Origin of the sequence: Acutalibacter sp. 1XD8-33 (genome assembly GCF_003612555.1) — a bacterium.
GTDB lineage: Bacteria > Bacillota > Clostridia > Oscillospirales > Acutalibacteraceae > Acutalibacter.
The window spans coordinates 1-47048 of sequence record NZ_RAZF01000021.1; the positions used below are offsets into that span (position 1 = coordinate 1).

The following is a 47048-nucleotide window of genomic DNA, read 5'->3' on the forward strand; positions in this document are numbered from 1 at the left end:
GATTTCAACCCTCTTAAATTTTAGATTCTCATAGGGCGGCTTTCCGCCCCTGAGTGGAAGTTAACTATATACTCACACTTGAGATCAGGCGGCCAGGGGCGCCACAGGAATTTTCTGGGAATTAGCGCGGGCTTTTCGCGCCGATTTTTGCTTTTATTCAACTTTTGTTCAACTCCCCCTCCGTTTTCCACTTAAAAAGGCCGATTTTATGTTAACAAACGGCAAATTCGACCCTATTCGCGCTTTTTCGCATCTCAATTCAACTTTTATTCAACTCATTTGGAAAGAGATTTCCGGACACCTTTTTGATCCTCCTTCACGCTGGGAAGAAAAGAGAGAGCCTGAAGCAGCTGCTCCAAGCTCTCCTTCTTCCGTTTTTAGCTTTCTCCCCGCCGTTCTTTTGGCAGGTCCCGTTTCTTTATTGCCCTTTTTCTCCGGATCCTGATTTTGCCCGGCTCATAATCTCCTCCATTCTGCCGCTGATGCGGTCCTCTGCCTGCTTCATCAAGTGGCCATAAATATTCGTTGTCGTAGCCACGCTGGAATGTCCCAGCCGGTGGCTCACACTGATGCTGTCCACCCCACTGAACAAGAGCAGGCTTGTCATGGTATGCCGGAAAGCATGGGGATTCAGATGGGGGAGGCCGTGCCGTTTTTCAAAGCGAGTTAGCCAATTGCCCAGCTGGGAGGGATTCATGGGACCCCCATGTTCTCCCGTGAACATATAGGGAGAGGCCTTCCACTTTTGTCCCTGGCAGCGGATTTCCTCCTCCTGCCATTTTTTATACTCTGCCAATAAGTCGACCGTCTCTTCCGGCAGGCGCAGGGTCCGGATGGAATCCCTGGTTTTCGGCGGGCCCTCATAGAGCCCCCGGTCCGCCGCATAGTGCATGGCGCAGTCGATCCTGATGGAACGCCGCTCCCAATCCACCTTCTCCCACTTCAGTCCCAATAGTTCCCCTCGCCTGCATCCTGAAGCCAGCAGAAGGTTTATAGCTGCCCGCCATTTGATGGGTTCTGCTTCCAGAGCGTTGAGAATGGCGCCCACCTGCTCTTCCTGGAAATAATTAGGCTCTGCGCTCTCATTCCGCCGGGGCGGCACGGCCCTCCTGGCAGGGTTATACGGGATCAGAAGCTCCTTTTCCGCCTGGCCCAGTACTGTAGAAACCAACAGATGACAGTTCATCACTGTGCGGGAGCTGAGGGTCCGCTCTTTGCGCACAGGAGTAAACAGAGCGTTCACCGGCATGTCCAGCACTTCCGCGATACGCCGGGCCGTAGCGGGTTTTACCGGTTCTCCCGCCCGAAGTCGGGCCAAACTCACCCTGCCACCCCCTTTTGTGGGCAGATCCCCAAGAATCCCCCGCTCCTCGAGCGTTTTCCATAAGATAGGCTTTACCTCTTCCATTTCATTATCGTTTCGAGCCTCTGGAGAGGATAACGCCTGATAGAGCAGATTCAGGTGCTGGGGCTTGATCTCGCACAGCTTCATCGGGCCCAGTACGGGCAGTACCCTCTGCAGGCTTTGGCGGTAGTGGATTTCCGTCAGGTGCTTCATTCCCATTGTGGTTTTGCAAGAGAGCACATACTCTGCGTATTCCCCAAAGGTCTGTCGCCCGTCCCCAGCGCCTCCCTGGCGGCATCGCCGCTCGAACAGGACCGCCTGCTTTTCCGCCTCTTTCCGGGCCCGTTTTTCCCCCCATCCCTCAGGCACCCTCCAAGTGCAGGCATAGGGGGAAAGCTGCCTGCCGGTTTCCGGGTCTCGTCCGCGATAAACCCGTATGCTGTAAGAAATGATCTGCCCTTCCTTGTTTTTCCTCGCCTGTATGTTTGCCATGCCATCCAACTTCCCTTCCCGCAGGCACTTGATGGACCGAGACACTTTCAGCCCACCACAGCCCACTTTTTAAAATTAATACAGGTATAGGATAACAGGCTGTTTCCATCGCTGTCAAAACGCGGAGAGACATCCTCCTCCGGCCGCGAACGCCCCAGCACCGCAAGTCTATCCCACGGCGGGGAGTATAAATAATAGTAAATTCATAGAAGAATCGCCAAAACTGGTTCTTAAGTTAAGCGGCTCTGCCGCCTGGTTCAGAAGAGCTAGGATACCTTTTTTGAGCTGCGCTAACTATAACTATAGACCGCAAAAATCTATTCAGATTCCGCATAATAACTAAAAGTAAAACCCGCAGGGAAATCCCTGCGGGTTTTACTGACTGATTAGGAAATTACTGCTTTGGCTCACAATAATTGGCGGTTTCTAACACCTCTTCCGGCAGGTGGACATCCAGCAGAGACATAACGGCCTGGTTCACGTTCACCCTTCCACTGGAGAAGGTATAAACAGGCAGTTCCCGCACCGGGCGGCCCGCCGCCAGCTGCACGGTCATATCCGCCGCTTTATTCCCGGCCTCGGCATAGTCCACGCTGATGCCGGCCAAAGCCCCTTGCCGTACCACGTCCTCTGTACAGGAATACCAGGGCTTATGCCCTTCCTGGGCAGCTTTCGCGGTATCCGCAGCCGCTGTGGATATCGTACTGTCTACTGGGGAGAATACCGCGTCCACACTTTTACAAAGTTCTGCCATCTGGGCGGCTGCTTCTCCGGAATTTGCGGCCTGTCCTTCGGAAACAGCAATGTTCCGTTCTTCGCAGACTTTTTTGAACGCCTGCACATAGGCCGTTCCAAAAGTACAGCCGGGATCGTAAAGCAGTCCTACAGAGGCAAGCTGGGGATTTACCTGTGCCGCCAGATCCAGCGCGGCTTGAGCCGTAACCAAATCCACCACACCGGTTACATTTCCTTGAGGCTGCTCCAAGTTCTCCACACCCAATTCTCCCTGGGGATCATTTGCCAGAAGAAATACCACTTTTACCTGGGAACCTTCCGCCGCTTTTGCGGCCGCTTTCGCGGCGGGCGTAGAGATGGCTACAATAACGTCCACTTTATCTTTTACCATCTTCTGGCAGATTTCCGCCGCCTTATCTGAGTTTCCTCCCGCGTTCTGGTAGTTGATTTCCACCTTGCCGTCATCATAGCCCCACTCATCCAGCCGGTTGACAAAGGCCTCCCGGGCTTCATCCAGAGGGGCATACTCCATATATTGCACCAATCCGATATGATACGGGCCCGCAGCCTCATTTACAGGAGCATGGGAAGCCTCTGGCTCCGAGGGAGTCTCCTCTTCCTTCTGCTTGGAGCATCCGGCCAGGATGCCGGCAATCATCAGTAGCGCAAGCAGTGCGCAGGCAATTCTTTTCACAGGCTCACTCCTTTTTTAATGCCTTTTGAGATGTCAAGGCACCAGCTCCACTATGGTTTTTACTTCGCTCCCTCGTACCTGGCCGTTGAACACGCCGTTGAGCAGGGCGGCATAACGATTTTGTCCCCCGCCGCTGATGGCATACAGCTCCAGCACATCCTTGCCCCCATCAAAATACTGATATTCCACCCGGAGCGCCGGAGTACCCTCATATTCGACTGCTTCCTGAGAAAATACCGCCAGGCCGATCAGCTTCTGATAAAAAGGCTGGTAGGCCTCCTCATAGTTTACGGCATTTCCTTGGGAATCCACAACGGCGAGATCATACTTCTTTGAATCTTCTGTCGACTTCTCCTCATTGACAGTACGAGTCACGTTATATTCTTTCACCTGATCCCCATCCAAAGTAATGGTAAGTTTTTCCACATTCTGAATATGGGGAATCCAGATATAACTCATCCGCAGGCCAGTGACATTTGTCTCCGCCCATTTGTTTACCAGGCCGTTTGCCACCCGATAGATAATATCCTTGTCGTCGGCGATCATATACCGATAGCCTTCGCTGTCCTTGGCGCTGACAGCCAGCTTATGCTCGCTGTCGTTCAGGTTAAAAGCAATCTGCGCGTCCGGTTCTGTCAGACCATACTTCTCCAGCTTTTCCTCCGTGATTTTCACATCGGCGATGCCGGTTGCGGTCAGACTTTTGAGGGTAGACATTAGCTCGTTAAAGGGTGTGTTTCCCGATTCCGCCACCACCGGCTGGGTCATCAAATACTCGCTGCTGGATTTAGAACTGTATTCAATCGTGATGGGATCCGGATACTGGGCACCGCTGAAGGTAATCTCATAGAGGATATCCTGCCCGGCGCTTTCAGAGGAACTGCCATCTTCGTCCACCTTGACCTCTGTGCGGTCGGCAACGGTGTAGACGGCAAGATTGAAATATTCGAACTTGCTACCGTAGAAATTCGCAGGCACTCCGGCTACAATATATACCGTGCCGTCTTTGAGTACATAACGGCCCGCGCTTTCTCCGGCCTCGTTGCCAAGCACCAGCTTGTCGCTGCCTCCATCTTTATAGTTGATGGTGACCGCGGCCCCCTGAGAGTCCAGACCAAAGGCGCCCAAATCCTCCTGGCCGCCCAGATTTTTAGAAGCGCTCAGGTTTAGAAGCGTCCGGGCGTTGGATGAGATCTGCGCGGTGTTGAGGTCAAAACCGCTGCAATCCTCCAGGGTAAAATCAATCGCTTCGGCGGTTTTCTCTGGGATAAGCGTGAACTCGTCCTCGCTGTTTTTTATCTTGATAGACTCTACATCCGCTTCGTCCGCTTCCATTACCGCCTCTGTGGCCTCGCTGGAAGAAGAGAGAAGGGAAGAGCTCTCTTCGCCGGTATTCTCCTGGGGCATTTGCAACAGTACAAACGCCGCTCCCCCCAGAACCGCCAGCACAACAATCATGATAATAATGTTTCTTACGGTCTTTTTCATCTGCTTACAGATGCCTCCTCTTCAGGAAGATTACCAGACCGGCGGCCAGAATCACCAGCGGCAGGCCAATGGTAAACACGCCCAGGCCCAGCACCACAATAGTATTCTGGGTGGCCATCACATCCAGGGTGTTGGTCTGCACCTTCTCGGTATAAACGGTGACGGAGCTGCCATCCGTATTCGTAGAGAGCCTCAGCAGGTCGGAGATATACTGCCGGTTGCTGAAAGCCGTCTCCATGAAGGTGTCGGTAAACACCTGGGAAGAGCCAAAGACAATTACGCCCCGTTGATAGAACTTGTTGTCAAACTGGACCAGAGACGAGGACATGCTGGCCACCACCTGCTGGGAGGTGACCGGCTTCTCTATCTCCTCCTCGGCGGTATTCTCCGTAATGGTATAGGCGCTGCTGGCCGTAGTCCACAAAGCCTCCGCCCCAATCTCGCCGTTGCCGGAGAACAGGAGCTTGATGGGCACGCTGGCGGGAGATACCAGCCGGCTGTATGTGCCCTCTATAGCATCGTTGGCGGAGTCTACCAGCACATAGCTGGGATTGGCCAGGAGATACCGAGAATCGTCGCTTTCCGCCACAACCGAGCCGGTTTCCACCGCCACGCCCCACTCCTCCAGGAAGCTATTCAAATTTGGGAAGTTCCCTTGGTTGGGGTAGAAGGTTGCCAATATCATAACAGATTCCTGCCGCTCCTGGTCCGCCAACAGAGCGCGCAACTTTGCCAGCTCCTCCTCTGTATAGTCAGTGGTGGGGGTAGGGAGCATAAGAATCTGGGTGTCCGCGGGAATCTCCTCTGTGAGCAGGTCAATCTCCTCCACCTGGAAATTCTGGTCCTCCATCATCTTCAGGAAAGCCGCCATGTTAGTGGAGTTCAGCATTTCTCCGTGGCCAGTGGCAATGGTGAACACCGGGACCTTGTCCATGTTGGCAATTTCCAGGGCTCCGGCCAGGGCGCTATCCACCTTGGAGAACATATCAGTGCCGCCGGTAGTGGAATTCTGAGACAGGGAGAACATGTCGTCCACCGTGAGCACCTTATAGCGCTTGTCCGTCTTGACCATCACCCGGCCGGTAGCCAGATTTTCCTCCGCATAGCGGCTGATAAACTCTGGGTTCGTGTCCGGCTCAATAAACTCCACCTTGATATTCTGGTTAGCCTCAGCCAAACGCTCCGCCAGATTGGCCACCTGGCTATATTGCAGGCCATAGTTGGAGTAGATGGTATCGTTGCGGTAAGATTCTTCCGCGCCGATGAGATAGATAATCGTTTCCTGCTCTATGCTTTTGGCCACATCCGCCGCCTGCTCAGAGAGGGTGTTCATCTTCTGGGCGGTCAGGTCCACGTTCATAGAGGGAAAACGCTCTGACAGAATGGATACCAGCAGGTTCACCACCACTACAATGGCAATAAACACCACCGTCATCACGGTAGCCATACCGCCCCGCTTGAATTTATTTCCCCGGAAGAAAGATCCCTTCCTTTTTTGGCCGGGCTGAGCCTTGGGCTCGGGCTTTCCCTCCAATTCCTCCTGGAGGACGGCCTCTTCCACCTCAGGCTCCTGCTCGGGGGCATTCCCCTGTTCCGTTCCAGCCCGGGCGTTTTCCTCTATGGTTTCCAGATTTTCCTGGTTCTGATTTTTTTCATCCATTTTTTTATCCTCCTTAACTCCAGCGGCGGCTCTCCACCCTGCGGGCGGTGAGGAAAATGAAGATGGCGATTACGCTTAGGAAGAATACCATGCTGGATACACTGAACAGTCCCTGGGTAAACATAGTATAACGGTTGCTGAAAGAAATCCAGCCCACCACCGTGGCGACTACCGCATTATTCATAGATGAGGCCAGGGAATCGATATACATCAGAAACACCGAAACGGCAAAAGTACCGATGGCGGCGATAATCTGACTGATGGTCAGGCTGGAGATGAACACGCCGATAGAGATCATGGCCCCGCCGTACAGAAGAGTGCCAATATAGTTGCCCAGGATCTCCCCCCAGCTGGGGCTGGCGAAGAAACTCATGGCTACCGCAGGCAGCAGCCCAATAGTAGAAGCGATGAAGAACACAAAGAAGCACGCCAGAAATTTTCCGCCTACAATGGCAGTGACTCCCACGGGAGCGGTAAGCAGAACCTGATCGGTTTTGTTTTTCTGGTCATCGGTGAGGCTCCTCATGGTGATAATGGGAATCACCAGCATAGAGAAGCTAAACATGCTGCCATAGACGTACCGGGAGATATAGCTGGAGGATCCCTGGGCCATGACCATGAAGTAGAACAGGCCATAGAGAGCGGCTAAAGCCGCCACACAGACATAGCCGATGGGGGAGTTGAAATAGGAGCGCAGCTCCCGCTTGAATATCGCGTTCATTTTCAGTTTTCTCCTTTCTCGCTGTCCGTGCCGGAGGCGCTGTCCGTGCTGGTCAGCTGCAGGAACAGGTCCTCCAGAGTAAGGTCGGTATTTTTCAGGGCCAGCACCGGCCAGCCTTTTCTGGCCATCAGGGCGAAGAGATCCCGGCGGATATCCGTATCCTGCTCAGACTCCACGCTGAAGTCAAAGGCGCCCGGCTCCTTCTCGCCCAGAGAATACACATCCGTCACATGATCCAGGGCCTCTATGGCGTGGAGAATCTCCCGCTCAGGCCCCTCGGCCCGCATGATGAGCCTATGGTCCTGAGAAAGGTCGTGGGCCAGGGTGTCCGTGGCGCCGTCGGCCACCAGCTTGCCATTGTTGATAACGATGATCCGTTCACACACGGCCTGCACCTCCGGCAGAATATGAGAGCTGAGGATCACCGTGTGGTTACGGCCCAGGTTCTTGATCAAGGTGCGGATCTCGATGATCTGCTTGGGATCCAGGCCCACGGTGGGCTCGTCCAGAATCAGCACCGGCGGGTTGCCGATCAATGCCTGGGCAATGCCTACCCGCTGCTTGTAGCCCTTTGAGAGGTTGCCGATGAGGCGAGTGTACACGTCGCTGATCTTCACCAGCTGGCAGATTTCTTCCAGGTGCTGCTGCCGGGGCTGGGTGGCCTTTTTCAGCTCATACACAAAATTGAGATACTCTTTCACCGTCATGTCCAAATACAGAGGGGGCTGCTCCGGCAGATATCCAATCAGCTTTTTCACCTCGTTGGGGTCGTCCAGGGTGTTCTTGCCCGATACGGACACGCTGCCCTCTGTGGCGGACAAATATCCGGTGATAATGTTCATGGTGGTGGATTTTCCCGCGCCGTTCGGCCCGAGGAAGCCCACGATCGAGCCCTCTTCAATCGTGAAGCTCACATGGTCCACCGCCAGGTTCGCGCCGTAGCGCTTCGTCAGATTCCTGACCTCTACCATTTCCGTGATTCCTCCTGTTTTGTGAAACTTTCTATAGTATGACAAAAAAAGCGCCTTTTGTCAAGCCTGCCGCTGGGGATGGAAAGACCTTGAGGGCGTTGCCCTCAAACTCCCACCGCCTTTGAAAAGGCGGGCGAAACTTTTACATTGGTTAGTATTGACCGATCCAGCTGGTCTTAAGCTGGCGAGGGTGTGGGGCGCGGAGCCCCACGATCTTGCCGTAGTCGCGCCTTTTGCGACGGAGGCCAACCATTATTATTCATCCAAAGTATACCCCTTGATTGTGAATATTGCGTGAAATCCCGGTGATTCTTGTTGACGGGAGGGGCGATTGCGATTACAATGAGAGAGGAAAAAAACAAAGGAGGAATCCCCATGGCAGACATCAGACCCTTTCGGGCGCTCCGCTATGACACAACTAAGGCCGGAGGCATAGAGGAGCTCACCTGCCCGCCCTACGATATTATCAGCGAGGCCCAGCGCCAGGAATACCTTGCCCGCAATCCCCACAATGTTATCCGCCTGGAGCTGCCCAAGGGGGAGGACCCCTACGGCGAGGCCGCCCAAACCCTCTCCAGCTGGCTGGAGGAGAGGATCCTGAAAACCGACATGGATCCGGGCCTGTACATCTACGAGCAGGAATTTCTGAGCAAGGTGGACAAAGGGGAGAGGAAGGTCCTGCGGGGGCTGATCTGCCGGGTGCGCCTGGAGGAGTTCGCCACCGGGGTGGTCCTGCCCCACGAGGAGACCCTCAGCAAGGCCAAGGAGGACCGCTTCCGCCTGATGGAGGCCGCCCACTGCAATTTCAGCCAGATCTACTCCCTCTATCAGGACGAGGGCCATGTGACCCGGAAGCGGCTGGACAACCTGGCCGCTGGAACCGTCCCCCGCTATGATTTCTCTGACGGGCTAGTCACCCACCGGCTTTGGGTGGTAAATGACCCTGCCGCCATCGCGGCCATACAAGAGGATTTTGCCGGACGAAAGCTCTATATCGCAGATGGCCACCACCGCTACGAAACCGCCTTGAACTACCGCCGGCATCTGGAGGAACAGGGGCAATACTGCCCGGGAGCGGACTTTGCGATGATGATGCTGGTGGACATGACGGACGAGGGCCTGATAGTCTTTCCCACCCACCGATTGGTGAGAGGACTGGAAAACTTTGAGAGTGCCTCTCTTCTGGCTGCCTGTGGGGAACTCTTTGATATTTCTCCAATCGAGAATCTTGAATCTGCCCAGCTTGGCCTGGATGAGGCTTATGCCCAGGCCAAGCACGCTTTCGCCTATTTTGATGGAAGCCAGTGGAGCCTGCTTACCCTGAAAGATCTCTCTGTGATGAATGCCCTTCTGCCAGACAAGAGCGCCGCCTCCCGTGGGCTGGACGTGAGCATCCTACACACCCTGGTTCTGGAGCGGATTCTCAAAATCGACAAAGAGAACATGGCCCGTCAGTTGAATCTTACCTATACCCGCTCTGGGGAAGAGGCCGTAGAGTCGGTGGAAAAGGGGGAGAGCCAGTGCTGCTTTCTGCTGAATCCCACCCGAGTGGAGGAGATCCGGGATGTGGCGGCCTGCGGGGAAAAAATGCCCCAGAAATCCACCTATTTTTATCCCAAGCTCATCACCGGTCTGGTGATGAACCACCTAGAGAGAAGCTGAAAGGAAGGAAAACCATTGAAACTTTTTGAGAAAACTCTGAGCAGTGAAACTATCTACGATGGCAGGATCATCCACGTCCATGTGGACCAGGTAGAGCTGGAGAATGGCCATACCACTATGCGGGAAGTGGTAGACCATCCCGGTGGGGTAAGCGTAGCCATTCTCACAGAGAAGAATGAGCTGATTTTTGTGCGGCAATTCCGGTATCCATACAAAAAAGTGCTGTTGGAGCTTCCCGCTGGAAAACTGGAGCCCGGCGAAGATCCATTCGAGGCCATGAAGCGGGAGCAGCTGGAAGAAACCGGCACCACCGGGGAGAACTACATCTCCCTGGGAGAATTGTACCCCACCGGCGGCTACTGCGGGGAGATCATCCGGCTGTGGGCCTGCCGCGCTGTAGGCCAGAAGCAGGACCTTCACCTGGACCCGGACGAGTTTCTCTCCAACGAGAAAATTCCCCTGGAAAAGGCCGTGGAGATGGTGTGCGACAATGAAATTCCAGACGCAAAAACCCAAGTTGGTATCTTGAAAACCGCCGCGCTGGTGAAAAAGGGCCTGCTTTAAGACCTTGGAGGTTCTGGGCCTCAGCTGCCGGTTCGGTCGGGTCAGAACAATCGCCACTGGACCGTGCAAAGTCACTCCTCATTTCATTCGTCGTGAATGTTTTACGGTTTTTGGCTGAGCTGACCAGGGTAAAATATTTCGTAGAATTCGTAAAACGAAGTCTTACCTTTCTCAAAGGTTGCGTGGTATGGAGCGGAGCTCCACGGTCTTGCCACAGTTCGAAGCATGGAGGCCACACAGTATTCCTACAAAAATTTTTATTCTGAAAAGGAGCGTTATGCCCGTGAAAAGACAAAAACTCGCCGTCCTGCTGGCGGCTTTCTGCCTGATGCTGCCCTTTCTACTTTCCGGTTGCGAGGGCCAGGGAGAACCGGAATCCAGCGTCTCTTCCCAGGAGGCCAGCCCTACGCCTGAACCCACCCCCACTCCCGAACCTACGGCGGAACCTACTCCAGAGGCCAGTCCTACCCCAGAACCCAGCTCCGGGCCTAGTTTTGAGGAGGTGTTCGCCGACAATATGATAGACGAAAAATTGGCAGAGGACCTGGACAGCGCGTCCTCAACCAACGCTATTCTTACCGCCTACAGCAATGCTGCCAAGAGCTGGCAGATTGCGATTCCCTCTTTCTATACCTCTGCTCTGGAGGTTCTTTCAGACAATGACAAAGAATCCCTGCGTCAGGAACACGGAGACTGGCAGAATACCGTGGAGGAAGAGGTAGATCAAATTCTTCTGGAAAGAGGTGAGGACAGTGACAGCCAAGTCAGCGCTGCCATAGCGATTATGAAGAAATATCGGGACCACGCTCAAGCTCTCTGCGAAATCTGCTTCTCCGGAAAAGGGGAGTTACCCGACTTCGACGCCGCCCTAACTGCCGGGCCCATGGGATGAGACAATTACAGATATAGTAAACAGAAAAGAGCCCCCAAGCTGGGAGCTCTTTTTTGTTTATTTGTCAGTCCTCCGGCAAAGAAGTTTCTTCCAAGTTTTCCTCTTTACCGTCTATCTCTTCTGAAACAGCGCCTTCTTCACCGGGCTCCGGCTCTTCCTCCTTGGGAGCGCTAGTCAAAGTGACCACTTTGCTGCCCTCCTGAATTTTCATCACTCGCACGCCCTTGCTGGGCCGGGCACACTGGCGGATATCGGCCGCCGGGATCCGAATGATAATGCCATCGCTGGAAATCAGAATAATGTCCTCCTCCGGGGAAACCACCTTGACACCCGCCACAGCGCCGAACCGGTCAACATGATAGTTAATCAGGCCTTTTCCGCCCCGCTTCTGTACCCGGTATTCCTCCGGCAGCGACAGCCGTCCGAATCCCGTCTCCGTAACGGTCAGCACCAATTGTCCCTCTCGGATCACATCCATGCCTACAATGGAGTCTCCCTCATTCAGACTCATTACCTTGACGCCTCGGGCAGTCCGGCTCAGCTCCCGAATCTCCGTCTCATTCATCCGCAGAGCCATGCCATTTTTGGTGGCGAAAAGCAGATCGTCATGGCCCGTGGTAGCCTGCACCCAAGCTAAGTAATCCCCTTCGTCCAGGTCCACCGCAATCAGTCCGGCCTTACGCACATTCTGGAATGCGGACAGCTTTGTGCGTTTTACCACGCCGTTTCGAGTGACCATAACCAAATAGCAATCCTCATCCACACTGTCCAGATGCAGAACAGAGGTAATTGTCTCTTCCCCTTGCAGAGGTAGCAGGTTACGGATGTGCATTCCCCGACTGGTGCGGGAGCCCTCGGGCACCTCGTAGCACTTCACCCGGTACATCCGGCCCAGATCGGAGAAAAAGAGGATATAGTCATGGCTGCCGGTGACAAAAATATCGGAAGCCGCATCCTCTTCCCGACGGCTCATGGCAGAGATGCCCCGACCGCCCCGCTTCTGCGTCTTATAGGTCTCCATTTTCTGCCGCTTCACATAGCCATACTGGGTAAGAGTGAGCACGCATTCTTCTACCGGGATCAGATCCTCCACGTCCACCTCGCCGCTGATAGCCGCGATCTCCGTGCGCCGCTCGTCTCCAAAGCGCTTTTTCATATCCAGGGCTTCATCTTTGACAATCGCCAAACGGCGGTTCTCACTGGTTAAAATATCGTTCAAGTCGGCGATCTGCTCATACAACTCATTTAACTCTGTCTCGATCTTCAAAATTTCCAACCCCGCCAACTGGCCCAGCTGGAACCGGCAGATGGCCTCCGCTTGGGGGTCGTCAAAGTCGAAATGCTCCATCAGCGCGGCCTTGGCCTCGGGGCGCCCTCCCTTGCAGGAGCGGATTACAGCAATGATCTCGTCCACAATGTCAACGGCCCTCTTTAGACCTTCCAGGATATGTGCCCGATCCTGGGCCTTTTTGAGATCGAACTGGGTGCGCCGGGTGATGACCTCCATCTGGAATTCTACGTATTTCCGCAAAATTTTTTCCAGATTGAGGATTTCCGGACGGCCGTTTACCAAAGCCAGCATAATGACGCCAATGGAAACCTGCATCTGGGTCAAGGAAAAGAGATGATTCAGCACGATCTGGGGAGAGGCCTCCCGCTTTACATCAATGACGATGCGCATACCCTCCCGGTCGGAGTGGTCGTCCACATTGGTAATACCCTCAATGCGCTTATCTTTCACCAGATCGGCGATACTCTTAATGAGCTCCGCCTTGTTCACCTTGTAGGGAATCTCTGAGACGATGATTTTGGACCGGCCAGACTTCTCGTCCTCCTCGATCTCCGCCCGGGCGCGGACTACCACTTTTCCTCGGCCTGTGGCATAGGCCGAGCGGATGCCGCTGCGGCCCATAATGATGCCGCCGGTGGGAAAGTCCGGCCCTTTAATGTGCTCCATCAGCTCATCCAGGGTGGCCTCGGGGTTGTCGATATAGCAGCAGACGCCGTCCAACACCTCATTCAAGTTGTGGGGAGGCACATTGGTGGCCATACCCACGGCGATACCCATAGAGCCGTTCACCAGCAGGTTAGGAAAATGGCTGGGAAGCACCTCGGGTTCCTTCAGGCGGTCGTCATAGTTGGGCTTAAAGTCAACCGTATTTTTACTGATATCGTCCAGCATCGCCACAGAGAGCTTAGTCATTCTAGCCTCGGTATAACGGGGGGCGGCGGGGGGGTCTCCGTCCACAGAGCCGAAATTGCCGTGGCCGTCTACCAGCATGTACCGCATAGAAAAATCCTGAGCCAGGCGGACCATGGCGTCGTATACCGCCGCGTCCCCATGGGGATGCCAGGAGGCCAGGGTCTTGCCCACGGTGTCCATACACTTGCGGTATGCCGCGTCTGGCCACAGGGAATCCTGGTACATCTGGTAGAGGATTCGCCGGTGCACAGGCTTCAGGCCGTCCCGCACATCCGGCAAAGCGCGCTGCACAATTACAGACATGGAGTAGTCCAAAAATGACTGCTCCATCTCCTTAGTCAACGCTACATCGATAATTTGTCCGCCCGGCTCTTCTGGGGGCGTGCCGTTGTTTTCCAATTCAGCCATCTGCTATTCTCCCTCTTTATGGATAGAAGCCGCGCCCAGAGCCGGCTGGTTCCGGGACTAGGCCCTTTTTTCTCAGTTGCAAAAGAGTTTCACCTCGCACGGCGAGATGAAACTCTCCGCGCCCTCTTACAAGAGTTTTGCTTTGCAAAACTCGGATAGTTAAACCGAGCAGAGCGAGTGTTAACTTTTATTCACACACCAAAAAATGAGCTTCTCAGGTGTTTAAGGTCAAGAGATTAAGATCTTGAGGGCGTTGGGTCTCAGCTGTCGCTTCGGTCGGTTCGTAGCTTGTCTGCTCCTGGCAGACACTCACCCCTCAAACTCCCATGAGCTTTTGAAAAAGCTCGCGCAAAACTTTTATGGTTGTTCGGTAAGCTCGACAAAAATACGTGAATTGTCTGCGACGAACGAAGTGAGGAAGCAGGGTAAAAGTTTTGTCCACTTTTTCAAAAGTGGCGGGGTTCTTAGGGGCGGAGCCCCTAAGCCGCCGGAGGCCCCTAGACGTCCCAGTTAGCCTTCTGGGCGTTCTCTACGATGAAATCCCGTCTGGGCTCCACCTTATCCCCCATCAGAATGGTGAACACCTGATCCGCCCGGGCGGCGTCGTCCACCTCCACCCGGCGCATGGTGCGGGCGGCGGGGTCCATGGTGGTCTCCCACAGCTGAATGGGGTCCATCTCGCCCAAGCCCTTGTACCGCTGAATGGGACAGTTGCCCCCCAGCTCCGCGATGATTTTGTCCCGCTGGGGGTCAGAAAAGGCGTAGTAGTGCCGCTTGTTCTTGGTGATCCGGTAGAGCGGCGGCTGGGCCAGATACACATGCCCCTGCTCCACCAAAGGCCGCATGAACCGGAAGAAGAAGGTGAGCAGCAGAGTGCGGATATGGCTGCCGTCCACATCGGCATCCGCCATGATGATCACCTTGCCGTAGCGCAGCTTGCTGATGTCGAAGTCCTCGCCAATACCCGTGCCCAGGGCTGTCACCACGGGCATGAGCTTTTCGTTGGAATAGACCTTGTCTAGCCGGGCCTTCTCCACATTCAGCATCTTTCCCCAAAGGGGAAGGATAGCTTGGAATTTCCGGTCCCGCCCGCCTTTGGCGGAACCGCCGGCGGAGTCTCCCTCCACGATGTAAATTTCGGTCTCCTCTGGGTCCCGGGATTGGCAATCCGCCAGCTTGCCCGGCAGGGAATTGCTTTCCAGCGCGGTCTTACGCCGGGCCAGCTCCCTGGCCTTTCTGGCGGCCTCCCTAGCCCGGGAGGCGGTGAGAGCCTTATCAAAAATCGCCCGGGCGGCGGCGGGGTTCTCCTCCAGATACTCCATAACGCTCTTGTAGATCAGGTTGCTCACAAGGCCACTAATCTCCGTGTTGCCCAGCTTTGCCTTAGTCTGGCCCTCGAACTGGGCCTCCTTCAGCTTCACGCTGATCACACAGGTCAGTCCCTCCCGCACGTCCTCGCCGGAGAGATTCTTGTCGTTCTCCTTCAAAATATTGTATTTTCTCGCGTACTCATTCATAGCCCTTGTGAGCGCGCGCTTGAAGCCATCCTCATGGGTGCCGCCGTCCACGGTGCGGATATCGTTGGCGAAGGAGAGGATCAGCTCATTGAAGCTGTCCGTATACTGCATGGCAACCTCGGCGGTGGAATTGTTGTCCGCCGCCACTGTGGAGAAGTGCATGATATCCGGGTGAATGACCTCCACTGCCTTTTTCTTGTTCAGATAGTCCACAAACTCCCGTATGCCGCCCTTATAGCAAAAGCTGTTTACCACCGGGCGCTCCAAGTCCCGCTCCTCGGAAATCCGCTCCTCCGGGTCCCGCTCGTCTATCAGCTCGATGGTGATTCCCGCGTTGAGGAAAGCCTGCTCCCGGATCCGGGTCTGCAAGGTCTCGTAGCTATATACCGTGGTCTCCTTGAAGATCTCCGGGTCTGCCTGGAAGCAGATCACAGAACCGTTGCTGCTGCCCTCGGGAGCCGGGCCCTTTTCGATGAGCTCGGTGACGGCCTTGCCCCGCTCAAAGCGCTGATAATACCGCTCGCCGTCGGTGATGACCTCCACCTCCAGCCAGGTAGACAGGGCATTCACCACCGAAGCGCCTACGCCGTGGAGGCCACCGGAGACCTTATAGCTGCCCCCGCCGAATTTTCCGCCTGCATGGAGGATGGTAAAGACCACGGTCACCGCCGGCAGACCTGTTTGGTGTTGAATTCCAACAGGAATTCCCCGGCCATTGTCTGATACATAGACTACGTTTCCCGGAAGCAGCTTCACCACAATTTTATCGCAGAAGCCAGCCAAAGCCTCGTCTATGGCGTTATCCACAATTTCATAAACCAGGTGGTGGAGCCCCCTCGGCCCAGTGGAACCAATATACATACCAGGCCGTTTACGAACAGCCTCTAAACCTTCCAACACCTGGATCTGGTCGCTGTCATAGGCCTGATCGGTTTTCGTCATGTCGTTTATCTCATTGACCGCGTCAATTTCATTTTCTTCTTCCATGACTTCATTCAAATCCTTATTATCCAAGAAAAACTGCCCTCCACCCTAGAGTCTGTCTTAGAACTCCGCATACAATTACCTATTCTATCATTCTAACAGATTTTTTCAGATTTGTAAAGCACTACCGCTGGTTTTGACTATTTTTACCAAGTTCATTTCCTCTTCTCTGCATAGAGGCAGAATCTTGATAGCGGTTTAAATAACCGCTATTCTGAACAGGAGCTCCTGCACTGCCCACTACTCCGGAATGCCGGCTGGGTTCTCTATTTTGCACAGACACAGACCGATACTGCTGCTGGGCGACCGCCCCCTGTTGGGCAAAACTCATCCTCTGTTGAGAGGACTGAACCGGTCTTTGTACAATTTTTTGCTGTTGGGCCGCAGGATACGCCGCCGGACGCTGGAGGTGCTGGACCGACTGAGCCGGAACACGCTGCTGGGGCACATAGGACGACGGTTGGGCCCGGGGGACAGAAGGGGCTTGCTGTCTCGGTGCCTGCTGCTGTGGAGCTTGAACTCCATTGGCCGGGCGGGAAATGCTTCTCATCCGCTGAATCTGCTGGCTGTTTTCCACCTCTGCCTGCTGTCTGGCCCTGCTGAAAGCCTCTTGATTTACCACACTCTGGCGGGAATCCTGCTGGAGAACCGGGCCTGCCCGGTGAGAACTTCTGGGCAGGTAGCTGTCGTCGTCATAATAATTCTGATTTGCCTGGGCAGTGGGAAGGGGTTCCCTATCAGCGCGTCCCGGACGCTTTTTACCATACTCCGATTTTGAAACTTTTTTTATCACCGGCTTTTCCAGATAGACCATAAAGAGACTGAACAAAAAGAAAATTGCAAAAGGGATGAATACATAGAGAGCTGTTTTTAATTCTATATCATCCAAAATAAATTTATGGAAAAAATAGATCACTCCGCTGGCAGAGACGGCCAGCAGCGCCAAAACATAAATCAGCGGAGACAGATAAATATTAGAAATTCCAGCGCATCTGGGGCACTGGTATTCTCCCTGCCGCTTCAGTGACCAGGTTCGGATCAGATTCACCCGCTTTTTGCAATACGGACAAGTAGGCACTCCGAAATAACGCATTTTTTCAAAACCATCCCTTTCTGCTATACTTTCTGGAAGATAGGTGTATATAAGCCGCTTTCTTTACTAAAAGCACGCTTTTTCCTTGTTTAACGCGCCCTGCGAAGGAGGGTAGCCGGAGACATTTGAGAAAGATATACCATTTCCACGCCGGCATCCTCACATACAATAAAAGACTTGGGCAGCTCCGTGCTCACTTCCACAACCCGGCACTCTCGCTGAGCTTTCGCTAAAAATTCCCGAGTTGCTTTGGAAACCGTGGAATTATCCAAATCAAAAACGCCTATGATTCGGTCTGTCATCACAATGGTATCTTGCCCCAAATGCAGGTACATTAGTAAAATTTTTCCTTTCCACTTTAAAAAATTAAAGCTCCTCGGGAAATATTACTCCCTTTTCTACCCGGAAACGCATCCCATTTTCCATCAGGCTTACTGTCTCCGGACTACAGCAGGTAATAAATACCTGCTGGCCCTGAAGATGGTTTAATAAGTAATCCTGGCGTTCCTGGTCCAGTTCGCTCATTACATCGTCTAAAAGCACGATGGGCGGTTCACCAGAAAAATCCGTCAAAATCTTCGCTTCCGCCAGCTTCATGGCCAGAACCGCGCTGCGCTGTTGGCCCTGAGAGCCGTAAATCCGGGCGGAATTTCCATCTATGGTAAGGGCAAGATCATCTCGATGGGGTCCTATGGAAGTAAAGCCCGTCCGGGCGTCTGAAGCCACGGTTCTCTCCAGCTCCTGAAGAAATAGGCTCTCTATTTCTTCCTGGCTGGCTCCGTCTTTAACAGACGGGCAATAGCACACCTGTATTTTTTCCCGACCCCGAGCGATCCCGCTGTAAATCTCCTGAATATCCGGTTCAATTTTCTCAATAAAACGTCCACGCTCCAATATAACCTGGGTTCCCAGCTTTACAATCCTCGCATTCCACAATTCCAAGGTATCCGGTATGTTTGCGTTCTTGGCAATCTCCTTCAGCAGAGCGTTTCTCTGCATCAGAGCCCGGCGGTAATTGTTAAGCAGAGCCGCGTATCCCGGCTTAATCTGGCACAAGGCGGTATCAATATAATTTCTCCTGTGAGCGGGCCCCTCCTTAATCAGCAACAAATGCTCCGGAGAAAAAATCACCGCCCGCACCTTCCCCACCAGAGCTGTTCCGGAGTTCTTTTTTACCTCATTGATCCAGCTTGTCCGCCGTCCGTTCTCGATTTGCAGCACGGCGTTCTGTTCTCGCTCCTCACTGAAGAAGTCCAACTCCAAGGCCGTGCCAGGGGTATTTTTCCCAGTTTCCGGATCCAGCCGGGGCAATTCGGTATCCCTGGCCCCTCGGAAGGAATGGCCTCCTGTAAAAAGCCAGATCGCCTCCAACAGATTTGTCTTTCCCTGGGCGTTTCCGCCATAGATGACGTTCACATCCTCACAGGGAAAAATCTCCTCCTCCTCCAGGTTCCGGAAATTCCGGACCTCAAATCGCATCACGAACATCTCTCTACCCTGAACTTTCTCCCGGCGGCTTCCACCACATCGCCATCCCGCAGTTTTTTCCCCCGCATCAGGCAGACCGCTCCGTTTACCGATACCGCTCCATCCTGTACGGCCGCTTTTGCCTGCCCGCCGGTGACTACCAGTCCGCTCAGCTTTAAAAATGAATCCAATTTAATATATTCAGTATCTATCTGAATGTTTTCCATCCATACCCTCCGTTTATGACTCTGCTCTAATCGTTTTTCAGCCGTACCGGCAGCACTAGAAATAGAAAACTCTCTCCCTCTTTTGGCTGTATGGTCATAGGGCTCAAAGGCCCGCTTAACCCTATCCGGATTTCATCGCATTCTGTGTTCCGCAGCGCGTCTAACAGATAGCGGTTATTAAAGCCGATTTCCACGTCCTCGCCTTCCATAGAGACGGAAATTTCGTCGCTGGCACGACCCATAGAAGTGGTGCACAGCAACTTAACTTCATTATCAGAAAAAACGCATCGTATGGGACTTTTAATCCGGTCTGTAATCAAAAGGGAAACTCGCTCCACGCTTTCAATGGCCTCTCGGGATTTCAATACCACATTGGTCTTGCTGCTGGTGGGAATGGTAGCTTTATAGTTGAGGAATTCCCCTTCCAGCAGACTGGAAATCACGGTATAATTGTCTATTTTAAAAATAATATGCCGCTGGCCTGCGGAAATTTCCAGCGCATTTTCTGAATCTTTCAGAAGCTTCAGCACCTCCACCAGAGTTTTCCCCGGCACCACAAAGGAGAGCTTCCCAGGATATTCAATAGTCTCCGTACGCTTTGCTAGCCTGTAGCCATCCACCGCCACTACGTCCAGCTGTCCCTCTTCAATATGGAACATGCTGCCCTGATGGATAGGTTTCGCGTCACTTTCCGCTACAGCGAACACAGTCTGCCGGATCATGCTTTTCAGAACGCCGCCAGGCAGCTGAAAAGTTTCTGATCCGGTTACCTGGGGCAGTTCCGGAAATTCCTCCGCCGGGATGCCAATGATGGCAAATTTGCTGCACCCGCTTTCGATGGAGGCCATATCCTTCTCGTCTACAGTGACTTCAATGGTATCGTCCGGGGTTTTCCGCACAATGTCGGAGAAGATTTTGGCGCTGAGTACGGATTTTCCCTCCTCCTGTACCTTAGCGGGAATGACTGTTGTAATGCTCAGCTCCATATCATAGGCGCAGAGCTCCAATTGGTTTTCCGCGGCCTTTAGCAGGATGCCTTCCAAAGCGGGAATGGAGCTTTTCGTGGAAACCGCTCTTTGTATATTGGAAACCGCTTCTGTGATGTCGCTTCTATTGACAGTGAACTTCATGTTTTTTTCCTTTCTTAAGAGAATTTTTAAGTGATACGGAGCAGACGGTAGCAAGAGTTCGTTAGACTTCGTCGCTCTCAGAAACTATAAGTTTTGAGAATTTTTATGGGGGGAACGGTGCGCGGGGCAGCTTGGCGACAGGCACACAGCCAGACGGGAACTTTAAGCCGGAATACTGCGCCCATAGCTGGCTTACTCCGAGACTAGGAAACTTTTTGCAAGAGAAAAAAGTTTCCTCTTGGCACTACGTGCCAATTCACCTTTAAAAAATGCGCTTCTAAGGTGTTTAAGGTCGTGGAGCTCTGCTCCACACCTCGCCAGGGGTTAGGCCACCCCTGGACCCGGCAATGTGCTCGGCTTTAGCGCACTCAGCTAACCAGCGTAAAAGTTTCATCCACCTTTTTAAAGGTGGTAGGGGTGGAGGGGGGGTGACAATCGCCAGTGGCGATTTCCCGTCGCCGACCGAGCCGGCAGGCGAGACTCGAAGCCCCTCCCGCCGTAGACGCGTCCTTTACGGCGGAGGCCACACAGTATTACTCTGAAAAAATATTCTTTTCTTCTTTCTAAGATTTAGAAGTAGTAATAGGGCCTGTGGAAACTGTGGAGAACAGGGAAAATCCCAGAAATTTCCTGGGTGTCCAGGTCGAAAGAATTTCACTTTCCCCTGTGGACAAGATGGTGGACAAGTGGAAAGGCAATCTGCTTTTCCACGGCCGGTTGAGATTGTGTTGGTGGAATGTTGAGGAAAAGTTGAATTACCTGTCCCGGATGTTTTTGATGATATCGTTTACCGTGTCCCGGGTGTGGCTTTCCTTTTCCAGCTTATCCTCCATCTGCCGCAGAGCGTAGACTACTGTTGAATGATCCCGGCCGCCAAAAGTCTCGCCAATCTCCACCATGGGCATCTGGGTGATGTCCCGCACCACATACATGGCCACCTGTCTGGCCTTGGATACCATGGCGTTGCGCTTTTGGGAACAGATATCCTCCGGGGTGACCTGATAAGTCCTGGCCACCTCTTCGATGATCTTTTCTACAGTGACGGGGGTGGGCTGAGAGTTGTTGATAATGTCGCTGATGGCTGTTTGAGCTGTAGCGATATTTACTGGACGGTTTTCCAACAGATGGAAGGCACGCAGCTTTTTGACGGCTCCTTCCAGCTGGCGGATATTGTTTTTCAGTTTGTTGGCCATGTATTCACATACATTTTCAGGAATATCAAAATCAAAGCTCTCGGCTTTCCGGCGGATAATGGCTACCCGGGTTTCAAATTCCGGTGCCTGTACGTCTGCGGTGAGACCCCACTCAAAGCGGGTTTTCAGCCGGTCCTCCAGGGTTGCGATATCTTTGGGAGGACGGTCTGAGGTAAGGACAATCTGTTTTTTTGCCTCATAAAGGGTGTTGAATGTGTGAAAGAATTCCTCCTGGGTAGAAACCTTTCCGCCGATGAACTGGATATCGTCTACCAAGAAAAGATCCGCATTCCGGTATTTGCTTCGCAGCGCGGAAGTGGAGCCTCTGGCAATGGCTTCGATCACTTCGTTGGTAAAATCCTCGCTTTTTACGTAAACCACACTGCGGTCTGGAAAATTGTTCTGAAATTCTTTTGATACGGCGGAGAGCAGGTGTGTCTTGCCCAATCCGGAATTGCCATAAATGAAGAGCGGGTTATATAATAGAGCCGGCTTGCTGGCTACGGCCTGGCAGGCGGCGTGGGCAAAGCGGTTGGAAGGCCCTACCACAAAGGTATCAAAGGTGAGCTCATAGCCCTCGTCAGAAGGCGTGTCCTTTTTTGTGGGTGCGGCCGGTTCTTCTCTGACGTAAAGGGAAAACCCGATATTATCTCCGAAAACGTTTTGCAGGGCCTGCTCTAAAAGATCGCTGTAGCAGCGTAAAAGGGTTTGCTTGTGAAAGTCATTTGGGGCCTCGATAATGGCCACGCCATTTTCAAAGTCCAGCGAAACGGGCTTCAGCCTGCTGAACCAGGTTTTATAGGCCACGTCTGTAATTTGCGATTTGCAGTAGTCGCAGATAATCTCCCATGCCTGATCAAAAGAATCCAAGAAAAGCACCCTCCAATTTTCATTTTTTCCCCATTTTTTGCGGCGCTTCAAACTTCCCGCAATTTTATTATGTGAACTAGTATAGCACACTTGCGGCTGTTTTTCAAATATTTTTCAACATTCCTCTTGACTTTTCCGGGAAACCAGACTACTATATTATTAACAGTAATATTTTTGACAGTAGATGTGAAATATCAGCAGATAAAGGAGGAATACAAGATGAAGGGTTTTCCATATCTAAAGGAGCTATCGCTGGAGGCAAGGTGGTTTCTGCCACATCAAAAAGCCGTGGATTTGATTGAGGATTATCAAGAGCTTTTGAAGGAGCTGGGAGAGGAGGAGGTGAGGAAACGGTTCGGATCGCCAAAAAAATTGGTGCGGGAATTCTCTCAGCCATTCCAGCGGCGGCGATGGCATATTGTCTTGGGGTTGCTTTTGTTCTGCTCTCTCATTCCGATCCTCTATAGCCTTATCCATTTCTACGCGGTGTTCGACAGCCATTTCGCCATGGACATTCTCGCGGCGGGATTTGTCCTGTGGGCAAGTCTGGAGATCCTGTGGGAGCGGCGGAATTCCTGGAGCTCCAGAAATATTTTTCCGCCCAAGCCGGTTTCCCTTCTGCTGGAGGCCGTGCCGTGGCTTCTGGCGCTGCTGGTTCTGTTTCTGCGCCCCGCAGAGGGGGGATGGTGGATCTATGATGTGGAGCTCTACCTCTTGATCGCCGGAGTCCTCTCCCTGGGATATTTCGGGTTTTCCAAGCTGGGGGCTATGCCAAATTCCCTGATCGCCGCTTTTGTGGGAGCTTTCCTGGTTACCGGGGGAATCTATAGCTTTTTCTGCTATCTCTGCTTTACCAAGCTGGAGCTTCTTGTGGCCCACACTGCGGAGATGTACTACATTTTCTATGCCCTTCTGGTTCTTTTGACGCTGGCGGCGCTGGTATCTCTCTTCCTTGCCAGGATGCGGGAGCGCCGGTGGCGGGGCGTATTCCTGATGACGCTGCTGGGGGTGCTCCTCTGCTTCAGCCTGTCGCGAACGGCATACTGGGTGGATGAAGGGCAGGTCCCTCAGGTTTTGCCGCTGCTGAACCTTTTTAGGGCGTTTTCGGTGCCGGGATTTCTCATGGCCCTTGCGGGGCTGGTCTAAAAGAATAAGACCTTGGAGGCTCTGAGTCTCGCCTGGTCTCGTCTGCCGACTCGGTCGGGTCAGAACGCTCCCCACTGGGGAGCTTCCCCGGATCGGTCGGCGATGGGGAGAGCAAAGCATTGCTCTTCGCCATTGGCGATTATTGCCCTCCAAACCTCCGCAACCTTTGAGAAAGGTAAGACTTCGTAAAACGAAGTCTACGAAACATTTTACCCACTCCTCGCTTTGCTCGTCGCGAACAATTTAGTTGTTTTGGCTGAGCTGACCAGGGTAAAAGTTTTTGATCAAACTTTTTTCAAAAAGTTTGCGAGGTGTGGAGCGGAGATCCATGGTCTTGCCGTAGGGCGCGAACTGTGCGCCCGGAGGCCTCATATTACTCAAAAAAATGTGATCTGGACACTCTCAGTGATAGGAGGAAATATAACATGAAAAAAATCGGTTATTTCACAAAGCTGTCCCTGGCGGCCCGGTGGTTTCTGCCCGAGACGGAGGCCGGGGCCGTGATCGAGGATTACCGGGAAATTCTGGCGGAAATGGGGGAAGAGGAGGGGGAGAAAAAATTCGGCCCGCCGGTGAAGGCCGTCCTGAAAATCGCGGACAAGCGGTCTGTGGCGGCGTGGCATCTGGCTTTCGCGGCCATGGCGGTGCTGACCTTGTTTCAGGCCCATCATGTGGCCTGCCATGAATATTATCCCATGGTTTCCCTGGCCTTCAATGTCATGACAGGGGGGATCTTGTTCTTTTCCCTTCCCTGGGGGCCGTGGAAGAATCCCTTTTCCCAGCTGAAACAGTCCAAGCCTCTCTTGGCGTCGGTGGCGGTCCTCCTGGCACTCATCCTGGGAATTCCCCTGCTGTTCGGCGGGCTGAACTGGAAAGCCATGAGCGGGACTCTGCTCTTTTTCGCTAGGCGTGGCTTTCATCTCTTTGAGATCCCCAGGTATGTGCCCATCTTCTCCGCTATATTCAGCGTTGGATCCATCGTCCTGGCCAGGATTGCCAGCCGCCGGTGGAGGGCTCCGGCCATTCTGGGCCTGACTTTGATTACGGAATGTCTTATCATTATCTCGGTGGTGGGAAACATGGATCCGGCGGCTGGAGTCCGGGAGGAGTCTGGCAGCCTTCTGGCCGTGATTGTGCTGGGCCTTTTCGGGGCGGGAGCGGGACTATGTTGAAAAAGGACTTGATGCGCCTGTGTATGCTCCACCTACTCACCTTGCAGGACCGGTACGGCTATGAGATGCTCACTCTTCTCCATGATGTTTTTCCAGATACTCAGGAAAGCGCTATTTATGCTTTACTGCGGGAACTGTGCCGGGAGACGCATACAGAAAGCTATTATGGAGAGGTATCTGGCGGGCCGGCACGGAAATATTACCGGATTACCTCCAGTGGAGCAGGCATTTATCATCAGCTGCTTTCCCAATGGCGGGCTTTGAAAGAAGCTTTGGATGAACTGGGAGTGGAGTGAAGAAATCCCCCTCTCTGAATGGATTGAGGGGGATTTTTACTTTGGATAAAAATTGTATTTAAACAAGCCGAGCTGAAAACTACTTCTCAAAAGAACATTTTTCCGGCAGTATTTCCTGAAAAGCTCTGCGGATTTCTAAAATGATATTATCTATATTTTCTCTGTCAAGATGGATGTCATTAATACATAGAACCTTCTTTTTTTGAATTTTAATGGCATAAATTAGCTTCGAGCCGCTTTCTGGTATCTCATAATATCCTAAATCTCGCTTTACATTTCTGGGATGGAAATTACCAGATATTTTTTGCCATTCTCGGAAAAGGCGGATAGAGATATCCGTATTGCTGCGGAAACGGTTGGCGGAAATCCTTATGAAATTCTCTTTTTCTAATTCCCAAAGTTTCTGGTATGTGGATTTTAAGAGGGGATACGGACCATGTACTGTGTACATACCGGTATAAGAGGGAAAAGCCATCTCTAAAATATTATAAAAAAAGTAGAGCGGTGGATAGCCGATATGAAAATACTGCCTAGGATGCTCGGCGGCCTTTTTCCTTTTCTTGAAATATTTGCAGAGCACCAGGATATCGTTTAAGTATAGATATGACATAACGGGATTCTCGGGATTGGCTACAACGGGCTGAAAGGCCAGCATGTCGCAGGGCTTTCCATTTTTAAAGTAGTTTTTTGGATGAACAGGCTGTGTTAAGTAGAAGTCATCATTAAAATAGACAAATTGTTCTGAGAGGCTTTCTATCTGGTGCATCCACAGTTCGATGACATTGCTGTTAAAAGTGGGGAGGAACTCCTCAGGGATATAGTCGGCGTGCTTTACAATATGGAGCTTTGGATTTTCCGTGTTTAGCCAATGTGGAAGATGCCCCTCTGTGACAAAGTGGACTTTTCGTACCCAGGGGGCAAATTTTTCCACGCCTCTGAACCAATATAGCAACAGCCCGTAGTCCTGGTAGCGGCATTCGCTGTTGTCTGTATCTGTGCCGGGGGTATACTGCGCTCTGCGTTTTTGCCAGGCTTCGTCCTGCCCGTTTACCCATGTGACCACGAAATCAATTTCTTCCCGCATCTTCTCCCCTTCATTTCGTAAAATTTCTACTGTTTCATTATACTATATTTTTATCACGATAAGCAAGAGAGAATCGGTAATTTTGGGAAGGAATCCCGGTATTTCAAGGGCGAAAACAAAAATTTATCCCGGGAAAGTCAATTCAAAGGGATTTCCTTTAAATTTTATGTTGACATAAGGGGGGCATTTAGGGTATAATCTGAAATTGCAAGGGATAAGCCCGAAAGGAGGGACTTTTTATGCTGAGAACCTATCAGCCGAAGAAGCTCCATAGAAAAAAGGAGCATGGTTTCCGGAAGAGAATGTCCGATCGGAACGGACGTAAGGTACTTGCACGCCGCCGTGCGAAGGGCAGAGCGCGTCTTTCTTATTGATTGTAGCTCTCTGTTTTGCAGGTTTGCAAGGTTTGTCGTAAGGTACTTTGCATGTCGCCGGGCAAATGGCAAAAGGGCGTTTTCTTATCTTTCCGGCGCTTAAAGGTCACCTCGCGTGGCCTTTATTTGTTATGGCGGTTTTGATGTTTTGGGGGCTTTGCTTTTGAATAACTTGGTGTCTCTTTGTAAAAATAACGATTTCCGCCGGGTTTACGCGAAAGGAAAAAGCTATGTTTCTCCTGTGGTAGTTGTGTATGTATTGAAAAACCGACGCAAGATACTGCGTGTAGGAATTACCACCAGTAAAAAGATTGGAAACGCTGTACAGCGCAATCGCTCTCGCCGGGTGATTCGGGAGGCTTTCCGGCAGATTATGCCGGGGGTGAAGTCTGGTTTTGACTTGGTTTTTGTGGCCCGAGGGCGTACGCCTTTTGTGAAAAGCACAGAGGTTCAGCGCCATATGGAGAAGCAGCTGAAGGCTGCCGGGTTGCTTTTGGACGGATCTCAATAATGGTCTGGCGGCAGAAGTACTATGAAATTTATTTTCATTTATTTGATTCAGTTTTATCGGAAGTATATTTCTCCTAGGACGCTTCCTTCTTGTAAATATATCCCCACCTGCTCCCAATATGGGTTGGAGGCTATTGAACGGTTTGGGGCACTGAAGGGCGGTGCGCTCACCTTGTGGCGGATTCTTCGATGCAATCCTTGGAGCCGGGGTGGATTTGACCCGGTACCTGAAAAAAGAAAGAAAACTTGAAAAACAGCTGGGAAAATCAGGTATTGGTTGTGAAGTAAATTTTAAGATTGGTTTGGAAAAAATAAGTCTGGCCACACGGTCCGAGGAAAGAGGAGATACTACTCTATTATGGCTATTTTTAATTTTTTTGGCAGTATTCTAGGTTATCTGCTATGGTTTTTGTATTCTATTTTTAAAAATTACGGTGTGGCTATCATACTCTTTACTGTTATTTTGAAGGTATTGATGTTCCCAATGTCTGTTAAGCAGCAGAGGAGCATGGCTTCTCAATCCAAGCTGGCGGAAAAACAAAAGGAACTGCAGAAGCGGTATGCCAACAATCAACAGAAGTATAATGATGAGCTGATGAAGCTCTATGAAAAGGAAGGCGTAAATCCGGGCAGTGGCTGTCTGACTACGCTGATTCCATTTCCAATTATGTTGGGTATTTTCTATAGCGTTATTATGCCTCTTTCCAATACGCTGCATATTGCCGCTGAAACTGTTCAACAGGCTACGGATTATATTTCCAGAATACCCGGCGTGGCTTCGGCAACAGGGTTGGGCATGTATTCGGAATTGCAGATTATCCGGCATTTTGAGGTTCTGAAGCCTAACCTGACGATGTTTTCCCAGAATGATTTGGAAAGAATCGAGTTTTTTTCTCATGGATTCAAGTTTTTGGGGTTGGATTTGCTTGCTTCCCCTCAGGGGTCCAGTTTTCTGACCTTTTTGTGGATTATCCCGGTTCTGTCCTTAGTACTTAGCTTTGGTACTCAATTTTATAGTAATAAGGTGATGGGTCAGGCCTCTCAAACAGGCTGTACAAAGGCCATGATGTATGTATTCCCCTTGATCAGTGTTTACTGGGCTTTCATTATGCCGGCGGCAGTTGGTATGTATAATATTATTTCTATTGTTACCAGCTTTTTGCAGACGATGGTGATGAACCGGTATTTCAGCAACGATCAGCTTACCGCTACGGCGGAGGCTCGCAGGGCTGTCGCTTTGGAATTGGCTGAGGGAAATGTGCGCCCTTTGCCTGCGGCTCAACAGAAGCTCATTGCGGATAAGTTGACCGCGGTTCCACAGCAGAAACAGGCAAAGGAGCAAGGAAAGCAGAAAGCCTCTCAAAAGAAGAAGAAATCTGGGTCAGGGGATAGCGCCAGCTATATGGGAAGTAAAAAGTAAAATGAAACGATTGGAGGAAAAGTCATGATTAGAGAAGCAATCGCAACAGGCGACAACGTGGAAGTTGCCTTTGCCAATGCCTGCCGGGAATTGGGCGTGGATACTACGGATGCCGGCTGTGAAGTTTTGGAAATGCCTCAGAAGAAAACATTGGGAATTTTTGGCGGTAGGCCGGCCAGAGTTCGTGCATATATTGAGGTACCAGATCCGGTTGTAAAGCCGGTTGTTCCCGAGATGAAGCCGGCGCAGCAGAGTCGCCGGCCAGTAGAGGCTTCTGCTTCCGTGCCAGAGAAAGCCAAGAAGCCTAGATCTTCCGGCAGCGTGGACCCGGCACAAGATGCGGCAGATTACCTAAAAACTGTTTTAACCTGCATGGGTCTGGGGGATGCTACAGTGACAGTCGAGAAGGGAGAGTCTGGTGCAGAGCTGACTCTGAGTGGCGAGGATGTCGGCTTTGTGATCGGGCACCGGGGAGAAACGCTGGATGCTTTGCAGTATCTGGCCTCTTTGGTTGCCAACCATACGGATGGATCTTATTATCGGCTGACGCTGGATGTGGGAAACTACCGGGAAAAGCGCAAAGAGACTTTGGAAACCCTGGGAAGAAAAATGGCTTATCGTGCGGTAAAAACCGGAAGAAACTCGTCTTTGGAGCCGATGAATCCCTATGAACGCAGAATTATCCATACGGCGGTACAGGCAGTGGATGGTGCAAGATCTTGGAGCGAGGGGGAGGATCAGGCCAGGCATGTTGTAATTGGACCAGAGGGCGGCGAACGGTTCCCGTCCCGCAGGGACGATCGCAGAGACAACCGCCGGAATGGCCGCGGTAACTATAATGGCGGTGGCCGGGGATATGACAGGGACCGCAGAAATGGCGGCAAATCTCAGAGAAATTCCCGTTCCGGAGGAGCTCCCAGAGCCGAAGGGCCAAAGTCTGATGATCCGGGCGCACCTATTTATGGTAAAATAGAGGCGAAGAAGTGAGATATAGTTAACGCGGTTTGGAAGAGATAGTTCACTCTTTTTGAACTGGCGGGGAGCCGTTTACTTGAAAATCGATGAGTACCGGTTTTTAAGCGTGTTTACTATAGCACTGAAAATTGCGGGGCGGCTTTGGCTGTCTCGCTTTTTTATAGCTTGTTAGGGAGATAGAAGAAAGTATGATGATTGGAACAAACAATATGGGCGGTACGATTGCCGCAATCTCTACCGGCCAAGCTCCCGGAGGCATTGGGGTGGTGCGGATTTCCGGACCTCATGCCTTTGAGATAGGAGAAAAGGTTTTTTGTCCGGCATATGGCAGACATCTGCGTGATTTGCCGGGATATACGGCGGCTTTTGGAAAAATCCAGCGGAATGGGAAAAAGGTGGACGACTGCGTAGCTTTGGTTTTTCGCGGTCCGAAAAGTTATACTGGAGAGGATGTGGTGGAGTTTTCCTGCCATGGCGGGCTGTATTTGACCCGGCAGGTGCTTCATGCCGTTTTAGATGCCGGCGCTAAATTGGCTGGCCCAGGGGAGTTTACCCGTCGTGCATTTCTGAATGGAAAGATGGATCTTACTCAATCTGAAGCTGTGATGGCTTTAATTGGCGCGGAGGGAAGCCGTGCGGCTTCTCTGGCCTGTGCGGCAGAAGGTGGAGCTTTAACCAGCAAGATTGAATCCCTTGCTCACCGCTTGGAGGATCTGTTGGCGCATTTGGCCGCCTGGGCTGACTTTCCGGAGGAAGATGTAGAAGAGGTAGCTTCCGATAAGGTGGAAGAGATCTTGAAAAACTGTGATTCTGCCATAACCCGGCTGTTAGCGGGTTTTGAAAAGGGAAAGTTGGTGCGGGAGGGAATTCGTACGGTGATTGCCGGGCGACCGAACGTGGGAAAATCTACCCTGATGAACTTATTGGTGGGTGGGGAAAGATCCATTGTAACTCCCTATGCTGGTACAACGCGGGATGTGGTGGAGGAAAAGGTTTCTCTGGCGGGAGTTCCGCTGCTTTTGGCGGATACGGCGGGAATCCGGGATTCATCCGATCCAATTGAAGAAATCGGGATTGCGGCCAGCAGAAGGCGTTTAGAAATGGCTCAGCTGGTCTTGGTAATTTTTGATGGCTCTCAGGAGTTGATGCGCGAAGATGAAGAATTGATGGATTCTCTTCCTTCCGTGCCGGTGATCGCTGTGGTAAACAAGTCCGATTTAGACCAGAGGATTGATCTGAAGTTTCTCAAGAGGCGTTTTCCTTCTTTGGTGTTGATTTCTGCTAAAGGAGGGGAAGGCCTGGAAAAATTGGAAGAGGCTCTCTCAGATCTTCTTGGTACAGCGGAGTTAGATTTAGTGGGAGGGGAGCTGTTTACAGACCGGCAGCATTCCGCGGCATTGGCTGCGGAAAAGGCCTTGCGGGAAGGGTTGGAAGCGCTCTCTTTGGAGATGCCTTTGGACGCGGTGACTGTCTGTGTGGAGGATGCTCTTGGTGCGCTTTATGAACTTACCGGACAAAGAGTTTCCGATGAAATTGTAGACAAAGTTTTTGACCAATTTTGTGTGGGAAAATGAGGAGTGGCGATGGACAATCGGTATGACGCGGGAATGCTGGATGTGGCGGTAGTCGGCGCGGGACATGCGGGCATAGAAGCTGGATTGGCTGCGGCAAGGCTGGGATGTAAGACAGCAGTGTTTACCATTAATTTGGATGCGGTGGGAAACTGTCCTTGTAATCCAAGTATCGGCGGCACGGCAAAAGGTCATTTGGTACGGGAGATTGACGCTTTGGGAGGGGAGATGGGAAGAACCGCAGATGCTTGCACCTTGCAAAGCAGGATGTTGAACTTGGGTAAGGGCGCGGCCGTCCACTCTTTGCGGGCCCAAATTGATAGAAATCATTATGCCCGAATCATGAAGCACAAATTGGAGCAATGCCCCAATTTGTTGCTTCGCCAGGCTGAAGTGGTGGATTTGATTCCGGATGGTTCCAGATGGCGGGTGGTAACCCGGCTGGGTGCGGTCTATTCGTGTGGCGCGGTTATTCTTTGTACCGGCACTTTTTTGGGTGGAAAGGTCTTTGTAGGGGATGTTTCCTATGAAAGCGGCCCGGATGGAATGTTTTCTTCCGCTTTTTTGCCGGATTCTTTGAGAAGGTTGGGAATATCTCTGCGGCGTTTTAAAACAGGAACTCCCGCCAGGGTGTTAAAATCCTCCATTGATACCAGCGGGTTAGAAGTTCAGGTGGGAGATCAACCTGTGATTCCCTTTTCCTTTGACACAGAGGATCAGCTGGTGAACAGAGAAGTCTGTTATATCAGCTGGACGAATGAGAGAACCCACCAGGTCATTCGGGAGAACATTCATCGCTCTCCCCTTTATGGTGGTTCAATAGAGGGAATCGGGCCCAGGTATTGTCCCAGTATCGAGGACAAAGTGGTACGTTTTCCAGATAAATCCCGACATCAGCTTTTTATTGAGCCATGCGGCGTAGATACAGAGGAGATGTACTTGCAGGGAATGAGCTCTTCTCTGCCTGAGGAGGTGCAGCGGGATTTTTATCGGACGATTCCAGGCTTGGAGCATGTGGAGATGATGAGAAGCGCCTATGCCATTGAATATGACTGCTGCGATCCTTTGGAGCTAGCGGCGACTTTGGAATTTCAAGACTTGCCTGGTCTTTATGGCGCCGGGCAGTTCAATGGCAGTTCTGGCTATGAAGAGGCGGCGGCGCAGGGATTGGTGGCTGGAATCAATGCCGCGTTGAAATTGCAGTGTAAGGATCCTTTGATTTTGGATCGGGCGGGTTCGTATATCGGCACTTTAATTGATGATTTAATTACAAAGGGAGTGTCGGACCCTTATCGGATGATGACTTCCCGCTCGGAATACCGGCTGGTGCTAAGGCAGGATAATGCCGATGAGCGGTTGACTCCCGTTGGCAGGCGTTTGGGCTTAATTTCTGACCGGCGCTGGAAAAAATTTACGCAAAAGCAAGCGGCGAAGCAGCGGGAACTTTATCGGGTGAAGAACACGCATTTGCCGCCCAGTGAGGCGCTGAATCAGATTCTTGTTTCACGTGGAACAAGCCCGGTAAGCACGGGAGTAAAACTGGGCGAGCTGTTGAAGCGCCCTCAGATTTCATATCAGGACTTGGATGGAGTGGATTGCGATCGGCCGGAACTGCCTTTGGAAATACTGGAAAGCGTGGAAATTGAGCTGAAGTATGAGGGATATATCCGCCGGCAAAAAGCTGGTATTGAAGAAATGCGCCGGGTAGAGAGCAAGATTCTTCCAAACAATATAAATTATCAGGAAATCAAAGGCCTGCGGCTGGAAGCGGCTGAAAAGCTGTCAAAAGTCCGGCCGCAAAATATTGGCCAAGCCAGACGAATTTCTGGGGTAAGTCCGGCGGACATCTCTGTCTTAATGATTTGGCTGGCGGTCTATAAAGACAGCGGAAGAAATGCTGAAGTTGAGTGATAGCGAAAAGGGGGAGAGTATGGTAGATATACAGGATCATTTAGTCCAGATGGGAAAGAGTCTGGGGGTGAAAATCTCTCAAGAGCAGGCAGGACAATTTCAGATCTATATGGAAGCTCTGCTGGAATGGAATGAAAAGTTAAATCTGACGGCAATTACGCAGCCGGAGGAAATTATTGAGAAACATTTTTTGGACAGTGCAACCGTGCTTTCCAGCTGTAAGATAAAGGAGAATGGGAAGCTGCTTGATGTGGGAACCGGGGCGGGCTTTCCTGGAATGCCCATAAAAATTTTGCGTCCTGATTTGCAGGTGACGCTGCTGGATGGTTCTCAGAAGCGCTTGCGATTTTTAGAGGATCTGTGTGAAAGATTGCATTTATCCTGTGAACGAGTTCACAAACGGGCGGAAGAAGCGGGTCTGGATAAGGCTATGCGTGAGAGCTTTGACTTGGTAACTGCTAGGGCGGTAGCGCCCTTGCGAATTCTCTGCGAGTACTGTCTGCCCCTGGTAAAAATGAAGGGTTTCTTTGTGGCAATGAAAGGTCCTGGAGCAAAAGAGGAGTTGGGGGAGTCTCAGAAGGCTCTGCTGCTGCTGGGTGGCAATCAGGTGGAGGTTAAAACGTTCTCTTTGCCTACAGCGGGGGAGAGAAATCTGATTGTGGTGAGAAAACTGAGCTTTACCCCAAAGGCCTATCCTAGACATGGGGGAACTATTATAAAGCATCCCTTATAGGATAATATCGCAAAGCATTTGTAAATCAGTATTTGCCTACTTTTAGTTGGACAAATCAATGCCTGGTTCAAAAGAAATTTTTACCTCTTTTGAATCATGTCGGCTATAGCAGTTACAGCCCATGAAAAATAGAATTTCCGGATTGATGAAGCGAAGCGGTAGGAGAAAGGAGAATTTGATGAACTGCATTTTGCGAGAAGCGACTCCCACTGATGTAGAAGGACTGGACCGGGTGATGCGGGTAATCAGCGACGGTCCGGGTGACCAGAAGAAAATGGCGGAGCAAATTGAAAAAATGCTCAGTGAGGACCAAAAATACCTATTGGTAGCGGAAAATTCCGAGAGCGGGGAAATTGTAGGGAGCCTTCTGGGTGTTGTTTTTGAGGATATCTGTGGAGATTGCCGCCCCATTCTGCTGGTGGAAAATGTGGCTGTTCTGGAAAGCTGCCAGGGACTGGGAATCGGTAGACAGATGTTTCAGGAGATCGAGCGTTGGGGCAGAGAGCGGCACTGTCACTATGAAATGCTTGTTTCAGGTTTGAATAGAACCGGGGCCCATAAGTTCTATCAAGCCCTTGATTTTCAGGAGGTAAAGGGCTTTAAAAAGTATTTATAAAAAATTTTTTTTGCCGACAGATTCCAACAAAGCCCGCATATCCGGTGTAGTAAAATAAGTCTTGCAAGGGAGGTGTGGCGGATGTTTACAAAGGACAAGCTGAAGCTGGTGAAACTGCCCCTGAATAAGATCTTGCCCAATCCCTCTCAGCCGCGGAAGATTTTTCAGGAGGACGAGCTTCGCAGCCTGGCCCAAAGCATCATAGAAAACGGGCTTTTACAGCCGGTAACCGTTAGGCGAGAAGGAAGCATCTATTATCTGATCGCTGGAGAACGACGGCTTCGGGCCTGTAAGCTGGCTGGGTTGAAAGAAATTCCCGCGATTCTTTCTGACTGTGAGCCGGAGGACAGTGCGGTACTTGCTTTGCTGGAAAATGTCCAGCGGCGGGACCTGCAAATGTTCGAACAGGCAAATGCCATTCTCAGTCTGTTGCGAGAGTGGCAGATCACACAGGAAGAAGCTGCCCGGCGGCTGGGTATGAGCCAATCCTACTTGGCGAATAAGGTGCGATTATTGAAGCTCAGCCCCGAGGAACAGAATGAGATCATTCGCAATAAGCTGACAGAACGACATGCGAGAGCCCTTTTACGGGTGGATGATATTGAATTGCGGCAGAAAATCCTGCGCGCGGTGATTGCACGAGGATTGAATGTAGCTCAGACAGAAGAATTGATTGCCGGTGCTTTAAGCCCAAAAGAGCCTGTGCGAAAGGCAAAGCGTACCTTTGTAGCCAAAGACATCCGCTTGTTTATCAACACCATTGACCATGCGGTAGACGCCATGAAAACAGCTGGAATACAAGCCCAGACGGAGAGAAAAGAGACAGAAGAGTATATCGAGTGCGTCGTACGCATCCCTAAATTATCCAGAGTACAAGTTTAACCCATTCCCTTATTCATTTCCCACAGAAGGCGGCCGGAGCGGAAAAGCTCCGGCCGCCCGCTTGTGTTTCATGTGAAACATTTTATTTTGGGCTAGCATTGCGGAGAAAAATATGCTATAATATTCGAAGCAAAAGAAAGGATCGGAGAGAAGCGAATGGGTAAGATAATCGCAATAGCAAATCAGAAGGGCGGAGTGGGAAAAACCACCACTGCGGTGAATTTGGGAGCCGCCTTGGGAAATTTGGGGCAGAAGATCCTTCTGGTGGACGCGGACCCTCAGGGAAACTCCACTAGCGGCGTAGGAATCAACAAGCGAAACTGCCAGCAGACCATATACAATGTGGTAATCGAACAATCCAAGGTAGAGGACGCCATCTATAAAACAGAATTCCAGAACCTGGATATTCTGCCTGCCAGCATTGATATGGCAGCGGCGGAGATCGAGCTGGTAACTGTGGAAAAGCGAGAGGAGCGGCTGAAAGAGCCCTTGTCCGCCATTCGTGGCAATTACGATTATATCTTGATTGATTGCCCGCCCTCCCTGGGACTGATTACCACCAACTCACTGAACGCAGCGGATACTATTCTGATCCCCATCCAATGCGAGTTTTACGCTCTGGAAGGTCTGTCTCAGCTGATGAATACAATACGCCGGGTAAAAAGACAGTATAACAATTTACTGGACCTGGAGGGGGTTTTGCTCACCATGTACGACGGCAGACTGAACTTGACCCAGCAGGTAGTGGAGGAAGTGAAAAAGTACTTCCCGCGAAAGGTGTTCAAAACGGTGATCCCCCGAGCAGTGAGATTGTCCGAGGCGCCGGGATTTGGTCAGCCGGTACAATATTATGATAAATCCTCCAAGGGAGCGCAGGCCTATCGGGAACTGGCTGAAGAAATTCTTAAGGAAAAGAATAAGAAAGGATAATATGTGAGCATGAAAAAAGGAGGCCTTGGTAAGGGGCTGGATGCCATTTTCGCAGAAAACGCCGCTGAGGGCGGCGAAGGCGCCGTTACGGTGCGGATTGATGATATCGAACCAAACCGGGACCAGCCCAGAAAGGAATTTGACAGCAGGGCGCTATCAGAACTGGCAGAGTCCATTGCTCAGCATGGAGTGCTGCAGCCGCTGCTGCTTCGGCCCATGGTCAGTGGCGGGTACCGGATTGTAGCTGGAGAACGACGCTGGAGGGCTTCCCGAATGGCGGGCCTAACAGAGGTGCCTGCTGTGGTCCGGGAAATGTCCGACAGCGAAGAAATGCTCTTCGCTCTGATCGAAAACCTCCAGCGGGAGGATTTGAGCCCCTTAGAAGAGGCCAGGGGCTATCAGCAGCTGATTGAAACCCAAGGCCTGACCCAGGAAGAAGCGGCGTCTGCGGTGGGAAAGTCCCGTCCGGCAGTGGCAAACGCCCTGCGACTGCTGAACCTGCCGGAAGACATCCAGGAAATGGTAGAGCGGGGAGAGCTTTCCGCTGGTCATGCCAGGACCCTGTTGAGCTTCAAAAATGAAGATACTATGCGGGAAGCGGCGCAAAAAGCAAAGGCGGGGGCCTCTGTCAGAGAGCTGGAGGGGCTGGCAAAAAAGACCGCGGAAGAAAAAGTTATTTCGCCTCCGCGATCTACAAAGCCCGGCCAGCTTTATGAGCGCTATTACGCGGAAGCTCAACTGGCAGTCAGTGATTGCCTGGGCCGAAAGGTAAAGGTGGCGGGCACAAAAAAGAAGGGAATTTTGCAAATCGAATTCTACGGCCAAGAGGACCTGCAAAACCTGCTGGTAGATCTGAAACTCCAGGACGGCCAGGGGGAGACGTAAGGCCGTGGGGTTGTCTCAGTTGCCGCTTCGGTCGGCGACGGGAAATCGCCGCAGGCGATTGTCGCCCCCACACCCCATAAACTTTTTGAAAAGAAGTTTAAGACGTTACCTTCGGTAAGTCTCAAAAACTTTTACCCTGCTTCCTCACTTCGTTCGTCGCAAACATTTTACGTTTTGGGGCTAAGCCAATCACCGTAAAAGTTTCGTCGTCTCACCTGTCGGTTCGGTCGGGTCGGTCTCCACCGGAGACCAGCGCCCTTTTCAAAGGTTGCAGGGGCTTGGGGGTGAGCGTTCTGCCGGATACTTGGCAAAGCCAAGTATTGCAGACCATGCTGCGAACCGACCGAAGCGGCAGCTGAGACTCAACGTCCTCAAGGTCCTGACCTTAACACCTGAGAAGCGCAATTTTTGCGGGTGGTGAATAATAGGTTAACGCTCGCTGCGCTCGGTTAACTATACAAGAGGGGTGCGGAGAGTTCATCCCGTATAACGAGACGAAACTCTTTTGCAACTGAATAAAAAGCACCCCTGGAAACCGGAACCAGCCAGCGGCGAACGTTCGCACCCAGCCCGGCGAGTTTTCCGCAGGAAAATGGAAAGATAAACCGAGCCGTGCGAGAGTTTATCTTTTTGACACCACGGCGAAACTCCGTTATATCCTTTCGCCCTTGCTTGGCGCGGTGTGCCCAGCCCTGTGCTCCGCAATCAGCCGGCGCGCGCACCTACGCGCCCATATAAAAATATCAATTTCCAAAAATATAGAATAAAGATAAAGCGAGGAATCAAACATGCTGGATATCAAATTGGTCCGGAGCAATCCGGAATTGGTGAAGGAAAACATCAGAAAGAAGTTTCAGGAGGAAAAGCTGCCCCTGGTGGACGAGGTCCTCCGGCTGGACGGCGAGTTCCGGGCCAGCAAGGCCAGGGGGGACGAGCTGCGCCAGCAGAGAAATACCATCAGCAAGGAGATCGGCAGGCTGATGAAGGAGGGCAAAAAAGAGGAGGCTCAGGAGACCAAAAAGCGGGTGGCCGAGATTGCCGGGGAACTGGAGGAGATGGAGCGCAAAGAGGGGGAGATGACCGAGGAGATCAAAAAACGGATGATGGTGATCCCCAATATCATCGACGATTCCGTGCCCATCGGCCGGGACGACAGCGAGAACGTGGAGCTGGAGCGCTTCGGCGAGCCCGTCGTGCCGGACTTTGAGGTCCCCTACCACACGGATATCATGGAGCGCCTTCAGGGCATCGACCTGGACAGCGCCCGGCGCACCAGTGGCAACGGCTTTTACTATCTGATGGGCGACATTGCCCGGCTTCACGAAGCTATCTTGGCCTTTGCCCGGGATTTCATGATTGATAAAGGCTTCACCTACTGCATCCCGCCCTTTATGATCCGCAGCGACGTGGTCACCGGCGTCATGAGCTTCGCGGAGATGGAGAATATGATGTACAAGATCGAGGGGGAGGACCTGTACCTCATCGGAACCAGCGAACACTCCATGATCGGCAAGTTCGCCGGGAACCTCCTCACCGAGGACCAGCTGCCCCAGACCCTCACCAGCTATTCCCCCTGCTTCCGCAAGGAGGTGGGCGCTCACGGCATTGAGGAGCGGGGCGTGTACCGAATCCACCAGTTCGAGAAGCAGGAGATGATCGTGGTCTGCAAGCCCGAGGACAGCATGGACTGGTATCACAAGATGTGGCAGTATTCCGTGGAGTTCTTCCGGGCGCTGGATATTCCCGTGCGCACTCTGGAATGCTGCTCCGGTGATCTGGCCGATCTGAAGGTGAAGAGCTGCGACGTGGAGGCCTGGTCCCCCCGGCAGAAGAAATACTTCGAGGTGTGCAGCTGCACCAATATGGGAGACGCCCAGGCCCGGCGGCTGGGCATCCGGGTGAAGAACAGCGAGGGAAACTACTTCCCCCACACCCTGAACAATACCGTGGTGGCCCCGCCCCGGATGCTCATCGCCTTCCTGGAGAACAACCTCCAGGCGGACGGCACGGTGAAGATTCCGGAGGCACTGCGGATGTATATGGGCGGAAAAGAGCTCATCGGATAAAAGGAGGGGGCCATGGAGCGAAAAACCTTGATCTGGCTGCTGTGTACGGCGGCGCTCAGGCTGGGAATGCTGGGAACCGCCAGAATCACCTCTGTGGACGGCTTTATGGTGGCGGTCCTGCTGGAATTTTTCGTGGTATGCCCGCTGTGGTCCCTGGCCACGGGAATTTTCGCTGGCTGGGACGGAAGGCTCCGCTGGTGGCTGGCTGCGGCGAATTCCCTCCTGTTCCTCCTGAGCAGCTGGATTTTCCTGGAAATGGGACAGCTGGATTTCCTCTATTTTACCCTGGTCTATCTGGCCATTGGCCTGCTGAGCACATGGATCACCGCCATGGCCCGGCGGAAATACGCGAAGAGATAGAAAAAAGCCATCCAGAACATCTCATTCTGGATGGCTTTTCTGCCGCTATATTTCGTCTCCAGGCTGGAAATCCTCCGGCGGGCGGTGGTTGGGCAGGGAGAGGAACCAGTTGACCCCAAACCGGTCGGTGACGCAGGCGGCCCAGGGGCTCCAGGGCAGCTCCCGGGGCTCCATGGTCACGCGCCCCCCTTCCCGGAGCAGGGAGAGGGCCTGTTCCAGATCCTCCCGGCTTTCAAAGAAATGGCCCAGCTCCACAGGATTGCCCACAGGGGCGGGAGTCTCCCTGGAGGCCTCCACCACCGAGAGGGCGGGCTCGCCCTCCTGAGAGGAGAGCTCCGAATGGAAATAGCTCCCATCCTCGTTCAGCACATGATAGCCCAGCTGGAGCTTGAAGGCCCGGCAGTAGAGGTCTACCGCCTCTTTGCTGCTTTTTACGTTGAGGCCGATCCCGAAAACCATAGATAACGCTCCTCTTTAATGCTGCTCAATGGCTGCCTTTAGAGAGTGATATGAGGGCCTTTTTGGGCCCAATGTCGCGGCAAGATTTCAGCGGGCATTGGCGGGCGTTTTGGCTTTGCCGCCCGTTGCACGCCGATGGCTTTTTCCGCACCCAAGGGAGTTTCCTGTCTGCAATGCAGACAGGATAGGGGACCCCCGACGAGGGTCCCCTACGCAAAACGTCCCACTGGGACGTTTATGCTACCCTCCTGCGTTGTTTTCTCACGATTGTAAGGTCAAGAGCAAGGTCGTGGAGCGCTGCTCCACACCTCGCAACCTTTGAAAAGGTTGACGAAACTTTTACCCTGGTTAGCTGAGCAATAACTATAAAAACGTTTACGATGAGCAAAGCAAGGAGTGGGTAAAAAGTTTTGAGATTTACTCCCCACTTATGAAGCCTGTTTCCCAAAATCCCGGAACAGCTTTTCCGCCTTTTCCTTCTGGGCGGCGTTGACCTCGTCCGTGTCCGCATCGGTATAGACCATCAGGAATTTTCCGTTGAGCACGGCGGGCACGTCGTTGCCCAGTAGGGAGAAAAAGCCCTTCGCTCCCACGCTGTCCAGGCATTCCTGACCCTTCTGGTCTAGGTTGTCCAGGTCGAATTCGTAGAACTCCGCTTGAACCGTGCTGCCGTCGAAGCGGAAGCGGTAGCGGTATCCACCAATTGCCCCGATTTCTTTATAAGACATCTCCGTCTTTTCCCCAATAACAGAATCGCTGGCCTCCATATAGCGGCACAAGCCTTCCAAATTACTGTCAAAGTCTCCAGGATTCACCGCAGCCTGAACAATTCCTGAGGAGGCAGTTTCTAAGGTTTCCAGAGACTCTACCGGTCCAGCGCAGCCTGACAGGGCAAGACCCAATCCGGCGGCAGCCAGCAGCATGACAATTGGTTTTTTCATAATTTAACACCTCATAAAAAAAGAAAAACGCCGTAGCTCCCGCCCAGCGCCCTTCCTACTATAGATCCCCTTAGTCTCCGGAAAAATCCTACGGCACAACCCGTCCAAGGAGACTTTTGTGGTGACCCGGACGAGAATCGAACTCGTGTTACCGCCGTGAAAGGGCGGTGTCTTAGCCGCTTGACCACCGGGCCATTTGGTAGCGGTAAATGGACTTGAACCATCGACACTTCGGGTATGAACCGAATGCTCTAGCCAGCTGAGCTATACCGCCACATATGCGCCCCAAAGAACGGGACGCTAATTATTATAGAGGATAGAAAAGAGATTGTCAATAGGTTTTTCAGGAAATTTGCGGAAAATTACATGTTCACTGAGTAATTGGGGGCTTCCTTTGTGATCTGGATGTCATGGGGATGACTTTCCTTTAACCCCGCGCCGGTAATCCGGACGAACTGGGCTTTATCGTGAAGCTCCTGGATCGTGGCGCAACCCGTATAACCCATACCGGAACGCAGTCCACCTAACAGCTGAAAAATAGTATCCGCCAGAGGCCCCTTATAAGGAACCCGGCCTTCCACGCCTTCTGGAACAAATTTCTTCTGCTCGCCCTGGAAATAGCGGTCGCTGCTGCCCTTGCCCATGGCGCCCAAGCTGCCCATGCCCCGATACACTTTAAACTGCCTGCCCTGGTACAGCTCGTAATCGCCGGGAGCCTCTTTGCAGCCCGCCACCATAGAGCCCAGCATTACCGCGTTGGCTCCAGCTGCCAGCGCCTTTACAATGTCGCCGCTATACTTGATGCCGCCGTCCGCGATCACAGGAATTCCATGCTTGCTGGCCTCGCTGGCCGCGTCGAACACGGCGGTGATCTGGGGCACGCCAATGCCCGCCACTACCCGTGTGGTGCAGATGGAGCCAGGACCGATTCCCACCTTGATGCAGTCGGCCCCCGCGTCGATGAGGGCCTTGGCCCCTTCCGCCGTGGCCACGTTGCCCGCGATGACGGGAAGGTCCGGATAAGCGGCCTTGACCTTGGCCACAGCCTTGACCACACCGTCGTTGTGACCGTGGGCAGAATCCAGAGCCACCAGGTCCACCTGGGTTTCTACCAAAGCGGCGACCCGGTCCAGCACGTCGGCGGTGGCTCCGATGGCCGCGCCGCACAGCAGCCGGCCGCCCTGGTCCCTGGCGGAATTAGGATAGCGTACGGCCTTTTCAATGTCCTTAATGGTGATCAGGCCTTTCAGGCGCATATTGCCGTCTACTAAGGGCAGCTTCTCGATGCGATGCTGGCGGAGAATTTCCTGGGCCTCTTTCAGGGTAGTGCCCACAGGCGCGGTAACCAGATGGTCCTTGGTCATCACGTTTTTCACCGGCTGGTCGAAGTCCTCTCCCTCCATAAAGCGTAGGTCTCGGTTGGTGATGATGCCCACCAGCACGCCATCCTCACAGATAGGCACGCCGGAGATTTTGAAGCGTCCCATGAGCTCGTCCGCCTCCCGGACCAGACTGTCCGGGGAGAGGAAGAAGGGATTGACGATAACGCCGTTTTCCGAGCGCTTTACCCGGTCTACCTGGTCGGCTTGCTTTTCGATGGGCATGTTCTTGTGGATGATGCCAATGCCGCCCTCTCGGGCAATAGCGATAGCCATGTCGGACTCGGTGACAGTGTCCATAGCCGCAGTGAGAATGGGGGCGTTCAGCCGAATGGTTTTGGTGAGATAGGTGGAGAAATCGGCCTCGCTGGGCAGCACATGGGATTCGGCGGGGATAAGGAGGACATCGTCAAAGGTGAGTCCTTCTTTCGCGAACTTGTGTTGATAATCCATTTTCAGCATATTCACATCTCTCTTTCCTATAATTTGTACCTCTTTTCCGGGCTGCGGGGTTATGTATTTAATCGAAAATTATAGCACAAGAGGGGCGCTTTTTCAAGTAGAAGAACTGCCAGAAAATCCTTTCACAGATTGGCGAATTCGCCAGCAATAGAGAGAGGAAAATTCTAAACCGGAAAATATTTCCAGAAATAATTTCTTCTATCCCTTGACAAGCGGTTTCAATGGAATATACTTTAGGGGAGTGATACGAGGGGGAGTGTTGATGTCCTCCGGCACACCTCGCCAAGTAAGTGCAATACGCAGGCTGGTTTTCGCGGTGTGTCATGAGTTTCCGCCCCAGCCGTGAGACGGCTGTCTTTTGCTACGCAAAAGTGCGGCGAAAACTCTGCCAAGCTGAGTGCGGGCTCTCTCAGCTAACCAGGGTAAAAGTTTCGTCCACCTTTTCAAAGGTGGTGGGGTTCTTAGGGGCAACGCCCCTAAGCCGCCGGAGGCCACTCCGTATTACTTTTAAAAAATTCAAAGACCACAAACAGGGGAGAATAAGGACATGATAAAACAGCTTTTCCACCGGATGGGTCCGGTGGGCCGGCAGGCACTGATCCTGGCGGGGGGAAACGGGATCTTCTATTTTGCCTGGGCTTTTGCCTGCTATCAAACGGTCTACCTGCAAAACGTTGGGTTTTCAGCCTCATCCCTTGGCGTGGTAAACGCCATCTGTTCAGCGGTAGGCATTGCCTCGGTGGCGTTCTGGGGCATGGTAAGCGACAAAACCGGCTCTCTGCGTCGGGTTCTGATTATTGTGTTGGCGGGGAACTCGATTCTATACGCGCTGATTCCCCAGATCCCCACCGGCCTTGCGGTCTCTCAGCTCCTCCTTTTCTGCTATGTGCCTGTGGTGAATTTCTTTCGGGCGTCTATGACAACTTACGCGGATAATCTGCTGGTGCGCAACTGCAATGAGTTGGGGCTGAACTTTGGGGTGCTCAGAAGCGTTGGTTCTCTGCTCTTCACAGTTTCCAGCCTGATGGCGGCTGCCTGGCTGCCTACCCTGGGCGTACGGAACACTTTCTGGCTTACCGGAGTGCTCATGATTGTACCTATTCTCTTTACCGCGTTTTCCCGGGAGCCGGCGGCAAGGGCTGTGGAAAAGAAAAGCGGCGGGAAGAAGGAGAAAAACAAGTTGAATCTGGGAGAGCTCTTTCAGAACAAGGCCTATATGGCTTTTCTGATTTTCGGCTTCCTCTTCTACATTGCGGCGGCCTGCGGGGGCAATTACATTCCCTTTTTTATGGAGAGCATCGGCGTGGACTCCCAGCAGTACGGAGTGATACTGGCCTATCGGGCTATCCTGGAGATCCCCTTTTTGGTGCTGATGCTCCGCCTGCGAAGAAAATTTTCCCTGCGGGTGATGGTTTTGGGCGCGGCGGTGCTTATGTCCCTAGAATCCTTGGGATTCGGATTTTTTGCCAATTCTCTGTCCACCATGCTGCTGTTCTGTACCTTTTTCGGCCTGGGAAACGGACTGTTTCTTGGCTCGTCCGCAAACTATATCTATGAGCTGGCCCCCAGTCATCTGAAAGCCAGCGCCCAGGCCTTCTTTACCTCTGTGGCCTCCGTGGCGGGGATTCTGGGCAATCTGCTGGGCGGCGTTGTGTACGACGCCATTGGGGCGAAGCCCTTTTACCTGCTGGTGGGCGGAATCTACCTGCTCAGCGCGGGGGTCTTTCTGGTTTCTTTTCGGAGAAAATCCGCCGGACAAAACGGAGCAGGGAAAGACAGGACGGAACCCACCGTTCCGTGATAGAATATCAGGCAGGGAGGCGACGGCGTTGGACTGGGTGAAATCCCTGCGGGGAGCCATTGAATATATGGAGGAGCACATCCTGGAGCCCATTGGGCCGGAGGAAACCGCCCGGGCGGTGAGCATGTCTCCTTTCTACCTGCAAAAGGGCTTTCAGATCGTCACCGGATATGGTTTGGGGGAGTACTTGCGGAACCGGCGGCTTTATCTGGCCGCTTTGGACCTTTTGGCAGGGGAAGAAAAGGTGATCGACATCGCCTATAAGTACTGCTATCAGACTCCAGAGAGCTTTGCCAAGGCCTTCGCACGGTTTCATGGTTTCCCGCCCTCCCAGATAAGGCGGGAGAGAGTGAGGCTGAAGCCCTTCCTGCCTCTAAAAGTGAAAATTTCCATACAAGGAGGAAACAATATGGACTACATCGTGGAAAAGATGGACAGCTTCCAGGTGATCGGATTCGCGGAAGAGATCCCTATGGAGCGGGGCTATGAGTTGTGCCCGAAATTCTGGGATAGAGTGAAGGAGGAGCATTTCTTGCCTCTCTGGAATGGGAAGCCTGCGGAAACCAGCCTGGAGCGGGCCATTGTGGAATGCAATATCGGTATGTATGGGGTGTGCATCGAGGACGGCGGGAATCCTGGCGCCTTCACCTATCTGGCCGCAGGCCGCTACGACGGCCGTCCTGTACCGGAGGGCCTGGAGGTGGCGCGGATCCCGGCGGCAAGCTGGGCCAAGTTCCGGGCGGTAGGCCCCTTGCCGGTGGCCCTGCAAAGTCTGAACAGCCAGATCTTCCAAGAATGGCTGCCAGGAAATGAGGAGTACGATTTGGCCTTTCCCATCAATATTGAATTCTATACGCCGGGAGAGTCCGGCGCGGACTATGAAAGCGCCATCTGGCTGCCGGTGAAGGAGAAATCCCATGAAAATTGAGAAATGGAGCAAGCCCTCCTTTTCTGTCATCGGAAAGGAAGGGGGCACGGAGGACGGGGAGGGCTTTATCCAGAAGCTCTGGCAAGAGGCCAACTCCCATTTTCAGGAGGTAGAGCCCCTGGCGAAGAAAACCCAAAGCGGCGGGTTGGCCGGTGTCTGGGGGGTCATGACCGACGCCTCCCGGAGCTTCGCACCCTGGGAGGAAAACTTCACCCGAGGGCTGTACCTGGCTGGGGTGGAGTGCCGGGATGAGGTGGAAGCGCCCAAGGGCTGGACCAAGTGGACGGTGCCCGGCTTCGTGTATCTGAAAGCGGAGGCGGGACCGGGTGCTTTTTCCGAAACGCTCTCTTATATGGAAAGGGAGGGCATTGCCCTGGCGGGCGCAGTGCAGGATTTCACGGATCCCCGGACAGGGAAGAGCTACCAGCTTTTCCCTGTTGAAAACTATACTTTTTGAGAGATGGCGTGCGTAGCCGCTGGCGAGTTGCCGTAGCCATGTCCTTTGCGGCGGCTACTCTGTATCATCCTGGAAGATAAATATGTAAAGCCTCTCCACTTTTTCAGCGGGGAGGCTGTTCCATTCAGATTGCGAAGCGGTGGGCACCAATGACGGCCACCACCTGCCGGGACCAAATCCATTTGTTGGTGGTCTTTGCCGGATTGTAATAGTAAATAGCGCCTCCGGTAGGATCCGAGCCGTTGATGGATTCTCGGGCGGCGGTGTAGGCGGAGTCGGCTACGGGGGCGTTCACTCCTCCATCAGTTAAACAAGAAAATGCCCCCTGCTGGTAAATGACTCCGGAAAGAGTGTTAGGGAAGGAGGGGTGGGCGATGCGGTTCATGATTACCGCTCCCACCGCCACCTGGCCCTGATATGGTTCGCCCCGGGCCTCGGCGGAGATAATGGTTGCCAAAAGTTGCACGTCGCTTTCGGAGAAACCTCCATAACTGCCGCCCCCGGAGCCGCCTCCGCCACTCAGACCGAGAGCTTCCAGAGTGAGGGGGCCCACAATGCCGTCATCGGAAAGGCCATAGTCCCGTTGAAAGGAAATGACCGCGTTCTTCGTACGGGTCCCGTATATGCCATCCACTGTGCCGGGATTGTAGCCCAGCTCCGTGAGGCGCTGCTGGATTTGGGTGACTTCGCTGCCGGTAGAACCATATTTGGAAAGCGCTTGAGCCCCACCGGAATCTAGAAGCATGACAAGAATCATGATATTCACCAGTGTGATAACCATAATCCTCCAGGCAAATAGAAATGCTTTCTTTTTCTGAATTCGCATGTACAAGCCCCCTCCTTATCATCATTTTATGTGAGTCTTGAGGAACTATGCCTGGGAATGGCAGGAAAAGTGATACATGTAGGCGAGGATAAAGGATTACCTACTAAATATAGATTTGTTAAGAAATCTGAAAAAATTTCCAAAAAAGTCAGAAAAAGCGCTTGACAAACGGGAGGAGATATGATAAGATAGTCAAGCGCTCGAGAGAGGGGCCGGAAGGAAACGGAAGGCGACGAAAAAAGTTGAAAAAAGGGCTTGACAAAGGGACCGAGATATGGTAAGATAGTTGAGCGCTTGAGAGACTAGAGAGCGCAGCCAAGAGACGGAATGCCAGGAGCTTTTAAGGAAACTTAAAGCTACGGGCGGACCGGAAGGAGGCAGGGCGAGTTCTCTGAGGGGAGTGAGCCCAAGAGTTTCAATCTTGAAGAGATTGAAACTCGGCAAGATTAAATTTACGTGGAACGCGCAAATTTAATTTTGAAGGACCTTGAAAATTAAACAACGATGACAGGAAGACCCGTGAATTCTTTGAGAGTGAGAGCTTGAGA

At 52.5% G+C, this 47048-nt stretch carries 43 protein-coding genes and 2 tRNA genes; 24 read left to right on the top strand and 21 right to left on the bottom strand.

Features of this window, described 5'->3' with window-relative positions; all coding sequences use genetic code 11:
• Window positions 1–208: 208 nt before the first annotated feature.
• Entirely contained in the window at window positions 209–445 is a 237-nt protein-coding gene (locus D7X94_RS18205) for a hypothetical protein (protein ID WP_147401728.1), read from the top strand.
• Here the strand turns inward: D7X94_RS18205 and D7X94_RS12505 are convergent.
• The 6 genes from D7X94_RS12505 to D7X94_RS12530 all read right to left on the bottom strand — a co-directional run bounded on the left by D7X94_RS12505 (window position 419) and on the right by D7X94_RS12530 (window position 8106).
• Entirely contained in the window at window positions 419–1837 is a 1419-nt protein-coding gene (locus D7X94_RS12505; protein ID WP_120428023.1) for a site-specific integrase, read from the bottom strand. The genes D7X94_RS18205 and D7X94_RS12505 overlap by 27 nt on opposite strands.
• Before the next feature lie 394 nt (window positions 1838–2231).
• The gene (locus tag D7X94_RS12510) at window positions 2232–3266 is read right to left on the bottom strand and encodes an ABC transporter substrate-binding protein (protein WP_120428024.1); all 1035 of its coding nucleotides are present in this window, start codon (window positions 3264–3266) and stop codon (window positions 2232–2234) included.
• Between the two features lie 33 nt (window positions 3267–3299).
• Window positions 3300–4754: a DUF4340 domain-containing protein gene (locus tag D7X94_RS12515; RefSeq protein ID WP_120428025.1), complete on the bottom strand. Its 1455-nt coding sequence runs from the start codon at window positions 4752–4754 to the stop codon at window positions 3300–3302.
• A 4-nt stretch (window positions 4755–4758) separates the two neighbouring features.
• Window positions 4759–6414 carry a GldG family protein gene (locus D7X94_RS12520; protein WP_120428026.1) on the bottom strand — a complete coding sequence of 552 codons (1656 nt, stop codon included), beginning with the start codon at window positions 6412–6414 and terminating at the stop codon, window positions 4759–4761.
• Window positions 6415–6427: 13 nt separating this feature from the next.
• Window positions 6428–7135 carry an ABC transporter permease gene (locus D7X94_RS12525; RefSeq protein ID WP_120428027.1) on the bottom strand — a complete coding sequence of 236 codons (708 nt, stop codon included), beginning with the start codon at window positions 7133–7135 and terminating at the stop codon, window positions 6428–6430.
• Between the two features lie 2 nt (window positions 7136–7137).
• Window positions 7138–8106 carry an ATP-binding cassette domain-containing protein gene (locus tag D7X94_RS12530; RefSeq protein ID WP_120428028.1) on the bottom strand — a complete coding sequence of 323 codons (969 nt, stop codon included), beginning with the start codon at window positions 8104–8106 and terminating at the stop codon, window positions 7138–7140.
• Window positions 8107–8481: 375 nt separating this feature from the next.
• On the opposite strand from D7X94_RS12530, the gene D7X94_RS12535 reads away from it, so the two are divergent.
• From D7X94_RS12535 to D7X94_RS12545, 3 genes are all read left to right on the top strand, one after another.
• Window positions 8482–9768, top strand: a complete 1287-nt coding sequence (locus tag D7X94_RS12535; RefSeq protein ID WP_120428060.1) for a DUF1015 domain-containing protein — start codon at window positions 8482–8484, stop codon at window positions 9766–9768.
• A 15-nt stretch (window positions 9769–9783) separates the two neighbouring features.
• On the top strand, window positions 9784–10332 hold the full coding sequence (locus tag D7X94_RS12540; RefSeq protein WP_120428029.1) for an NUDIX domain-containing protein: 549 nt from the start codon (window positions 9784–9786) through the stop codon (window positions 10330–10332).
• A 283-nt stretch (window positions 10333–10615) separates the two neighbouring features.
• Entirely contained in the window at window positions 10616–11224 is a 609-nt protein-coding gene (locus tag D7X94_RS12545; protein ID WP_147401729.1) for a hypothetical protein, read from the top strand.
• A 64-nt stretch (window positions 11225–11288) separates the two neighbouring features.
• Here D7X94_RS12545 and gyrA read toward each other — a convergent pair whose 3' ends face one another.
• The 8 genes from gyrA to dnaA form a co-directional block, all read right to left on the bottom strand.
• Entirely contained in the window at window positions 11289–13835 is a 2547-nt protein-coding gene (gene gyrA, locus D7X94_RS12550) for a DNA gyrase subunit A (RefSeq protein ID WP_120428031.1), read from the bottom strand.
• Between the two features lie 497 nt (window positions 13836–14332).
• Window positions 14333–16339 (bottom strand): DNA topoisomerase (ATP-hydrolyzing) subunit B, encoded by a 2007-nt coding sequence (gyrB, locus tag D7X94_RS12555; protein WP_442857910.1) that lies wholly within the window; start codon window positions 16337–16339, stop codon window positions 14333–14335.
• A 121-nt stretch (window positions 16340–16460) separates the two neighbouring features.
• On the bottom strand, window positions 16461–17282 hold the full coding sequence (locus D7X94_RS12560) for a hypothetical protein (protein ID WP_147401730.1): 822 nt from the start codon (window positions 17280–17282) through the stop codon (window positions 16461–16463).
• Between the two features lie 236 nt (window positions 17283–17518).
• Window positions 17519–17764 (bottom strand): extracellular matrix regulator RemB, encoded by a 246-nt coding sequence (gene remB / locus D7X94_RS12565; protein WP_120428033.1) that lies wholly within the window; start codon window positions 17762–17764, stop codon window positions 17519–17521.
• Between the two features lie 31 nt (window positions 17765–17795).
• Complete coding sequence (gene recF, locus D7X94_RS12570) at window positions 17796–18908, bottom strand: DNA replication/repair protein RecF (protein ID WP_243111308.1); 1113 nt, start codon at window positions 18906–18908, stop codon at window positions 17796–17798.
• Window positions 18908–19123: an RNA-binding S4 domain-containing protein gene (locus tag D7X94_RS12575; RefSeq protein WP_120428035.1), complete on the bottom strand. Its 216-nt coding sequence runs from the start codon at window positions 19121–19123 to the stop codon at window positions 18908–18910. Before D7X94_RS12575 ends, recF begins: the two co-directional genes overlap by 1 nt.
• Window positions 19124–19149: 26 nt before the next feature.
• Window positions 19150–20253, bottom strand: coding sequence for a DNA polymerase III subunit beta (gene dnaN / locus D7X94_RS12580; protein WP_120428036.1), 1104 nt, complete (start codon window positions 20251–20253; stop codon window positions 19150–19152).
• A 755-nt stretch (window positions 20254–21008) separates the two neighbouring features.
• Complete coding sequence (gene dnaA, locus D7X94_RS12585) at window positions 21009–22316, bottom strand: chromosomal replication initiator protein DnaA (protein WP_120428037.1); 1308 nt, start codon at window positions 22314–22316, stop codon at window positions 21009–21011.
• A gap of 219 nt (window positions 22317–22535) precedes the next feature.
• Here dnaA and D7X94_RS12590 point away from each other — a divergent pair, with 219 nt between their 5' ends.
• The 3 genes from D7X94_RS12590 to D7X94_RS12600 all read left to right on the top strand — a co-directional run bounded on the left by D7X94_RS12590 (window position 22536) and on the right by D7X94_RS12600 (window position 24930).
• The gene (locus D7X94_RS12590) at window positions 22536–23462 is read left to right on the top strand and encodes an HAAS signaling domain-containing protein (RefSeq protein ID WP_120428038.1); all 927 of its coding nucleotides are present in this window, start codon (window positions 22536–22538) and stop codon (window positions 23460–23462) included.
• A 425-nt stretch (window positions 23463–23887) separates the two neighbouring features.
• Window positions 23888–24634, top strand: a complete 747-nt coding sequence (locus tag D7X94_RS12595) for a hypothetical protein (RefSeq protein WP_120428039.1) — start codon at window positions 23888–23890, stop codon at window positions 24632–24634.
• Complete coding sequence (locus D7X94_RS12600; protein WP_120428040.1) at window positions 24628–24930, top strand: PadR family transcriptional regulator; 303 nt, start codon at window positions 24628–24630, stop codon at window positions 24928–24930. Before D7X94_RS12595 ends, D7X94_RS12600 begins: the two co-directional genes overlap by 7 nt.
• A gap of 79 nt (window positions 24931–25009) precedes the next feature.
• On the opposite strand, the gene D7X94_RS12605 is transcribed toward D7X94_RS12600, so the two are convergent.
• Window positions 25010–26014 (bottom strand): Stealth CR1 domain-containing protein, encoded by a 1005-nt coding sequence (locus D7X94_RS12605; RefSeq protein WP_120428041.1) that lies wholly within the window; start codon window positions 26012–26014, stop codon window positions 25010–25012.
• 239 nt (window positions 26015–26253) lie between these two features.
• Here D7X94_RS12605 and rpmH point away from each other — a divergent pair, with 239 nt between their 5' ends.
• The 14 genes from rpmH (at window position 26254) to D7X94_RS12675 (ending at window position 39247) form a co-directional block, all read left to right on the top strand.
• Window positions 26254–26388 carry a 50S ribosomal protein L34 gene (rpmH, locus tag D7X94_RS12610; RefSeq protein ID WP_009064849.1) on the top strand — a complete coding sequence of 45 codons (135 nt, stop codon included), beginning with the start codon at window positions 26254–26256 and terminating at the stop codon, window positions 26386–26388.
• A 163-nt stretch (window positions 26389–26551) separates the two neighbouring features.
• Complete coding sequence (gene rnpA / locus D7X94_RS12615) at window positions 26552–26899, top strand: ribonuclease P protein component (RefSeq protein ID WP_120428062.1); 348 nt, start codon at window positions 26552–26554, stop codon at window positions 26897–26899.
• 21 nt (window positions 26900–26920) lie between these two features.
• The gene (gene yidD, locus D7X94_RS12620; protein ID WP_120428042.1) at window positions 26921–27148 is read left to right on the top strand and encodes a membrane protein insertion efficiency factor YidD; all 228 of its coding nucleotides are present in this window, start codon (window positions 26921–26923) and stop codon (window positions 27146–27148) included.
• A gap of 108 nt (window positions 27149–27256) precedes the next feature.
• Complete coding sequence (locus D7X94_RS12625; RefSeq protein WP_243111309.1) at window positions 27257–28318, top strand: YidC/Oxa1 family membrane protein insertase; 1062 nt, start codon at window positions 27257–27259, stop codon at window positions 28316–28318.
• A gap of 24 nt (window positions 28319–28342) precedes the next feature.
• Window positions 28343–29305 carry an RNA-binding cell elongation regulator Jag/EloR gene (gene jag / locus D7X94_RS12630; protein WP_120428044.1) on the top strand — a complete coding sequence of 321 codons (963 nt, stop codon included), beginning with the start codon at window positions 28343–28345 and terminating at the stop codon, window positions 29303–29305.
• A gap of 176 nt (window positions 29306–29481) precedes the next feature.
• Window positions 29482–30867, top strand: a complete 1386-nt coding sequence (gene mnmE, locus D7X94_RS12635) for a tRNA uridine-5-carboxymethylaminomethyl(34) synthesis GTPase MnmE (RefSeq protein ID WP_243111310.1) — start codon at window positions 29482–29484, stop codon at window positions 30865–30867.
• 9 nt (window positions 30868–30876) lie between these two features.
• Complete coding sequence (gene mnmG, locus D7X94_RS12640; protein ID WP_120428045.1) at window positions 30877–32775, top strand: tRNA uridine-5-carboxymethylaminomethyl(34) synthesis enzyme MnmG; 1899 nt, start codon at window positions 30877–30879, stop codon at window positions 32773–32775.
• A gap of 19 nt (window positions 32776–32794) precedes the next feature.
• Window positions 32795–33508, top strand: coding sequence for a 16S rRNA (guanine(527)-N(7))-methyltransferase RsmG (gene rsmG / locus D7X94_RS12645; RefSeq protein ID WP_120428046.1), 714 nt, complete (start codon window positions 32795–32797; stop codon window positions 33506–33508).
• Window positions 33509–33686: 178 nt separating this feature from the next.
• Entirely contained in the window at window positions 33687–34124 is a 438-nt protein-coding gene (locus D7X94_RS12650) for a GNAT family N-acetyltransferase (protein WP_158591017.1), read from the top strand.
• 81 nt (window positions 34125–34205) lie between these two features.
• Window positions 34206–35006 (top strand): ParB/RepB/Spo0J family partition protein, encoded by an 801-nt coding sequence (locus D7X94_RS12655; protein ID WP_120428048.1) that lies wholly within the window; start codon window positions 34206–34208, stop codon window positions 35004–35006.
• A 156-nt stretch (window positions 35007–35162) separates the two neighbouring features.
• A complete protein-coding gene (locus tag D7X94_RS12660; protein WP_120428049.1) occupies window positions 35163–35936 on the top strand; it encodes a ParA family protein in 774 nt (257 codons plus the stop codon).
• A 9-nt stretch (window positions 35937–35945) separates the two neighbouring features.
• Window positions 35946–36821, top strand: a complete 876-nt coding sequence (locus D7X94_RS12665) for a ParB/RepB/Spo0J family partition protein (RefSeq protein WP_120428050.1) — start codon at window positions 35946–35948, stop codon at window positions 36819–36821.
• A 788-nt stretch (window positions 36822–37609) separates the two neighbouring features.
• Entirely contained in the window at window positions 37610–38887 is a 1278-nt protein-coding gene (serS, locus tag D7X94_RS12670; protein WP_120428051.1) for a serine--tRNA ligase, read from the top strand.
• Between the two features lie 12 nt (window positions 38888–38899).
• Window positions 38900–39247: a hypothetical protein gene (locus D7X94_RS12675; protein WP_120428052.1), complete on the top strand. Its 348-nt coding sequence runs from the start codon at window positions 38900–38902 to the stop codon at window positions 39245–39247.
• A 45-nt stretch (window positions 39248–39292) separates the two neighbouring features.
• Here D7X94_RS12675 and D7X94_RS12680 read toward each other — a convergent pair whose 3' ends face one another.
• The 5 genes from D7X94_RS12680 to guaB form a co-directional block, all read right to left on the bottom strand.
• Window positions 39293–39706, bottom strand: coding sequence for a VOC family protein (locus tag D7X94_RS12680; protein ID WP_120428053.1), 414 nt, complete (start codon window positions 39704–39706; stop codon window positions 39293–39295).
• Window positions 39707–40134: 428 nt separating this feature from the next.
• The gene (locus D7X94_RS12685) at window positions 40135–40647 is read right to left on the bottom strand and encodes a hypothetical protein (protein WP_120428054.1); all 513 of its coding nucleotides are present in this window, start codon (window positions 40645–40647) and stop codon (window positions 40135–40137) included.
• Window positions 40648–40766: 119 nt separating this feature from the next.
• Window positions 40767–40841, bottom strand: a tRNA-Glu gene (locus D7X94_RS12690).
• Between the two features lie 3 nt (window positions 40842–40844).
• Window positions 40845–40921 (bottom strand) — tRNA-Met (locus D7X94_RS12695).
• Between the two features lie 88 nt (window positions 40922–41009).
• The gene (guaB, locus tag D7X94_RS12700; RefSeq protein WP_120428055.1) at window positions 41010–42488 is read right to left on the bottom strand and encodes an IMP dehydrogenase; all 1479 of its coding nucleotides are present in this window, start codon (window positions 42486–42488) and stop codon (window positions 41010–41012) included.
• Window positions 42489–43035: 547 nt separating this feature from the next.
• Here guaB and D7X94_RS12705 point away from each other — a divergent pair.
• From D7X94_RS12705 to D7X94_RS12715, 3 genes are read left to right on the top strand one after another with little or no spacing between them, the layout of a single operon-like run.
• Window positions 43036–44289: an MFS transporter gene (locus D7X94_RS12705; protein WP_120428056.1), complete on the top strand. Its 1254-nt coding sequence runs from the start codon at window positions 43036–43038 to the stop codon at window positions 44287–44289.
• Between the two features lie 37 nt (window positions 44290–44326).
• Window positions 44327–45217, top strand: a complete 891-nt coding sequence (locus D7X94_RS12710; RefSeq protein ID WP_243111311.1) for an AraC family transcriptional regulator — start codon at window positions 44327–44329, stop codon at window positions 45215–45217.
• Window positions 45207–45674 carry a GyrI-like domain-containing protein gene (locus D7X94_RS12715; protein WP_120428058.1) on the top strand — a complete coding sequence of 156 codons (468 nt, stop codon included), beginning with the start codon at window positions 45207–45209 and terminating at the stop codon, window positions 45672–45674. The genes D7X94_RS12710 and D7X94_RS12715 overlap by 11 nt, the downstream gene beginning before the upstream one ends.
• A 124-nt stretch (window positions 45675–45798) precedes the next feature.
• On the opposite strand, the gene sleB is transcribed toward D7X94_RS12715, so the two are convergent.
• Entirely contained in the window at window positions 45799–46500 is a 702-nt protein-coding gene (gene sleB / locus D7X94_RS12720) for a spore cortex-lytic enzyme (RefSeq protein ID WP_120428059.1), read from the bottom strand.
• Window positions 46501–47048 lie beyond the last annotated feature (548 nt).

Bases quoted from the DNA above. Each gene is read 5' to 3' on its own strand.
- D7X94_RS18205 (WP_147401728.1), top strand. From the start codon at position 209: ATGTTAACAAACGGCAAATTCGACCCTATTCGCGCTTTTTCGCATCTC.
- D7X94_RS12505 (WP_120428023.1), bottom strand. From the start codon at position 1,837: ATGGCAAACATACAGGCGAGGAAAAACAAGGAAGGGCAGATCATTTCT.
- D7X94_RS12515 (WP_120428025.1), bottom strand. From the start codon at position 4,754: ATGAAAAAGACCGTAAGAAACATTATTATCATGATTGTTGTGCTGGCG.
- D7X94_RS12520 (WP_120428026.1), bottom strand. From the start codon at position 6,414: ATGGATGAAAAAAATCAGAACCAGGAAAATCTGGAAACCATAGAGGAA.
- D7X94_RS12525 (WP_120428027.1), bottom strand. From the start codon at position 7,135: ATGAACGCGATATTCAAGCGGGAGCTGCGCTCCTATTTCAACTCCCCC.
- D7X94_RS12530 (WP_120428028.1), bottom strand. From the start codon at position 8,106: ATGGTAGAGGTCAGGAATCTGACGAAGCGCTACGGCGCGAACCTGGCG.
- D7X94_RS12535 (WP_120428060.1), top strand. From the start codon at position 8,482: ATGGCAGACATCAGACCCTTTCGGGCGCTCCGCTATGACACAACTAAG.
- gyrA (WP_120428031.1), bottom strand. From the start codon at position 13,835: ATGGCTGAATTGGAAAACAACGGCACGCCCCCAGAAGAGCCGGGCGGA.
- gyrB (WP_442857910.1), bottom strand. From the start codon at position 16,339: ATGGAAGAAGAAAATGAAATTGACGCGGTCAATGAGATAAACGACATG.
- remB (WP_120428033.1), bottom strand. From the start codon at position 17,764: ATGTACCTGCATTTGGGGCAAGATACCATTGTGATGACAGACCGAATC.
- recF (WP_243111308.1), bottom strand. From the start codon at position 18,908: ATGCGATTTGAGGTCCGGAATTTCCGGAACCTGGAGGAGGAGGAGATT.
- D7X94_RS12575 (WP_120428035.1), bottom strand. From the start codon at position 19,123: ATGGAAAACATTCAGATAGATACTGAATATATTAAATTGGATTCATTT.
- dnaN (WP_120428036.1), bottom strand. From the start codon at position 20,253: ATGAAGTTCACTGTCAATAGAAGCGACATCACAGAAGCGGTTTCCAAT.
- D7X94_RS12590 (WP_120428038.1), top strand. From the start codon at position 22,536: ATGAAGGGTTTTCCATATCTAAAGGAGCTATCGCTGGAGGCAAGGTGG.
- D7X94_RS12595 (WP_120428039.1), top strand. From the start codon at position 23,888: ATGAAAAAAATCGGTTATTTCACAAAGCTGTCCCTGGCGGCCCGGTGG.
- D7X94_RS12600 (WP_120428040.1), top strand. From the start codon at position 24,628: ATGTTGAAAAAGGACTTGATGCGCCTGTGTATGCTCCACCTACTCACC.
- D7X94_RS12605 (WP_120428041.1), bottom strand. From the start codon at position 26,014: ATGCGGGAAGAAATTGATTTCGTGGTCACATGGGTAAACGGGCAGGAC.
- rpmH (WP_009064849.1), top strand. From the start codon at position 26,254: ATGCTGAGAACCTATCAGCCGAAGAAGCTCCATAGAAAAAAGGAGCAT.
- yidD (WP_120428042.1), top strand. From the start codon at position 26,921: ATGAAATTTATTTTCATTTATTTGATTCAGTTTTATCGGAAGTATATT.
- D7X94_RS12625 (WP_243111309.1), top strand. From the start codon at position 27,257: ATGGCTATTTTTAATTTTTTTGGCAGTATTCTAGGTTATCTGCTATGG.
- jag (WP_120428044.1), top strand. From the start codon at position 28,343: ATGATTAGAGAAGCAATCGCAACAGGCGACAACGTGGAAGTTGCCTTT.
- mnmE (WP_243111310.1), top strand. From the start codon at position 29,482: ATGATGATTGGAACAAACAATATGGGCGGTACGATTGCCGCAATCTCT.
- mnmG (WP_120428045.1), top strand. From the start codon at position 30,877: ATGGACAATCGGTATGACGCGGGAATGCTGGATGTGGCGGTAGTCGGC.
- rsmG (WP_120428046.1), top strand. From the start codon at position 32,795: ATGGTAGATATACAGGATCATTTAGTCCAGATGGGAAAGAGTCTGGGG.
- D7X94_RS12650 (WP_158591017.1), top strand. From the start codon at position 33,687: ATGAACTGCATTTTGCGAGAAGCGACTCCCACTGATGTAGAAGGACTG.
- D7X94_RS12655 (WP_120428048.1), top strand. From the start codon at position 34,206: ATGTTTACAAAGGACAAGCTGAAGCTGGTGAAACTGCCCCTGAATAAG.
- D7X94_RS12660 (WP_120428049.1), top strand. From the start codon at position 35,163: ATGGGTAAGATAATCGCAATAGCAAATCAGAAGGGCGGAGTGGGAAAA.
- D7X94_RS12665 (WP_120428050.1), top strand. From the start codon at position 35,946: ATGAAAAAAGGAGGCCTTGGTAAGGGGCTGGATGCCATTTTCGCAGAA.
- serS (WP_120428051.1), top strand. From the start codon at position 37,610: ATGCTGGATATCAAATTGGTCCGGAGCAATCCGGAATTGGTGAAGGAA.
- D7X94_RS12675 (WP_120428052.1), top strand. From the start codon at position 38,900: ATGGAGCGAAAAACCTTGATCTGGCTGCTGTGTACGGCGGCGCTCAGG.
- D7X94_RS12680 (WP_120428053.1), bottom strand. From the start codon at position 39,706: ATGGTTTTCGGGATCGGCCTCAACGTAAAAAGCAGCAAAGAGGCGGTA.
- D7X94_RS12685 (WP_120428054.1), bottom strand. From the start codon at position 40,647: ATGAAAAAACCAATTGTCATGCTGCTGGCTGCCGCCGGATTGGGTCTT.
- guaB (WP_120428055.1), bottom strand. From the start codon at position 42,488: ATGCTGAAAATGGATTATCAACACAAGTTCGCGAAAGAAGGACTCACC.
- D7X94_RS12705 (WP_120428056.1), top strand. From the start codon at position 43,036: ATGATAAAACAGCTTTTCCACCGGATGGGTCCGGTGGGCCGGCAGGCA.
- D7X94_RS12715 (WP_120428058.1), top strand. From the start codon at position 45,207: ATGAAAATTGAGAAATGGAGCAAGCCCTCCTTTTCTGTCATCGGAAAG.
- sleB (WP_120428059.1), bottom strand. From the start codon at position 46,500: ATGCGAATTCAGAAAAAGAAAGCATTTCTATTTGCCTGGAGGATTATG.